Origin of the sequence: Trebonia kvetii, assembly GCF_007827045.1 — a bacterium.
Classification (GTDB): Bacteria; Actinomycetota; Actinomycetes; order Streptosporangiales; family Streptosporangiaceae; genus Trebonia; species Trebonia kvetii.
In genome coordinates this window covers 1758421-1816091 of sequence record NZ_RPFW01000001.1, presented here as the reverse complement: position 1 = coordinate 1816091, position 57671 = coordinate 1758421, and the positions used below count along the sequence as shown (strand labels likewise).

General features: G+C 69.2%; 50 protein-coding genes (2 of these 50 only partly in view). 22 read left to right on the top strand and 28 right to left on the bottom strand.

The features are described from left to right. A protein-coding gene (gene tsaD / locus EAS64_RS08245) for a tRNA (adenosine(37)-N6)-threonylcarbamoyltransferase complex transferase subunit TsaD (protein ID WP_145852048.1) crosses the window boundary here: on the top strand, positions 1-80 show its end. 964 nt of this gene lie to the left of the window's left edge; 80 of the gene's 1044 nt are visible here — the last part of the coding sequence; its start codon lies beyond the left edge, outside the window; it ends in the stop codon at positions 78-80. Here the strand turns inward: tsaD and EAS64_RS08240 are convergent. Beyond that, positions 45-623, bottom strand: coding sequence for a DinB family protein (locus EAS64_RS08240; protein WP_222849082.1), 579 nt, complete (start codon positions 621-623; stop codon positions 45-47). The two genes, tsaD and EAS64_RS08240, sit on opposite strands and share 36 nt — an antisense overlap. Positions 624-770: 147 nt before the next feature. Here EAS64_RS08240 and EAS64_RS08235 point away from each other — a divergent pair, with 147 nt between their 5' ends. Continuing rightward, positions 771-1448: an arsenate reductase/protein-tyrosine-phosphatase family protein gene (locus tag EAS64_RS08235; RefSeq protein ID WP_145852046.1), complete on the top strand. Its 678-nt coding sequence runs from the start codon at positions 771-773 to the stop codon at positions 1446-1448. Between the two features lie 6 nt (positions 1449-1454). Here EAS64_RS08235 and EAS64_RS08230 read toward each other — a convergent pair whose 3' ends face one another. Both EAS64_RS08230 and EAS64_RS08225 read right to left on the bottom strand, forming a co-directional pair. Then, complete coding sequence (locus EAS64_RS08230; protein ID WP_145852045.1) at positions 1455-2699, bottom strand: MFS transporter; 1245 nt, start codon at positions 2697-2699, stop codon at positions 1455-1457. Position 2700: 1 nt separating this feature from the next. Next, on the bottom strand, positions 2701-4023 hold the full coding sequence (locus tag EAS64_RS08225; protein ID WP_145852428.1) for an FAD-dependent oxidoreductase: 1323 nt from the start codon (positions 4021-4023) through the stop codon (positions 2701-2703). An 85-nt stretch (positions 4024-4108) separates the two neighbouring features. Between EAS64_RS08225 and EAS64_RS08220 the strand changes: the two genes are divergently transcribed. The 4 genes from EAS64_RS08220 (at position 4109) to pstS (ending at position 8078) form a co-directional block, all read left to right on the top strand. Next, positions 4109-4486, top strand: a complete 378-nt coding sequence (locus EAS64_RS08220; protein ID WP_145852043.1) for an ArsR/SmtB family transcription factor — start codon at positions 4109-4111, stop codon at positions 4484-4486. Between the two features lie 258 nt (positions 4487-4744). Beyond that, on the top strand, positions 4745-5506 hold the full coding sequence (locus EAS64_RS08215; protein WP_222849081.1) for an aquaporin: 762 nt from the start codon (positions 4745-4747) through the stop codon (positions 5504-5506). A 26-nt stretch (positions 5507-5532) separates the two neighbouring features. Next, positions 5533-6921 carry an FAD-dependent oxidoreductase gene (locus EAS64_RS08210; protein ID WP_145852039.1) on the top strand — a complete coding sequence of 463 codons (1389 nt, stop codon included), beginning with the start codon at positions 5533-5535 and terminating at the stop codon, positions 6919-6921. A 23-nt stretch (positions 6922-6944) separates the two neighbouring features. Then, on the top strand, positions 6945-8078 hold the full coding sequence (gene pstS, locus EAS64_RS08205) for a phosphate ABC transporter substrate-binding protein PstS (RefSeq protein ID WP_145852036.1): 1134 nt from the start codon (positions 6945-6947) through the stop codon (positions 8076-8078). Positions 8079-8146: 68 nt separating this feature from the next. Here the strand turns inward: pstS and EAS64_RS08200 are convergent, their stop codons facing one another. The 13 genes from EAS64_RS08200 to EAS64_RS08140 all read right to left on the bottom strand — a co-directional run bounded on the left by EAS64_RS08200 (position 8147) and on the right by EAS64_RS08140 (position 23707). Next, positions 8147-8560 (bottom strand): arsenate reductase ArsC, encoded by a 414-nt coding sequence (locus EAS64_RS08200; protein WP_145852034.1) that lies wholly within the window; start codon positions 8558-8560, stop codon positions 8147-8149. Between the two features lie 141 nt (positions 8561-8701). Next, the gene (locus EAS64_RS08195; protein WP_222849080.1) at positions 8702-9403 is read right to left on the bottom strand and encodes an SRPBCC family protein; all 702 of its coding nucleotides are present in this window, start codon (positions 9401-9403) and stop codon (positions 8702-8704) included. Between the two features lie 128 nt (positions 9404-9531). After that, positions 9532-10389, bottom strand: a complete 858-nt coding sequence (locus tag EAS64_RS08190) for an FAD binding domain-containing protein (RefSeq protein WP_145852032.1) — start codon at positions 10387-10389, stop codon at positions 9532-9534. Beyond that, positions 10386-12752, bottom strand: a complete 2367-nt coding sequence (locus EAS64_RS08185) for a xanthine dehydrogenase family protein molybdopterin-binding subunit (protein WP_145852030.1) — start codon at positions 12750-12752, stop codon at positions 10386-10388. The genes EAS64_RS08190 and EAS64_RS08185 overlap by 4 nt, the downstream gene beginning before the upstream one ends. Then, a complete protein-coding gene (locus EAS64_RS08180; RefSeq protein WP_187365762.1) occupies positions 12749-13231 on the bottom strand; it encodes a (2Fe-2S)-binding protein in 483 nt (160 codons plus the stop codon). Before EAS64_RS08180 ends, EAS64_RS08185 begins: the two co-directional genes overlap by 4 nt. 136 nt (positions 13232-13367) lie before the next feature. After that, a complete protein-coding gene (locus tag EAS64_RS08175; RefSeq protein WP_145852028.1) occupies positions 13368-14180 on the bottom strand; it encodes a phosphate ABC transporter ATP-binding protein in 813 nt (270 codons plus the stop codon). Positions 14181-14189: 9 nt separating this feature from the next. Then, positions 14190-15149 carry a sortase domain-containing protein gene (locus tag EAS64_RS08170; protein WP_145852026.1) on the bottom strand — a complete coding sequence of 320 codons (960 nt, stop codon included), beginning with the start codon at positions 15147-15149 and terminating at the stop codon, positions 14190-14192. Positions 15150-15153: 4 nt separating this feature from the next. Beyond that, positions 15154-16782 (bottom strand): substrate-binding domain-containing protein, encoded by a 1629-nt coding sequence (locus EAS64_RS08165; RefSeq protein ID WP_145852024.1) that lies wholly within the window; start codon positions 16780-16782, stop codon positions 15154-15156. Then, complete coding sequence (locus EAS64_RS08160; RefSeq protein WP_145852023.1) at positions 16779-19298, bottom strand: hypothetical protein; 2520 nt, start codon at positions 19296-19298, stop codon at positions 16779-16781. The genes EAS64_RS08165 and EAS64_RS08160 overlap by 4 nt, the downstream gene beginning before the upstream one ends. Beyond that, entirely contained in the window at positions 19295-20488 is a 1194-nt protein-coding gene (gene pstA / locus EAS64_RS08155) for a phosphate ABC transporter permease PstA (RefSeq protein WP_145852021.1), read from the bottom strand. Before pstA ends, EAS64_RS08160 begins: the two co-directional genes overlap by 4 nt. Before the next feature lie 3 nt (positions 20489-20491). Next, positions 20492-21505, bottom strand: coding sequence for a phosphate ABC transporter permease subunit PstC (gene pstC, locus EAS64_RS08150; RefSeq protein WP_145852019.1), 1014 nt, complete (start codon positions 21503-21505; stop codon positions 20492-20494). A 235-nt stretch (positions 21506-21740) separates the two neighbouring features. Then, positions 21741-22418: a substrate-binding domain-containing protein gene (locus tag EAS64_RS08145; protein ID WP_187365761.1), complete on the bottom strand. Its 678-nt coding sequence runs from the start codon at positions 22416-22418 to the stop codon at positions 21741-21743. Between the two features lie 146 nt (positions 22419-22564). After that, positions 22565-23707, bottom strand: coding sequence for a substrate-binding domain-containing protein (locus EAS64_RS08140; RefSeq protein ID WP_187365760.1), 1143 nt, complete (start codon positions 23705-23707; stop codon positions 22565-22567). 486 nt (positions 23708-24193) lie between these two features. Here EAS64_RS08140 and EAS64_RS08135 point away from each other — a divergent pair, with 486 nt between their 5' ends. Beyond that, positions 24194-25759 (top strand): APC family permease, encoded by a 1566-nt coding sequence (locus EAS64_RS08135; protein ID WP_145852014.1) that lies wholly within the window; start codon positions 24194-24196, stop codon positions 25757-25759. Positions 25760-25820: 61 nt separating this feature from the next. On the opposite strand, the gene EAS64_RS08130 is transcribed toward EAS64_RS08135, so the two are convergent. Together EAS64_RS08130 and EAS64_RS08125 are read right to left on the bottom strand one after the other, a co-directional pair. Continuing rightward, positions 25821-26726, bottom strand: coding sequence for a Sco1979 family transcriptional regulator (locus EAS64_RS08130; RefSeq protein ID WP_145852012.1), 906 nt, complete (start codon positions 26724-26726; stop codon positions 25821-25823). A 212-nt stretch (positions 26727-26938) separates the two neighbouring features. Beyond that, on the bottom strand, positions 26939-27172 hold the full coding sequence (locus EAS64_RS08125) for a DUF397 domain-containing protein (RefSeq protein ID WP_145852011.1): 234 nt from the start codon (positions 27170-27172) through the stop codon (positions 26939-26941). 466 nt (positions 27173-27638) lie between these two features. On the opposite strand from EAS64_RS08125, the gene EAS64_RS08120 reads away from it, so the two are divergent. Further along, positions 27639-28043, top strand: a complete 405-nt coding sequence (locus EAS64_RS08120) for an ATP-binding protein (RefSeq protein ID WP_187365759.1) — start codon at positions 27639-27641, stop codon at positions 28041-28043. Positions 28044-28109: 66 nt separating this feature from the next. On the opposite strand, the gene EAS64_RS08115 is transcribed toward EAS64_RS08120, so the two are convergent. From EAS64_RS08115 to EAS64_RS08100, 4 genes are read right to left on the bottom strand one after another with little or no spacing between them, the layout of a single operon-like run. Further along, positions 28110-28709, bottom strand: coding sequence for a GTP-binding protein (locus EAS64_RS08115; RefSeq protein ID WP_145852008.1), 600 nt, complete (start codon positions 28707-28709; stop codon positions 28110-28112). Beyond that, entirely contained in the window at positions 28690-29067 is a 378-nt protein-coding gene (locus EAS64_RS08110; RefSeq protein WP_145852007.1) for a DUF742 domain-containing protein, read from the bottom strand. The genes EAS64_RS08115 and EAS64_RS08110 overlap by 20 nt, the downstream gene beginning before the upstream one ends. Continuing rightward, entirely contained in the window at positions 29033-29497 is a 465-nt protein-coding gene (locus EAS64_RS08105; protein ID WP_145852005.1) for a roadblock/LC7 domain-containing protein, read from the bottom strand. The genes EAS64_RS08110 and EAS64_RS08105 overlap by 35 nt, the downstream gene beginning before the upstream one ends. After that, the gene (locus EAS64_RS08100; RefSeq protein WP_145852003.1) at positions 29490-32561 is read right to left on the bottom strand and encodes a sensor histidine kinase; all 3072 of its coding nucleotides are present in this window, start codon (positions 32559-32561) and stop codon (positions 29490-29492) included. The genes EAS64_RS08105 and EAS64_RS08100 overlap by 8 nt, the downstream gene beginning before the upstream one ends. 176 nt (positions 32562-32737) lie before the next feature. On the opposite strand from EAS64_RS08100, the gene pcrA reads away from it, so the two are divergent. Beyond that, entirely contained in the window at positions 32738-35041 is a 2304-nt protein-coding gene (pcrA, locus tag EAS64_RS08095) for a DNA helicase PcrA (RefSeq protein WP_222849079.1), read from the top strand. 233 nt (positions 35042-35274) lie between these two features. On the opposite strand, the gene EAS64_RS47360 is transcribed toward pcrA, so the two are convergent. Together EAS64_RS47360 and EAS64_RS08080 are read right to left on the bottom strand one after the other, a co-directional pair. Next, complete coding sequence (locus EAS64_RS47360) at positions 35275-36420, bottom strand: DUF6542 domain-containing protein (protein WP_369333557.1); 1146 nt, start codon at positions 36418-36420, stop codon at positions 35275-35277. 173 nt (positions 36421-36593) lie between these two features. Next, positions 36594-36836 carry a hypothetical protein gene (locus EAS64_RS08080; RefSeq protein ID WP_145851998.1) on the bottom strand — a complete coding sequence of 81 codons (243 nt, stop codon included), beginning with the start codon at positions 36834-36836 and terminating at the stop codon, positions 36594-36596. 299 nt (positions 36837-37135) lie between these two features. Between EAS64_RS08080 and EAS64_RS08075 the strand changes: the two genes are divergently transcribed. The 5 genes from EAS64_RS08075 (at position 37136) to icmB (ending at position 45435) form a co-directional block, all read left to right on the top strand. After that, complete coding sequence (locus tag EAS64_RS08075; RefSeq protein ID WP_145851996.1) at positions 37136-38449, top strand: LCP family protein; 1314 nt, start codon at positions 37136-37138, stop codon at positions 38447-38449. A 281-nt stretch (positions 38450-38730) separates the two neighbouring features. Next, complete coding sequence (locus EAS64_RS08070) at positions 38731-40326, top strand: LCP family protein (RefSeq protein WP_145851994.1); 1596 nt, start codon at positions 38731-38733, stop codon at positions 40324-40326. Positions 40327-40386: 60 nt separating this feature from the next. Beyond that, positions 40387-42069, top strand: coding sequence for an LCP family protein (locus EAS64_RS08065; RefSeq protein WP_145851992.1), 1683 nt, complete (start codon positions 40387-40389; stop codon positions 42067-42069). 147 nt (positions 42070-42216) lie between these two features. Next, positions 42217-44946 (top strand): cation-translocating P-type ATPase, encoded by a 2730-nt coding sequence (locus tag EAS64_RS08060; RefSeq protein ID WP_222849077.1) that lies wholly within the window; start codon positions 42217-42219, stop codon positions 44944-44946. 72 nt (positions 44947-45018) lie between these two features. Beyond that, complete coding sequence (gene icmB / locus EAS64_RS08055; RefSeq protein ID WP_145851991.1) at positions 45019-45435, top strand: coenzyme B12-dependent isobutyryl CoA mutase small subunit; 417 nt, start codon at positions 45019-45021, stop codon at positions 45433-45435. A 60-nt stretch (positions 45436-45495) separates the two neighbouring features. On the opposite strand, the gene sucD is transcribed toward icmB, so the two are convergent. After that, positions 45496-46389: a succinate--CoA ligase subunit alpha gene (gene sucD / locus EAS64_RS08050; RefSeq protein WP_145851990.1), complete on the bottom strand. Its 894-nt coding sequence runs from the start codon at positions 46387-46389 to the stop codon at positions 45496-45498. Between the two features lie 3 nt (positions 46390-46392). Then, positions 46393-47580, bottom strand: a complete 1188-nt coding sequence (gene sucC / locus EAS64_RS08045) for an ADP-forming succinate--CoA ligase subunit beta (RefSeq protein ID WP_145851989.1) — start codon at positions 47578-47580, stop codon at positions 46393-46395. Positions 47581-47851: 271 nt separating this feature from the next. Between sucC and EAS64_RS08040 the strand changes: the two genes are divergently transcribed. Continuing rightward, positions 47852-49216, top strand: coding sequence for a cell division protein PerM (locus tag EAS64_RS08040; RefSeq protein ID WP_145851988.1), 1365 nt, complete (start codon positions 47852-47854; stop codon positions 49214-49216). A gap of 26 nt (positions 49217-49242) precedes the next feature. Here the strand turns inward: EAS64_RS08040 and EAS64_RS08035 are convergent, their stop codons facing one another. Beyond that, positions 49243-49740, bottom strand: coding sequence for a hypothetical protein (locus tag EAS64_RS08035; protein WP_145851987.1), 498 nt, complete (start codon positions 49738-49740; stop codon positions 49243-49245). Between the two features lie 63 nt (positions 49741-49803). Between EAS64_RS08035 and purN the strand changes: the two genes are divergently transcribed. The 7 genes from purN to mnmA all read left to right on the top strand — a co-directional run bounded on the left by purN (position 49804) and on the right by mnmA (position 57452). Then, entirely contained in the window at positions 49804-50415 is a 612-nt protein-coding gene (purN, locus tag EAS64_RS08030; RefSeq protein ID WP_145851986.1) for a phosphoribosylglycinamide formyltransferase, read from the top strand. Next, positions 50412-52055, top strand: coding sequence for a bifunctional phosphoribosylaminoimidazolecarboxamide formyltransferase/IMP cyclohydrolase (gene purH / locus EAS64_RS08025; RefSeq protein WP_145851985.1), 1644 nt, complete (start codon positions 50412-50414; stop codon positions 52053-52055). Before purN ends, purH begins: the two co-directional genes overlap by 4 nt. Positions 52056-52149: 94 nt before the next feature. Then, positions 52150-53004 (top strand): bifunctional methylenetetrahydrofolate dehydrogenase/methenyltetrahydrofolate cyclohydrolase, encoded by an 855-nt coding sequence (locus EAS64_RS08020; protein ID WP_145851984.1) that lies wholly within the window; start codon positions 52150-52152, stop codon positions 53002-53004. 80 nt (positions 53005-53084) lie between these two features. Further along, on the top strand, positions 53085-53861 hold the full coding sequence (locus tag EAS64_RS08015) for an electron transfer flavoprotein subunit beta/FixA family protein (RefSeq protein ID WP_145851983.1): 777 nt from the start codon (positions 53085-53087) through the stop codon (positions 53859-53861). A 17-nt stretch (positions 53862-53878) separates the two neighbouring features. Next, positions 53879-54844, top strand: coding sequence for an electron transfer flavoprotein subunit alpha/FixB family protein (locus tag EAS64_RS08010; protein WP_145851982.1), 966 nt, complete (start codon positions 53879-53881; stop codon positions 54842-54844). Between the two features lie 110 nt (positions 54845-54954). Then, positions 54955-56139 (top strand): cysteine desulfurase family protein, encoded by a 1185-nt coding sequence (locus EAS64_RS08005; protein WP_145851981.1) that lies wholly within the window; start codon positions 54955-54957, stop codon positions 56137-56139. A gap of 233 nt (positions 56140-56372) precedes the next feature. Then, positions 56373-57452, top strand: a complete 1080-nt coding sequence (gene mnmA, locus EAS64_RS08000; RefSeq protein WP_145851980.1) for a tRNA 2-thiouridine(34) synthase MnmA — start codon at positions 56373-56375, stop codon at positions 57450-57452. A gap of 12 nt (positions 57453-57464) precedes the next feature. Here the strand turns inward: mnmA and EAS64_RS07995 are convergent, their stop codons facing one another. Continuing rightward, positions 57465-57671, bottom strand: the final stretch of a protein-coding gene (locus EAS64_RS07995) for a 2OG-Fe(II) oxygenase (protein ID WP_145851979.1). The gene runs 441 nt beyond the window's last position; the window shows 207 of its 648 coding nt (coding positions 442-648); the start codon falls outside the window, past its right edge; it ends in the stop codon at positions 57465-57467.

Genomic DNA, 57671 nt, shown 5'->3' with positions numbered 1-57671 from the left:
TGGCGGCGGGCCGTCCGCCGTCCAGCCTGGCCCTCCCGGCTGACTCATCGCTCCCGGTCACCGAGGTCCTGGTCCCCTGACCTAGCCCCTACCTGCCTGAGCGTGAGCTGCTGCTTGTGGAAATCGAAGTGCTGGGCCGGATAGTGATACAGGTCGGCCACGGTCATGAAGTCCTTGAAGAAGGGATCCCACCGGACGGGGTAGTGCATCCCAGAATGCAGCCTTGCGCCGGTCTCTGCGCGAAGCCGCCGCTCCAGCGCCATGGTGACCCGGTCCAGCGTCGCGGCCATCCGCCGAGGGGGGAAGACCCTCGCCCCGAGGCAGGAGCCCAGGTAGTTGACCCAGTGAAACGGCCCGGTCATTTCGTCCAGCGCCTTCGCAAAGACCCGGCTGGCACTGACAGGCATGCGGGTGAACATCCCGGCCAGCACCAGCAGCGGCCGCATGAGCAGGTATCCGAACAACATGTGGAACAGCAGCTGCTGGTTGGTCCACCGGGTCCCGCTGGACTCCCTGGCCAGGTCATCGGGACGGGCATCTTCTACCAGGCGGCGAAACGTCGCCCGGGCACCCCTCAGCTCCTCGTAGATTGCCTCACGGTCCACCATGTCCACTGAGATCACCAGCTAACCAAGCCCGTATCCTCGCGTTATCTCCAGCGAGCCTAACCAGTGCAACCTGAGACCGGCCTGAAGAGTCTGCTGCGCCAGGGCGTCACCGGATGTGCGCTTGCCTTGACAGGGCGATTTCACTCATTCAGGATTGAGTCAATGAGCAGTGAGGAGACAGCGGAGCTGGAGCGCCGCGCCGCGGTGCATGCGGCGCTGGCCGACCCGGCACGGCTGCAGGTCACCGATGCGCTGGCTGACGGGGATGCTTCGCCGTCGGAGCTGGCGGCCATGCTGGGGATGCAGTCCAACCTGCTCGCTCACCACCTGCACGTGCTCGAAGAGGCGGGCCTAGTCGTTCGGCGCCGTTCTGACGGCGACCGGCGGCGGACCTACCTGCGGCTGGTGCCTGGGGCGCTGGACTCTCCGGCCAGGCCCTCGCTGTGGGCCGCTTCGCGGGTGCTGTTCGTGTGCACCGCCAACTCCGCCCGCTCGCACCTGGCGGCGGCGCTGTGGAACCAGGCAAGCAAGATCCCGGCAGTGTCGGCCGGGACCCACCCGGCCCCGGTGATCGACCCAGGCACGATCGCGGCCGCGCGGCGGCACCGGCTGCCGCTGGTCCGGCAGCGGCCACGGCAGTTGGCTGAGGTCCGCCACGATGATGACATGATCGTGGCGGTCTGCGACCTCGCGCACGAGGAACTGGGCGGCCTGGCCGCTCTGCACTGGTCGGTCCCTGATCCTGTAGGGGCCGGCGGCCCGGAGAATTTCGACGCGGCGGTTACTGAGCTTCGCCGCCGTGTCGGGCTGCTCGTCCCCAGACTCGCGGACGCTTGCTGACCCTGCTCACGGTCTGGTCCTTGTGTCCTGACGCGGGGGCGACGGCGCGGCAGCCGCCAGTGCCGCGCCTGCGGCGGCGGTCGCGGCAAGGATGGCGAACAGTGCCGGGTAGCTGCCCGCGGCGGTGGCGATCGCCACGCCGATGCTGGGTGCGACCGCGCCGGCCGCGATCAGGGGTGCGTTGAACACGCCGTTGAGTACCGCGTAGCGGTGCGGCCCCCAGTAGTCCGATACGACGGTGGCCTCGGTGAGTGTGAACACGCCGCGGACTGCCCCGGCCAGCATCGACGCGGCGACGAGCAGCACCGCGGGGCCGGGCAGCAGCCCGAGGAGCAACGTGACGCCGGCGCCGGCGCCGATGATCGCGACCATCCTGGCGCGGGTGCCGAGGCGGGCGGCCAGGGCGCGGTAGCAGAGCCGGCCGGCGACCTGCCCGGCACCGCCCAGACCGAGCGCCCACGCGGCCAGCCCGGCGGACAGCCCCCGGCCTTCCAGCAGCGGTACCAGGTTCACCAGCGCCGCGTACTGGGCGAAGGCGCACAGCGTCGCCGCCGTGACCAGGAGCAGGAATGGCCGGCTTGTCAGTACGCTGGCGTCCGGCCCTGGCGCCCGGGCGGTGCTGTCCGCCGTGCAGGGATGTCCCGGGTTCCACGGTGGCCGGAGGGCGAGGGCGTGGGCGGGGATGGTGACCAGGCCCAGGACGGCGGCCAGGGTGAAGTAGACCGCGCGCCAGCTCATGCGGGTGTCCAGGGCCGAGGCGAGCGGTGCGAATATGGTGCTGGCGAACCCGGCGGCCAGCGTGAGGGTGGTCAGCGCCTGGACACGACGCGGCCCATACCAGGCGGTCAGTGCGGCGAAGGCGGGCGGGTAGTACAGTCCGGCGCTCGCGATCCCGGCGGCCAGCCACGCCACGAGGAACCAGCCGTAGGACGGCGCGGCGCCGATGGCGGCGACGGCCAGCATGCCCGTGACGCTGGCGGCGGTCATGACGAGCCGGGGCCCGTGCCGGTGCAGGAGACGGCCGGCCGGGATGCCGGCCAGCGCCCCGGCCAGGTTCCCCGCCGAGTACGCGGCGGTCACCCCGGTGGGGGACCAGCCGGTACCCGCGGTGATCTGCCCGGCCAGCACGGGGAACGCGTAGTAGATGACCCCGTAGGACACGATCTCGGTGACGCACAGGGCGGCCAGCGCCTGCCGCCGGGACCCGCCCTGCTGCGGCGTGTTCTCGGCGGCGGGCGCTGCGATCGCCATGTCAGGCGCTGGCGGAGGCGAGGCCGATCTGCAGCACCTGCGGCGCGGGCGCGCAGCAGCCGCCGCTGACGCCGTCGGGGTCGTCGGGGAGGCCGCCGCCGCTGCACACCCCGGTGTCGGGCAGCACGAGCTCGCGCCGGCCGGCGGCCTCGCGGTCGCCGGCCAGCTCGGCGGCGATGCTGCGGACCTGCTCGTACCCGGTCATGGCGAGGAACGTCGGCGCGCGCCCGTAGGATTTCATCCCGGTCAGGTACAGGCCCGGCTCGGGGTGGGCCAGGTCGGCAGCCAGGGTCGGGGTGGCGGTGCCGCAGGAGTGCACGTTCGGGTCGATGTCGGCCGCGATCCTCCGTGGCGCCTGGAGTACCGGGTCCATGTCGAGCCGTAGCTCGCTAAGGAACGACAGGTCCGGCCGGAAACCGGTCAGCACCACCACGGCATCCGCCGGGGGCAGCTCCGTGCCGTCCTCGGCTTCCAGCACCGCCCGCCCTGCCGCGTCCAGGCTGATGCGCGCGGTGCGGAACCCGGTCACCAGCCCGGCCAGGCCGTCCTGGACGGCCTGCTTGGCCCGGGTGCCGAGCGCGCCCCGCTCGGGCAGCTGGTCGGCGGTACCTCCGCCGAAGGTGCCGGCGGTGACGCCGTGGCGGATCGCCCAGGTGATCGCGGTGCCCGGGTGAGCGCGGGCGATGCGGGCCAGCTCGATGACTGCCGTGGCCGCCGAGTGCCCGGAACCGACCACGACCGTGTGCTTGCCGGCGAACGCCTGCGGGGCGGAGAAGTCCGGGATCTGGTAGCGGATCACCCCGGCGGCTGCCTGCTCGCCGAGGGCGGGCAGGCCGTCCGCCCCGGCCGGGTTCGGGAGCCGCCACGTCCCGGACGCGTCGATCACGGCCCGCGCCTCCAGCCGCTCCTCGCCGTCGTCCTGGCCGGAGACGTGGACGGTGAACGGCTGCCCGTCGCGTCCCGCGCCGGCCAGCCGGTCGCGTCCCTTGCGGGACACGCCGGTCACCCGGGTCCCGTACCGGACCCGGCCGCCCAGTCCCTCTGCCAGCGGAGCCAGGTAGCGGGCGATCCACTCGGCCCCGGTCGGGTAGCCCTGCGCCGGCGGCTTCCAGCCGGACGGTTCCAGCAGCCGGGCGGCTGCCTGGTCCACCAGCTCGGGCCACGGCGAGAACAGGCGCACGTGCCCCCATTCCGCCACGGCCGCCGCCGGGCCGTCCCCCGCCTCGAGTACCAGTGGCTCAAGGCCGCGCTCCAGCAGGTGCGCCGCCGCAGCCAGCCCCTGCGGGCCGGCGCCGATCACGATCACGGGCAGTTCGCTCATCACTCCGCCTTCTCCCATCCAAAAATCTCGATGCATTGAATATTCTCGATGCATCGAGTTTTGTCAATCAGTATGGGAGAATCGGTTCATGACGAGCGTGCCACTGCCCCTGCTGCCCGGTGACCTGGCCGCGTGCTGCGCGCCAATCGCGGGAGGCGTGCTGGACGAGGAGGCCGCCGAGCGGATCGCGCAGGTGTTCCGCGCGCTGGGCGACCGGCACCGGGTCCGGCTGCTGTCGCTGATCGCCGCCGCTGACAGCGGCGAGGCCTGCATCTGCGACCTCACCGGCCCGGTGGGCCTGTCCCAGCCGACGGTTTCCCACCATATGAAGCAGCTCGTCGAGGCCGGCCTCATCACCCGCGACCAGCGCGGCAAGTGGGCCTACTACCGCGTCGTCCCCGGCGCGCTGCTGACGCTGAGCGACACCCTGCGGGCCTCGGAAACCGCCGCCGCGCCCCATGGCTGAGCCTGGGCCGTAACCGCTGGATGTGAGCGCCGCCGCGAGCATCCCCGCCTGCGGCCTGGTGCCGTCCGGCCGTTCGCGCTCGCCCGGCGGGCCGCGCCTCTCCCAGGCTGCCACGCGCTGCCCCAGCGGGCCGCGATGCCCGGCGGCGCCAGGCCGTCCTGTTCCGGATCACTGCCGCAGACCGGGCATTCCTGTTTTTACTCACTATTATTTGACTCAACCTTGACTGACTTATCTCAAGTGCGCCAGCATGGTCGTGTGACCAGTGCATCTATCCAGCTGCCGCGCCGGCTCGCGGCTGAGTTCCTCGGCAGCGCCTTCCTCGCCGCGATCGTCATCGGCTCTGGAATCGCCGCGCAGCAGCTTTCACCGGGGAACACGGGACTGCAGCTTCTTGAGAACGCGGCGGCGACCGCGGTCGGTCTGTTCGCGATCATCTTGATGTTCGGGCCGGTGTCCGGCGCGCACTTCAACCCGGTGGTGTCGTTCGCCGACGCCGCGTTCGGCGGCCTGTCCTGGCGGGACGCCGCCGCCTACCTGCCCGCGCAGGTCGCCGGCTGCTTCACCGGGGCGGTCGCCGCGAACGTGATGTTCGCGCAGGCCGCGGTGTCGATCTCGACCAAGCACCGGGCGTCGGGGCCGCATGCGCTGTCGGAGGTGATCGCCACCGCCGGCCTGATCCTGGTGATCTTCGCCCTTGCCCGGGCCGGGCGGGCGGCCAGCGCGCCGGCCGCCGTCGGCGCCTACATCGGCGCCGCGTACTGGTTCACGTCCTCGACCAGCTTCGCCAACCCGGCGATCACGATCGGCCGCATGTTCTCCAACACGTTCGCCGGGATCGCCCCGTCCTCGGCGCCGGTGTTCATCGCCGCGCAGATCGGCGGCGGCATCGCCGGCGTCCTCATCGTCCGCGGGCTGTATCCCGCGCTCACCCCAGCCCAGGCCGGCACCGCCATCGTGCCGCACGGCAGCGACAGCCTGGACACGGCGGACGGCGACGCCCGCCGTGCGAAGCGCTAACCACCTAGCCACCACGGAGGTACGCAATGCACATCGTCGCCGTCGGCGGGAGCGACGCGGGGATCAGCGCCGCCCTGCGCGCCAGGGAAGTGGATCCCGGCACCGAGGTGACGGTTGTCGCCGCCGACGCCTACCCGAACTTCTCCATCTGCGGCATCCCCTACTACGTCTCCGGCGAGGTCACCCACTGGCGCAACCTCGCGCACCGCACCAGCGCCGACCTGGAAGCGACCGGGATGCGCCTGCGGCTGGACACCACCGCCCGCCACATCGACGTATCCGGCCACAAGCTGCTGGTCACCGGCCCCGACGGCACCGAGGAGCTGATCGGCTACGACCAGCTCGTCATCGGCACCGGCGCGGTCCCGGTCCGGCCGCCGATCGCCGGCCTCAGCGAACTCGGCCCCGCCGACGGCGTGCACCTGCTGCACTCGATGGACGACACCTTCGCCATCATGCGCACCCTGGAAGAAGACAACCCCGCCAGCGCCGTGATCGTCGGAGCCGGCTACATCGGGCTGGAAATGGCCGACGCGCTCAGCGTCCGCGGCCTGGCCGTCACCCAGATCGAGCAGCTGCCAGAAGTCCTGCCCACCGTCAGCACCTCACTCGGCGCCCTGGTGCACGCCGAACTGGAAGACCGCGGCGTGAACGTGCTCACCGGCACCGCCGTCAAAGCCATCAGCCGCGCAGGAAACGGCGAGCCCGCACGGCTGCGCGTCGACGCCGTCACCGCGGACGGGCAGGAAGTAACCCGGCACGCCAGCATGGTCCTGGTCGTCACCGGGGTCCGCCCCGAGACGGCCCTGGCGGCCGGGGCCGGCGCCAGCCTCGGCGCCGGCCGCGCGATCACCGTCGACCGCGCCATGCGCACCGGGATACCCGACGTGTACGCCGCCGGGGACTGCGTCATCACCCACCACCGGCTGCTCGGCGAAACCTACCTGCCGCTCGGCACCACCGCGCACAAGCAGGGCCGGGTCGCCGGGGAAAACGCCGCAGGCGGGCGGCGCGAGTTCGCCGGCAGCCTCGGCACCCAGGTCGTCAAGATCTTCGACCACGCCGCCGCCCGCACCGGGCTGCGCCACCACGAAGCCGTCCAGGCCGGCTACACCCCGCTCACCGTCGCCTCCGAGGCCGATGACCACAAGGCCTACTACCCCGGCAGCCACCGCATCGCGATGCGGTGGATCGGCGACCGCGACACCGGCCTCCTGCTCGGCGTCCAGCTGTTCGGCCACAAGCACGCCGAGATCGCCAAGCGGATCGACATCGCCGCCACCGCCATCTACAACGGCATGACCATCGACGCCATCAGCGACCTCGACCTGTCCTACACCCCGCCACTAGGCAGCCCCTGGGACGCCATCCAGGCGGGCGCCCAGGCCTGGATGCGCCAGGTCCCCATCTCATAACCGCCAACGGACAGGAGGCAACGATGCCATACCTGCTCTCCCGCCAGCGTCCCCATGTGAGCCCGCGCCGGGCACCGGCAGGGCCCGCAGCTATCCTGCTTGCCCTGCTGCTATCCGGCGCGGTCACCGCGTGCACCAGCACCGCGACCACCGCTAACCCGCAGCCAACCACCGCCGACGTGGCGGACCTGTCCGGCGCCGGGTCCACCTTCGACGCGCCGTTCTTCGACCTGGCATTCCCCGCCTACGAGCAAGCCCACCTCTACACAGGGATCAACTACTCCGCAGTAGGAAGCAGCGCCGGCATCACCCGCTTCACCGCCGGGCAAGTCGACTTCGGCGCCACCGACGTCCCCGCCAGCACCGCCGACCTCGCAGGCGCCCGCGGCGGCCCCGCCCTGCAGATCCCCGTCGACCTCGGCGCCGTCACCGTCGCCTACAACGTCCTGACCCTCAGCAACGCCCCGCTGCGCCTGACCGGCCCGGTCCTGGCCCGCATCTTCCTCGGCCAGATCACCAAATGGAACGACCCGGCCCTGACCGCCCTCAACCCCGGCGCGCAGCTGCCCGACGCCTACATCACCGTCGTGCACCGCTCCGACGGCAGCGGCACCACCTACATCTTCAGCAACTACCTGTCCCAGGTCAGCCCGGCATGGGCCAGCTCCGTCGGCACCGGGCGCAGCCTCCGCTGGCCGGCCGGCACCGGCGCCGACGGCAACGCCGGCGTCGCAGCCGACGTCTCCCGCATCCAGTACTCCATCGGGTACACCGAACGCTCCTACACCACCGGAACCAGCCTCGGCAACGCCGCCATCGCCAACCGCGACGGCCGCTACACCATGCCGACCACCCCGGCGATCGCCGCCGACGCGGCGGCGAAACCCGACATCAGCCCCGATGACTTCTCCATCGTCAACGAGCCCGGCCCGGCCGCCTACCCGATCACCGGCTACAGCTGGGTACTGATCTACCTCCGCCAGCCCAGCCAGCCCGTCGGCCAGGCCCTGGTATCACTCCTCACCTGGCTCACTCACGCCGGCCAGGCTTACGCCGGAACTCTCGGCTACGTGCCACTGCCGACTGTCGTCCAGCAACTCGCCGCAAGCACGCTCGCCCTTGTCACCGGCCCTGACGGAACTCCCCTTGCCAGCTAACCGAAGGGGCGCCCGCATACTTGTCCAAGCCGGGTCTCATTGCGATGACACCCTCGCGCGCGTCCCGCCTACCGGTCTGCCTCCGTGGCGATCTCGGCGATCAGGTCTTCGACCAGTTTCCTGATCTCATCCCGGATGGGGCGGACGGCCGCAGTGCCCTGGCCAGCCGGGTCATCCAGCTTCCAGTCTAGGTACCGCTTGCCGGGGAAGACCGGACAGGCGTCACCGCAGCCCATAGTTATGCACACGTCCGAGGCCTGGACCGCCTCGATGGTGAGCACCTTGGGGGTCTCGGCTGAGATGTCGATGCCGACCTCGCGCATCGCTTGGACCACCGCCGGGTTGACCGTGTCGGCGGGGGCAGAACCGGCAGAGCGGACCTCCACCCGGTCGCCCGCCAGGTGGGTCAGCCAGGCGGCTGCCATCTGCGAGCGCCCGGCGTTGTGGACGCAGACGAACAGTACGGATGGCTTGTCAGGCATTATCGGGTCTTTCTGTCTCGGGTGGGACGTTAACTGTCATCAGCAGACCGCTGTCACCGGACACCGATCGCAGACGGCAGCGGCCCGGGTCGCCTCGTCTGATGAGGTGATCCGGGCCGCTTGCCGCGCTGCGCAGTCCGGTCAGGACTTCTTGGCCTTGCCCCTGCCGGTGAGCTTGCGGATGATGATCGCGATCGCGGCGCCGATCGCCGCCACCGGAATGACCCGCTTGAGCACCGGCACCACGACGAACTTGAACGCGTTCAGCGACTCTTCCTGCTTCGGCGCAGGGGTGGCGGGCTTGACAGCGACCGGAGCGGCCGTGCCCGCCTCGGCCTCAGAGGAGGCATCGCCGCCCTCGGCCGCCGGGGCCTCAGCGGGCGCGCTGTCGGACTCGATCAGGGCCTGCAGGTTCGACGCGAACTGCGCGATGAGCTTGCCGCTCACCTCGGGCAGCAGCGAGCGGCCGAACTGTGCTGGGCGGCCGGTCACGTTCAGCGAAGTGTGGATGGACACGAGCGTGCCCGCCGCATCCGGCTTGAGCGAGGCCTGCACGTGGGCCGACGCGGTGCCCGCGCCGCGGGTCTCCTTGCCGGTCGCCTCGATCGCGATCGCGTGGTTCCCCTGGTCCTTGTCGGTGAACTTCGCGGTGCCCTTGTAGGTCAGCGAGAGCGGACCGAGCTTCACCTTGACCTGGCCCTCGATCTCGTTGCCGTCGTCCGAGATCGACAGGACGCTGGCGCCCGGCATGCAAGGAGCGATGCGCTCAACGTCAAGCAGGACGTCCCACGCCTGCTCGGGCGGCACGGGAACGATGAATGAGTTGTCAAGCTCAATGGCCATGCGACACTACTTTCTCGCCGGTTAATGTCTAAACGGCAATCCTATGCGCATCGGGTTTCCCCGTCCCGGGCAGGCCAAGACCCAGGACAATCGCGGGGCCGGACGCCAACGCCAGGCCCCGCGATTTGTCACGACAACCCTGCGGCGACGGCGAGGGCTCGGCCGGTTAGCACGCGGGCGAGGTGCCGCCGGTAGTCGGCCGCGCCGCGCAGGTCGCTCGGCGGGTTCGTGCCCTCGTCCGCGCTCCGCGCGGCGGCCGCGAGCGCCGCCCCTGATGCCTCGGCGCCGGACGCCGCCGCCTCCACCGCGTGCGCGCGGACCGGCACGGAGCCCATGTTGGTCAGCCCGACCCTGGCCTCCGCGACGTGCCCGTCGGACCGCCGCGCGACCGCGGCGACGCCGACGATGGCCCATGCCTGGGCGGTGACGTGGAACTTCTCGTACCGGTAGCCCCAGCCGTCCAGCTTCGGCACCCGGATGGCGGTGAGAATCTCACCGGGGGCGAGCGAGGTGGTGAGGTAGTCGGTGAAGAAGTCCGCCGGCGCGATGGTCCGCGAGCCGGACGGCCCGGTGACCACCAGGGTCGCGTCGAGGGCGGTGACGACGGCGGGCAGGTCGCCTGCCGGGTCGGCGTGCGACAGCGCGCCGCCGATCGTGCCGCGGTGCCGCACCGCCGGATCCGCGATGGTCCCCGCGGCCTGCGCGAGCAGGCCGCAGTGCGCCGCGATCAGCGGATCGCGCGTCAGCTCGTAGTGCGTCGTCATCGCCCCGATCTCCAGTGCGGAGCCGAGGTCGCGCACGCCGCGCAGCTCATCGAGCCCGCCCACGTCGACGAGCACGGACGGGTAGGAGAAGCGCAGTCGCAGCAGCGGCAGCAGCGACTGCCCGCCCGCGATCACCTTCGCGTCCTCGCCGCCCGAGGTCAGCGCGGACACCGCCTCGTCCACCGAGGACGGACGGACGTAGTCGAACTTCGCCGGGATCACTGCGCGGCTCCTTCCGAACGCGCTTCCTGGATCGCCCGCCACACCCGTTCCGGCGTGCAGGGCATGGGGACGTCGTGCACGCCGAACGGCCGCAGCGCGTCCACGATGGCGTTAACCACCGCCGGCGTGGAGGCGATCGTGCCCGCCTCGCCGACGCCCTTGACGCCGAGCGGGTTGAGCGTCGACGGCGTGGTCGTCCGCGCGGTGGTGAACGACGGCAGGTCGGCCGCCGACGGGATCAGGTAGTCGGCGAGCGAGGCGGTCACCAGGTTGCCGGAGGAGTCGTAGGCCGCCTCCTCGTACAGCGCCTGCGCGATGCCCTGGGCGATCCCGCCGTGCACCTGGCCCTCGACGATCGTCGGGTTCACCACCACGCCCACGTCGTCGACCGCGACGTAGGAGCGGATGCGGACCTGGCCGGTCTCGGTGTCCACCTCGGCCGCGCACAGGTGGGTGCCGTGCGGGAACGAGAAGTTGTCCGGGTCGTAGGTGGCGTCCGAGTCGAGCGACGGCTCCACCCCGTCGGGCAGGTTGTGCGCGGCGAACGCGGCGAACGCGATCTCGCCGATGCTCTTGCCCTGGTCGGGGTCGCCGCGGACCGCCCAGCGGCCATCGGACCATTCCAGGTCGTCCGCGGATACCTCGAGCATCGCCGCCGCGATGACCTTGGCCTTCTGCCGTACCTTGTCGCAGGCGTTGACCAGGGCGGTGCCGCCGACCACCAGCGACCGCGAGCCGTAGGTGTCCATCCCCTTGTGCGAGATGGCGGTGTCGCCGTGCAGCACCCGCACGTCCTCGAACGCGACGCCGAGCTGGTCGGCGACGATCTGCGACCAGGCGGTCTCGTGGCCCTGCCCGTGCGCCGAAGACCCGGTCACCACCTCGACCTTGCCGGTGGGCAGCATCCTGATCGACGCGTGCTCCCAGCCGCCCGCCGCGTAGGCGAGTGAACCGAGGACGCGTGACGGCGCTAGCCCGCACATCTCGGTGAACGTCGAGATGCCGATGCCCAGGCGAACTGTAGTGCCAGCCGAGACCCGTTCGTACTGCTCCGAGCGAAGCTCGTCGTAGTGGAACAGCCTCTTGGCCTCGGCGGTGGCCGCCTCATAGTTGCCAGAGTCGTAGGTCAGCCCCGCGATGGTGGTGTACGGGAACTCCTCGTGCTTGATCCAGTTCCGCTCGCGCAGCTCAAGCGGGTCCATCTCGAGCTCGGCGGCCAGGTCGTCGAGCAGGTGCTCAATAGCATAGGTGGCCTCAGGCCGGCCGGCCCCGCGGTAGGCGTCGGTCGGGGTCTTGGTGGTGAACACGCCGGTGCAGCTGAATCGGTAGGCGTCCATCTTGTAGATCGCATTGAACATGAACGCGCCGAGCAGCGGCACGCCCGGCGTGACGAGCATCAGGTAGGCGCCCATGTCGGCGAGCAGGTCCACGTCGAGGCCGCGGATGCGGCCGTCGTCGTCCGCGGCCAGGCGCAGCCGCTGGATCTGGTCGCGGCCGTGATGCACCGCGACGTTCCCCTCGGACCTGGACTCGGTCCACTTGACCGGCCGCCCGAGTTTGCGGGCGAGCAGCAGCGCGAGCACCTCTTCCGCGGTGACCTGCAGCTTGGAGCCGAACCCGCCGCCGACGTCCGGCGCGATCACTCGGAGCTTGTGCTCGGGTATGCCGGTGACGAGTGCCAGCATGACCCGCAGCACGTGCGGAATCTGCGTGGAGGTCCACATCGTGAACTCGTCGCCGGTCTGGGCGCAGACCACGGCGCGCGGCTCCATCGCGGACGGGATGAGCCGCTGCTGCCGGTAGGTGCGCTCGATGACCACCGGGGCGTCGCGGAACGCCGCGTCGAGGTCACCCTGGCCGAAGGGCCAGGTGAATGATTTGTTGCCAGCCTCGTGCACCTTCGGCGACCCAGCGGCGAGGGCCGCCTCCATGTCGAGCACCGGCTCGAGCGGCTCGTAGGTCACGTCGATGAGTTCGAGCGCGTCGGCCGCTGCGTACCGGTCACGGGCCACGACGGCGGCCACGATCTCGCCGCCGTACCGGACGGTGTCCACCGCCATCGACGGGTGCTCGGGGATGACGATGTCCGGTGTGACCGGCCAGGCGCAGGGCAGCGAGCCCTGCTCGGCCGCGAAGTCGGCGCCCGAGTACGCGGCGATGACGCCAGACGCCTCCTTGGCGGCGGACAGGTCGACGGAGGCGATCCGCGCGTGCGCGTGCGGACTGCGGAGGAACGCGACGTGCAGCAGCCCGGGCAGGGTGATGTTGTCCGTCCAGTTGGTCTGCCCGGTGATCAGCCTGGCGTCTTCCTTGCGCTGCCGTGCCTTGCCGACCTCGAGCGCGGGAATCTCGGTGGCGGTCATGCGCTCGCCTCCGCGGTTGAACTGCCGCTGGCGGCCGCCAGGACGGCGCGGACGATGTTCTGGTAGCCGGTGCAGCGGCACAGGTTGCCCTCAAGCCCGTCCCTGACCTCTTCCTCGGTGGGGTGCGGGTTGTCGCTGAGCAGGTCGACGGCGGCCATGATCATGCCGGGCGTGCAGTAGCCGCATTGGAGTGCGTGCGCCTCATGGAACGCCCGCTGGAGCGGGTGCAGCTCGCGGGAGCCGTTCGAGAGTCCCTGGATCGTGGTGATCTCCGCACCGTCGGCCTGTACCGCCAGGACGGAGCAGCTCTTCACCGACCTTCCGTTGAGCAACACAGTGCACGCACCGCAGTTAGAGGTATCGCAGCCGATGGGAGTCCCGGTGCGCCCGGCCTGCTCCCTCAGGTAATGAACTAGAAGCAATCTGGGTTCGACGTCGTCCTCATAACGCGCGCCGTCGATCTTCACGCTGATTCTCACAACGCGGCCTCCTTGCCGTGCCAGTTGCGCCTGTGCACACGGTAAGACCAGCGTTGCGGCCTGCACCAGACCCGCTATCCCAATGTCAAGACTAATTGCGTGACGCAATTATTATTTGCATGGGGCATTTCGCGCATTAACCAAAGCGGCCGTGGACGTAATCCGCCGTACGAGGATCGTGCGGGTCCCCGAAGAGCTGCTCGGTCGTGCCAGACTCGACAATGCCGCCCGGCTCGCCCGCGCCGGCGAGGAAGAACGCGCAGTAGTGCGAGACCCGCTGGGCCTGCTGCATGTTGTGCGTGACGATGACGATCGTGACCTGGCTGGAGATCTCGGCGATGGTCTCCTCCACGCGGCGAGTGGAAGTCGGGTCCAGGGCCGAGCAGGGCTCGTCCATCAGCAGCACGTCGGGCGACACGGCAAGCGACCGCGCGATGCACAGCCGCTGCTGCTGGCCGCCGGACAGCGCGCCGCCCGGGGTGGACAGGCGGCTGCGGACCTCGTCCCACAGCCCGGCCCGGCGCAGGCAGGACTCCACGAGCGAGTCCTTGTCCCGCACCTTGATGCCGGCCAGCCTGAGGCCGCTGAGCACGTTGTCGTAGATCGACATGGTGGGGAACGGGTTGGGCTTCTGGAACACCATCCCGATCCGGCTGCGGACATGCTGCGGACGCTGGCTCGCGTGGTAGATGTCCTGCCCGGCGAGCAGCACCTCACCGGACAGCTGCGCGCCGGGGATCATCTCGTGCATCCGGTTGAGTATCCGCAGGAACGTGGACTTGCCGCAGCCCGACGGGCCGATCAGCGCGGTCACGCTGCCGGGCGGCATGTCGAGGGTGACCCGCTCGAGCACCTTGTGCTTGCCGAACCAGGCCGACACCCGGCGCGCCTCGAGCCCGTAAAGCGGAGACTCAAGCGGCTGAGTCTTCGGATAGGCGGTTTCAGTCATCGGATTCCCCTACTGCAGATTTGGGAGGAGGGCTGACAGGCTCTGGTACAGGTTCCAGACGATGGCGAGGAGCACCGGTACGGCGACCACCCAGGCGGGCCAGCGGGCCCACCTGGCGGCGAGGAAACTGCCGGCGAGCGCGGCGGCGGCCAGAGCGATCGCCCAGGCCATGGCGGAGATCAGCGCAAAGGAGTCGCGGCCGAGCGCGGTCTCAGCGGCGCTGACCGATGGCAGGTAACCGGATGACTGGAACGGCGTGGTGCTCTTCGCGTCTGCCACCACCACGTTCACCAGCTTCGCCTCGACCTCGATGTAGTGCGCGGGCGCGAACCGCGAGTCCGCGGTCACCAGCAGCAGCTGGTTCGGCAACTGGCTGAACGGGACCGGCTTGCTGCTGTCGGACACCGCGATCACCTGGTAGTTGGCCACGCCTTGGCTGCTGGTCGTGGCGATCGTGTCGCCCTTCGCCAGCTGCGGAAGACGCTCGAACGGCGCGCCGAACGTCGCTCGCCGTCCGAACACCACCGAGACGCCGCCCTGGCCGGGAAGCGGGGTGTCGCGCAGATGGCCCGGACCGGCGGTGAGGTTCTCCGGGCTTGTTCCCTCGACTACCACCATGTTGCTGATCCCGATCGCGGGCACGGAAAGCAGTGCCACCGGATCGCCGGGCGCGGCGGCGAGGGATGCCGGGCTCGCTGGGTGGCCGGGAATGACCGGGCCGGTCGGCGCCAGCGCGAGGCCGAGCTCGCCGCGCATGGTGGCGAACAGGGTCGTCTGCGCCCGGGCCTCCTGCAGGCCCGACAGGAAGTACAGGTAGCCGACGAACCCGAGGATCAGCACCGCGAGCAGGGTCAGCGTCAGGCCGGCCGAGCGGACGATCGTGTCCGACTGGCGCGGCCGCGCTCCGGCGCGGCTGACCGCCGGGCCGGGCAGGCCCGGCCCCGGCGGGCTGGTGGTCGGCGCGGTCACCGGATTACCGTCCTCGTCTGCGGCGCAGGTACGCCGCCACCGACGGCGGCGCGGCCACCGCCGCCGCGACGCCGAGAGCCGTGATCACCGCGAGCAGGATGCGGTCGGCGCCGCTGCCCGGCACGTTGATGACCGAGCCGGTGATGTCGGTATTCAGCGCGTTGCCCGTGGTTCCGCCGCTGCCTCCGCCTCCCGAGCCGGACCCGCTTCCGCTACCAGTTCCACTGCCCGTCCCGTTGCCGCTCCCGGCGCTGCTCGTGGCCGCGGCGGACGCCTGGCCGGTTGCGCCGGGCGAGGGCGAGCTTGTTCCCGACGGTGTGGTGCTCGCAGTCGTGCAGGATAGCGGCGAGCCGGCCTTCTGGCACTTATTCGGGTACGGTGCCTGCTTGAGCAGGATGTCCTGGCCGTTGACGAACGTGGGGTTGTTGCAGGTGCCGTAGCTGTGGATGTCGGGTGCGCCGACAGTACCCGGGATCTTGTTGACCTGCAGGAACGCGCCGGTAACGAGGTTGATGGGCAGCGGCGAGTAGCCGAGCGCGGCGGCCTGCTGCTGCCCCTGGCACAGGTAGAAGTTGATGTACGTGGACAGTGACTTGCCGACCTCGCTGTTGAAGATCGGCGGCTGTTTACCTGCCGTGGTCGGCACGATGAGGTAGCTGTAGCTGGACAGCGGATAGCTGCGCGGGTCCTTGTAGTTGTAAACGTTGTCCAAGTTCTGCTGCAGGAAGTCCTTGCTGGTCTGGTCCTCGTTGATCTGGGCCTGGGTGAGCGCGACGGCCACGTTGGAGGCCGTGGGCAGCACGTAGTACCCGGCGGCGTTCTCCACTGCGACCACCGGCCAGTGCGCGTTCAGCGCATAGGCGTACTCGTCGTACCCGATGGCGCCCTCGCCGTAGCTCGAGGTGATGTAGACAGAGACCGCGTTGGAACCGCTCTCCAGCTTGACGTTGCCGAACTGGGGATAGAACTCCGTCTGCGGGCACGGCAGCTTGATACCCGGGTGAACCTTCTGGCAGAACGCGTCCCACTGCTGCGGGAACTCGTGTGCCATCCAGCGGGTGAAGAAGAACGTCGCGCCCGAGCCGTCGGACCTGACGACAGGGATGATCGGCTCGTTCGGCAGCTGCGCGCCGTAGTCCTTGGTAATCGCCGGGTCGTCCCAGTTGGTGATCTGGCCGGTGAAGATCTTGATGATCGTATCGCCGGACAGGCGCAGGTTGGTGATCTGGTGACCGCCCACCGTCACGTGGTACATGAACGCCGTGCCGCCGCCCACGTCGGGGATGTAGGAGTAGCCGTAGGACGGAATCTCCGCGCCGGTGTTCGCGAGTTCGTCGGCGCCGTTACGGAAGGGCGGGTCGGACGCGGCGAAGTCAACCTGGCTGCCCTGCATGTAGTCGCCGCGCCCGGCCGCGGAGCCGTCCTCGTTGAAGTTGACGGTCAGCCCGTTCGACTGGAGGTCTTGCGCCCACTGATCGAGCGCGACGGCGGCCCAGGAGGATCCCGAGCCGGACAGCGTGGCGTACGTGCCAGCGGACGCGGGCGACGCGGTGGTCGTCAGCGCGAGCAGCGCCATCGCCGCGGCGGCGCCGACCGCGAGCGGCCCCTGCCACCGGGCCGGAAACCTGATCATGGATTCCTCTTTCTGATGGTGACGCGAACGCGCCTGGGGCGCATGCGTCCGATCCTGCGGCCTCCGGCGCCAAGCGCGGCACGCGCCTCAGGACTGCCGAGCACCAGCGCGGCCGGCCCGGTGACGAGGAGCACCGCGCCCCCGACGAGCAGGGCGAGCACCACCCAGGACATCCCGGTGGCGGCCGGGTGGCTGAACGAGACGACGATCGAGCTTGCCGCCGGGCTTGCCGACGCCGACGGTGAGGCGGACGGAGACGCTGCCGACGGCGAGGCGGACGGGGACGCGGAAGCGGACGGCTTGGGCTTCGGCTTGGGACTGCCCGTCTGGTTGAGCACCGCGTCGGCCGCCTTCAGCGTCTGCTCGCGCAGCGCCTGCGTCAGCGGCAGGTAGCCAGCGGCGAGCTGACCGGGTGCGGTGCCCCCGGTCTGGCCCGTGGTGGCGATGTCGTCGAGGAACGTGGCGATGGCCTTGGCCTTGGCCTTTGAGATCCCGCTGGTGGGAACGATTGCGTAGATGATCATCGTCAGCGGGTAGGCGATCGGGTCCTTGGCCGTGTAGTTCATCGACCGGGTGATGCCGTCAGGGTTGACCGTCATGTCCTTGACCGCGGCGGCCATCGAGGCGGCGGTCGGCGTGACGTATTTGCCTGCGGCATTCTTGATTGCGGCCGCCGGGATGAGGAACCGGGCCGCGTCGGCGTTGTCGATGACCGACCACAGGTCACGGTTCCCGTTGATCTGGGGCGGCAGCGAGTCGAAGTTCCCCGTGGTGGGGTCCTTGACGTCCTGCGTTCCCGGCTGCTGGTTGAGCGCCATGTCGTTGGCGAGCAGCGTCAGCGGGTACACCGGGGCGTCCTGGCTGGACACGGGCATGTACGGGTCCATCGGCAGGAAGCCGGTGATGGGGTACTTGAGCCCTAGGTAGTAGGTGTTGACGTGCATGCCCCAGGGGTCGAACTGCCCGGCGAGGAAGCCGGAGGCGTCCGAGTCGGAGGCGATCCAGCTCGTCGTCTCCCAGGTCATGTCGCTGTTGCCGGAAAGCACGATCGGAATCTCGTAGCCGGACGGCTGTGAAGCGTTCTGCCAGATGGACGAGCCGTTCAGCTTTTTGAACTCCGGGTCCGCGTACAGGTTCTGCGGGTTGTTGTCCACCGCGTTGTCGCAGCCGAAGGCGGAGCTGCCGCCGTTGGGGCACGAGTCGTTCGTGTACGAGTAGGAGGTGGTCAGCATCTTGACAAGCAGCCGGGCGTCCAGCCTGATGTTGGTGAACGGCTGGCCGGTGGTGGTGTTGTCCACCCAGTAGCCGGCGTCCGTCGCGGTTATCGCGACCGGGGCGTACGCGTACTTGGTCTTGGCCGCCCCGGTCAGCGGCTGGGTGGTGAAGGCGATGTCGTCGACGCCCGACTGGAAGTAGCTCCGCGCCTCGCTCTCGTTCAGCGAGCCGTTGTACTGCACCTCGACCGGGTTGCTGCCGAAGCAGAAGCCCGCCTGCCACTGCTGCATCGCGGTAGCGAGCATGGGCGAGCCGCCCGCCGTGATGTCGGCGGCCCGTAGCGGGCAGCCGCTAGGGGTGCGCGCGAAGGTCAGCGGGATCACGATCCGCTTGGACCACGAGCAGAAGCCGTTGGGGGTGAATGCCGCGCTCTTGGCCTCGGAGAACGCGTACTGGCCCAGGTCGGTGCCTCCGACATCCAGGCTGTGGTTGCCGCATTTCGGCTTGGCGAAGTCGAGGCTGTCGCCGCCCTGGCTCGGCACGACCACCAGCGAGCAGGGAGTGGTCGCGTTACAGCCGAGGAACTGGTTCTGCACGTTGGTGAACAGCAGGATGTCCGCCTTGCCGGTGCCCTGGGCCGTCGTGGTGGAGTATGACGTGTTGCCAGGACCGTACTTGCCGAACGCGGCAGGCTCGCCGCCGTTCGTTGCGTCGTAGCAGTCGTCGGGTGACTTCGGGTTGGTGCCCTTGCACTCGGCGAGCATCACCGGGTAGTCCGTCTGCGTGTTCTCGTAGGTGAGCTCGCTCGACGGGGTGAACCCGGTCCAGCTCACCTGCACCATCTGGTTGACAAGGCCCTTCACCTGGCTGACCGTCACCGTGCTCGCCGTCTTGTAGTGCGAGTCGTCGGTGTTCGGCACATACATGTACGGCCCGGTCACCGTGGTGCTGCCCGCCGGGTGCTTGACCTTTTTGGGCTTCTTGGCCGGCTTCTTCTTCGTCTTGGTCGGCGTCGGTGTCGGTGTTGGCTTGGGCTTCTTGGTCTTCGTCGCGGACGGCGTCGGCGTGCTGGTTGGCGTCGCCGTGGTGGTTGATGTCGCGGTCGCCGTCGCGGAGCCCGATGGCGAGGTGCTCGGGGTAGCCGTGCCGGTGGCGGTGCCGCCGGCCGTCGGGGACGCGCTCGACCACGCGGGGGTGGCGGCCGCCGCGGTCTTGGCGCCGCTGGCGAGCGCCGCACTCGGCGCCGCGGCGATCATCGCCATCCCTGCCGCGGTCGCCGCGATGGCGAGCAGCCTCCTCATCGGCCCGTCCTTCCCGTCGGCGGCGCGAGGCGCAAGGCGGCCACCCGCTGCGCGGCCTGCCGCTCGAGCTTGCGGCGCTGGCGGCGTGTCAGCTCGCCAGGCGCGCCGCCGCCGAGGCGGCGCGCGATCGTGAACAGCACGAGCACCAGCGCGATGAGCGCGAAGCCGCCGCCGAAGGCCCTGGCGTGATCGGCGAGCTCAGGCTTCTGGATCTCGTTGTAGATGTAGAGGGGGAGGCTAGTCTGCCACCCGTTGAACGGGTTCCAGTTGTATGCGTTGGAGTAGCCGGAGACGAGCAGCACCGGCGCGGTCTCGCCGATACCCCGGGCCATGCCGAGGACTACGGCGGTAGCAAGGCCGGACCTGGCCGTCGGCAGCACCACCATGAGCACGGTGCGCCACTGGCTGCCGCCGAGCGCGTAGGACGCCTCGCGCAGCGTCCCTGGCACGATCCGGAGCACGGTTTCCGATGCCCGGGTCACGATCGGCAGCATCGTCACGGCGAGCGCGATCGCAGCGGCGAAGCCGCTCTTCGGCAGCCCCACGGTGAGCACGAAGAACGCGAGCACGAACAGGCCCGCGATGATGTCGGGCAGCGCGGTCATGGCGTCCACCAGGGTGCGTACCGGGCGGGCGCCGGGGCCGCCCACCTCGGCCAGGTAGAGCGCGGCGGCGATGCCAAGCGGGACCGACAGCAGCGTGGCCAGCGTGAGCTGCTCAAGAGTTCCGACGAGCGCGTGCCCGATGCCACCGCTCGAGATCGGGCTGAGCGCCGCGGTATTGACCATGGACTCGGTGAAAAAGGAGGTGCGGTTGACCACCGTGAGTCCGCGTACCAGGGTGTAGCCCACCTGGTCGATGACCAGGGCGGTGGCGAGCAGGCCCGCGGTGGTGAGCCCGACAGAGACCACCCGGTCCCTGACGGCGAGCCGGTTCCACTGGAGTGAGGCCACGCCCGCGTAGCAGAGCAGGAAGAGCCCGTACCAGCAGAGCCAGAAGCCGAGCACGCCGGTGAAGGGCAGCACGCGCTCGTAGAGCACCCAGCAGAGGGCAAGCGCGGCCGCCGCAGCCCCCAGGATGGTCAGCGTGCCCTCGGCGGTGATCTCCCTGATCCGGATCGGCGCGTCGGGCGCCGGCTCGCCGGGAGGCGCGGCGGCAGTGCCGAGCGCGCTATCGATGTCGGTGGCCACCTGTCAGCCCGTGGCCAGCCCGGACCGGGATCTGCCGATCACGATCGCTCCCAGGGTGTTGACGATGAGGGTCATGCCGAAAAGCACGAGGCCGGCGGCCATGAGCGCGGACAGCCCCATGGAGCCCGCGTTGGGGAAGGAGGCGTACTCGTTGGCGATCGTCGAGGCGATCGAGTTGCCGCCGGTCTCGAGCACGTGGAAGTTGAAGCGGAAGGTGGCGGAGAGAATCAGGGTGACGGCAATCGTCTCGCCGAGCGCCCGGCCGAGACCGAGCATGCACGCGCCGATCACGCCGCCGCGGCCGAACGGCAGGACGACCGTGCGGATCATCCCCCAGCGGGTGGCGCCGAGCGCATAGGCGCCCTCGCGCTCGCCCTGCGGAGCCTGCGAGAACACCTGCCTCGACAGCGACGTGACGATCGGGATGACCATCAGTGAGACGACGACGCCGGCGATGAACGTCGAGGTCGCGTAGTTTGACGCCGTCGACGTGCTGAGCCGGAAGCTGAACACAGGGATCCAGCCGAGGTGCCTGCCCAGCCAGCTGTCGAAGCCGAGGATGCGCGGTTCGAGGAAGAGCAGCCCCCACACGCCGAAGATGATCGACGGGATCGCGGCCATCAGGTCGATCACCGCGATCAGCGGCTTGCGCAGGGCGTGCGGTGAGTACTCGGAGATGTACAGCGCGACCGCGATGCCCGTCGGCACCGCGATGATCATCGCGATCACCGCGATGAGGATGCCGAGCGGCAGGATCGCGGCGATGCCGAAATGCTGCGGGTCATAGATGATCCAGTTCTGGGTGGTCAGGAACCCGAACCTCCTGAAGCTGAAGGCCTTGCTCGCCCGAAGGATCAGGAGGAGCAGGATCATCCCGGTGATGACGAAGACGGACCAGCCGGAGGCGCGCAAAATGGCGCGGAAGATCTTGTCACCGGTGGATGGGCGGGCGACGATGGTGCGCGGCGTATCCTGATCGGTCGCGTGCGGCGCGTTGACAGGGCGCTCAGCGGGCATGGCGATATCCCCCCGCTCCTTCCTTATGGCGCACCACCTGCGGGCAGCGCCCGTCAATAGTTCCTGATAGGCGGGACCAGCGTGGTTCTCCGCAATGTACGGATTTCGAGCAGAAGATGAACAACAGGGAAACAATCCCTATTTAAGCCATCTTGATAGGTCTAGTAACAAATTGTGCGACTGCGCCCCCCAGAAACGGGGGCCGCAGTCGCACGTGCCGGGCCTGTCTGGGGCCTTAGGAAACGCTGCCGCAGGTGAGCGCCGGGAGGAAGCCGTAGCTCTCGATGGCCTTGGTCGCGGTGGTGTTGTGGCAGAAGTAGCCGGCGCGGCCGAGGATCCGGTCGAGGTTTGCCGGGACGTGGTCGCCCTTGGCCTGGTAGCGAACGATGTCGTACAGGGTCCTGGTGAAGCCGGTCACCCGGAAGCCCTTGTTGATGGCGGGCACCTTTGCCACGGTGAGCGCGGACACGCCGTTGATCTTGCCGAGGCCGAGGTAGCCGACCTGGTCGGTTCCGAAGGCGTTCTGCCCGGCGGCGGGTTTGCGGCCGGGGAGCGGCGAGTTGTACTTCTGCGCGATCCAGTCGCCGACCGAGTAGATGAAGATCGCGTTGGGGCTGTTGAACTGCTTGGACAGGCCCTGGTTCTCCTCCAGGCTCTCGTTCACGCAACTGCCCGCCGTGGTGATGCCGAGCGCCTTGAGCCAGAACGAGAGAGTGCCGGAACCGGTCTGCGGCAGGTAGGGCTTGATCGGCCGGCCCTTGGTGCCGCCGACCTGGCCCCAGGTGGTGGCGGTGCACAGGAAGATGGCCTTGAGCTGCGCCAGAGTGAGGCTCTTCGGCGCGTAGGTGACAGTCTGGCCCTTGGCTGCGACGTCCCTGACCGCCCAGGTGACGGCGTCCTCGGCGAGCGCCACGTAACCGACGATGGTGAATTTACCTATTAAATCGGTCTGGAAACTGGTAGTAGTGGTACGAAGAAGGCCCCTCGCCATCGGCGAGGGGCCTTCTCGTCGTCCCGCTGCCGGGTCGGGGACCAGGCAGCAGGTTCGCGCTAGCTAACTCAGGAGGTGATGCCGCAGAACGCGTAGGGGACGAAGCCGTAGTTCTTGATGATGGCCTTCGCCGTGCCGCTCTTGCAGAGGAAGCCATTCTTGCCGAGCATGCCCTCGAGCTTCTTGCTGATGTGGTCCGAGGTCCCGACGGTGTAAGGAACCACGTTGTAGACCGTGCGCCAGAAGTTGCTCGGGAACTTCGGGTTGATCGTGGGAACCTTGGCCGTGGTGAGCGGCGAGATGCCGGTGATCGGGTTGAGCTGAAGCACGCCGGTCACGTTGCAGCCGAACTTGTTCTGCGTCCCGGTCGGGGTGGAGTGGCAGCCGGCCGAGTGGTACTTCTGCGCGACGTAAGCGCCAATCGAGTAGGCGAAGATCGCATTCGGGCTGTTGAAGCCCTTGTACCCGCCCTCGTTCTCCTCGGGTGCCTGGCTCACGCAGCTGCCGAGCGTGGTGATGTTCATGAACTTCTCCCACGACGAGAGCGTTCCAGAACCGGGCTGAGGCAGGTAGACCTTGATGGCGCCGTTCTTGCCGCCAACCTGCTTCCAGTTGGTGATCTTGCAGCTGAAGATGCCCTGGAGCTGCTTGAGGTTGAGCGACTTGGGCGCGTCAGAGCCGCCCTTGGCCGCGGACCGCGTCGCCCATGTCATCGCATCACGGGCGAACGCGACGAAGGCGATGCCGCCGGGGCCGAACTTCGGGTCGGTCGGCTTGCGGCCGCCGGACGAGCGGGCGAAGTCGACGCAGGGATAGGAAACCCCGCCCGACTTGATGACCTGGGTAGTGTCCAGGGCCTTGACGCCGGCGCCCGAGCCGTTCGGCCGGACGATGGTGGCGCAGCCGGCCTTCGGCTTTATGTGCGTGACCACGCTCGCGGACGTGCCGAGCGGCACGGCGTCCCAGCTGTAGACGTACGGGTGCGCCGCGCTGTGCCTGGTCCCGATGCCCGCGTCGTACTTCTGGGCGAGCGCGTCGAGCACGTACTGGGTGGTGTTGGACCCGACGGCCACAATGTCAAAGGCCTTGGGGGCAACGCCCTTCGGGGGGTCATTCGGCGCGGCCGACGCGGTGCCCACCGTGCCCGCCACAAGGGCGGCCGCGGTGGCCATCGTCACGGCGCCCGCGACCAGCCTGCTGAGTTTTCGCATTCCTGCCTCCATTTTGCTGCCCGTCCTGGAGGTCCCGCGCGGTCCCGGTGCGCAGGTCAGGCGGACATGCCGATCAAGACTCTGCCTGGCATGACGCTGGGGGACAAGGGAACGCATAATGGCGGAAAAGTGATCTCTCGGCGACTGAGAAATGACCAGAGAGCTAATAGAAGGCGAAGGATCACGGGGGGCTGAATTGCGCAAGTTGGCTAAGATGTACGCTCGATTAACGAGTCACCGGTATCCGGTTGAATCGAACGATAACTCTCATAGCCGGTCGTAAAAATAGGAAATCCAGGCGACTACGGCCTGGTCGGCCAGTCGCTACGCAGGGTGGTCGGCGTACTATGGCGATTCCGAGCTGTCGAGCCCGCGGGTGTGGTGCTGGTTCCGAAGGTTCGCGCCCGATCGGGTGACGGAAAGACCCGTGTTGGGTACCTATGTGCTAGGAAATCGTTGCTTAGCGTAGATGCTGGAGCGTGACCCATGGCCACCGCCGAAAATGCGCACCCAGGCGCTGTGGAGCAGCAGGTAGACAAGGGCCTGAAGTCAGGCGCCTTGGGGCTGGTGTCGACCACCGTGATGGGAGTGGCCTCTACCGCCCCCGCCTACAGCCTGGCGGCGACGCTCGGCTTCATGGTGGCCGTCGTCGGGCTCGGCTCGCCCATCGTCGCGATGATCGCCTTCATCCCGATCTTCCTTACCTCGATCGGCTACAGCGAGTTGAACAAGGCGGACCCGGACTGCGGCACCACCTTCACCTGGGGCACGCGGGCCTTCGGTCCGAGGACAGGATGGGCCGGCGGTTGGGCGATCGTCGCCGCGGACATTCTCGTCATGGCCAGCCTGGCGCAGGTCGCCGGGCAGTACGTGTTCCTGCTTTTCGGCGCGGACGGCATCGGCAGCAACCCGACAAGCGGCTGGGTGCTCCTGGTCGGCCTGGCGTGGATCGCCTCGATGACGTACATCTGCTACCGGGGCATCGAGGTCTCCGCCGCGTTCCAGCGGGTGCTGCTGAGCATCGAGCTCGTCATGCTAGCCGTCTTCTCGGTGACGGCGCTGGTCCGGGTGGGGACCGGGAATCACCCCGCCGAGTCCATCACCCCGGCCTGGTCCTGGTTCAACCCGATGCAGGGCGGCTTCTCCGGCTTCGTCAGCGGCATCATCCTGATGCTCTTCATCTACTGGGGCTGGGACACCGCGGTGGCGGTCAACGAGGAGACCAAGGACCCGACCAAGACGCCGGGACGTGCCGCCATCCTTTCCACGGTCATCCTCCTGGTCACCTACGTGTTGGTAATCTTCGCGGCACAGTCGTTCGCCGGCATCGGGACCACGGGCATCGGGCTCGGCAACAGCGCCAACACCGGCGACGTGATCTCCGTGCTCGGCAATGCGGTCTTCGGCGCCCACGGGATCGGATTGTTCCTGGCCCGGCTGCTGATCCTCATGGTGCTTACCTCGGCGGCGGCCTCGACCCAGACGACCATTCTGCCCACCGCCCGCACCACGCTGTCGATGGCTACGTACAAGGCGCTACCGAAGGCCTTCGCGAAGATGCACCCGCGCTACCTCACGCCCACCGTCTCCACGATCACGATGGGCGTGATCTCCGCACTGCTCTACCTCGCGCTCAACTACGTGTCGCACGGCTTTGTCATCTCCGACGCGGTGACCGCGATCGGCCTGTACATCGCGTTCTACTACGGGCTCACCGGTTTCGCCTGTGCCTGGTACTACCGCAAGACGCTGCGGGAGAGCCAGCGGAATCTCTGGATGCGCGGCATCCTCCCGGCCCTCGGCGGCCTGATCATGTACGCGGCGGGCGGCTGGGCGCTGTGGGCTGACTGGGACTACGCGACAGGAAACAGCTACACGTCCTGGCTGATGCCGTTCTGGCCGCACTGGTACATCGGCGGCGCGTTCACGATCGCCTTCGTCGCGGCGATTGCCGGGCTCATCGCGGGCATCTGGGTCAGGTTCGCGATGCCGGCCTTCTTCCGCAAGGAGACCCTGACGCGGAGCACCGCGACTCTCGCCCCCGAGGCATAGCCCGCAAGAGCACAGCGCGCGGCCCCGCACGGTTTACCGTGCGGGGCCGCAGGTTTGCTGACTACAGGGCCTCGAGAACGGCCTTGAGGATGCCGGGTGTCTTGGCGGACGGCTCCGCCTGGAGGCAGACCTCCTCCATCACCTGGAGGTAGGCGTCGACCTCGGTCTGCTTGTCCAGGTACAAGGCGCTGGTCAGCTGCTCGATGTAGACGACGTCCCTGAGGTCGCGCTGGGCAAACCGCAGGATCGTGAAGGGGCCGCCCAGCGCCCGGTGCGCGCCCGCGGAGAACGGCAGGATCTGGAGCGTGACCGCCGGGTGGTCGCACATCTCGATCAGGTACCGCAGTTGCGCCCTCATCACCTCACGGCCGCCGATGACCCGGCGCAGCGCGCCCTCGTCGAGCACCGCCCAGATCTTCGGCGGGTTGTCCCTGTGCAGAATGTCCTGGCGGGACATCCTGGCCTCGGCGCGGCGGCCGACCTCATCCTCGGACGGCGCGTTGCCGAGCCGGATGACCGCCTGAGCGTATTCGGGGATCTGGAGCAGCCCGGGAACGAACTGAAGCTCGTACTCGCGGATGGACGATGCCGCGGCCTCGAGCCCGAAGTACGGTTCCACCCAGTGCGGCAAGATGTCCGTGTAGCCCTGCCACCAGCCGGGGGTGCTCGCCTCCCTGGCGAGCCCGAGCAGTGCCTCGCGCTCGTCGCCAGCTTCGACTCCGTACAGGGTCAGCAGGTCGGCGATGTCCCGCTCCTTGAACCCGACCCGGCCGTGCTCCATGCGGCTGATCTTCGAGTGAGAGCCGCGGATGCACAGCGCGGCGCGCTCGGTTGTCATTCCGCACTCTTCGCGCAGGCGCCGCAGGTGCCCGCCGAGTACGAGGCGCTGCACCGTCGGACCCTTCGCGCGCGGGCCGAACAGCGACTTCGGAGCCTCCCAGGCGGAGTCCTCCTCGGGCGACAGCATCGCGACTCCTCGTCCGCCCGCGTGAGGCGATGGCCACAAGTATGGGTCAGTAGTCTCCCATGTAATCATGGCATTACGGAAGTGGATGCGCGGACAATTGCACAGACCGCATGTGCGTCTCATGCTCACTCGGACAAACGGCCTGTTCGTTAACCCGCGACGCGACGCGGATGCTCCCTGGCCGATGCTGAGGGGGTCGCCCTTCGGCTAATTCAGGCTAGGTGGTCGAACTCGCCGTCCTTGGCCCCCGCCAGGAACGCGGCAATCTCCGCCGGCGTATAGACGAGCGCGGGGCCGGAAGGGAACCGGGAATTGCGTACGGCGATCTCGCCGCCCGGTAGGTGAGCCACCTCGACGCAGGCTCCGTTGGGGTTGCTGTGCCTGCTCTTCTGCCAGGTGACGTCTGTGAGCTCGCCGGCCGGCATGCCGTTATATGCGTTGCTCATGTTTCCTTCCAGTGACTGATCCGGGGTTGTTACTGGACTGGAGAACTCGCGCCGTGCATGGACTGGCCTTACGCGCGTGAGCGCAATTCCGAGTATGCCACTTGCACCCGATTGAATGCACGTGCATTTACGATTGCATGAGATGCGCTGTCATGATCGCCGCTAGCTTGCAACCGGATGCACGCTACGTTTGCACGTTCATCCGGCGCTTGCGTGTTTGAACGTGCATCCGGTCTTGCATCTGCACGCCATGTCAGGCACCATATAAGCGAGGCATAGCTCACATACTGCGATAGACACGGTTCTAACCCCCAAGACGATGCAGAAAGCGGTTGCCTTGGCTCACCTGAGGGTTGCTACGTGGGAGCCGGATGATGACGACGACGTAGTCGTCCCCATCCCGGCCCTTCCCGCGTCCCCTCCGCAGTTTCTCCCGGTCCCCTCGGCCTGGTGGGAAACGCCCGCGGTGACCAGCCGGGCGCTCAGTCCCGTCCCTGAAGAGGCAAGGACCGCCCGTCAGTTCGTCAGGGAGCTGCTCACCTGCTGGGGCCTTAGCTATCTCTCGGACGACGCCGAGCTCATCATCGCCGAACTGGTCGGCAATGCGGTCAGGCACGGGCTGCGCACGATGGCGCCGGTCATCTCGTTTGGCGCGGACTCGCCTGTGCTCCGGCTGTGCCTGCTGCGGCGAATCGGCGAGGTGATGCTCGCCGTCACCGATCCAAGCGACGAGGCACCCACGCCCAAGCCGCCGAGCGCTACCGGCGAGAGCGGCCGAGGGCTGCAGATCGTCGGCGCGCTCAGCTACGTCTGGGGCTGGTCACCAATCGAGGGTCACGGCAAGGCCGTCTGGGCGGTGCTGCGCTCATAGCGCCGCCGCCCGCCGCGGTGCGACGGGCGGCGGGGCAGCGAACGAACCCGTTCCGTTGAAGCTGACTTATCGCGGGACTGGCTGGTCTGCCACGGAAAGCACGTGCTCGATCAGGGTAATGAGGACTTCCTTCGCCGATTCCCTCGACCTCGCGTCGCACATGATGATCGGCAGGCTCGGATCCAGGTCAAGCGCCACCCGGACATCTTCGGTCGAGTAACGGCGTGAGCCTTCGAAGACATTGAGGGCGATGATGAACGGGATGTCCCTGCGCTCGAAGTAATCGATCGCGGGAAAGCAGTCGGCGAGCCTGCGGGTATCGGCGAGGACGACGGCGCCGAGTGCGCCGAGCGCGAGTTCGTCCCACATGAACCAGAACCGTTCCTGTCCGGGCGTGCCGAACAGGTAGAGCACCAGGTCGTCGCGGAGCGTGATGCGCCCGAAGTCCATCGCGACCGTGGTCGTGGTCTTGCGCTCGACTCCGGCGATGCTGTCGACGTGCTTGCCGCTCTCGGTCAGCGGTTCTTCGGTGCGCAGCGGCCTGATCTCGCTGACCGCGCCGACGAGCGTGGTCTTGCCCACGCCGAACCCGCCAGCGAGCAGGATCTTGATAGCGCGGTGGCGGCGGGCCGGCCCGCTGGTTGCCTCATAGCCCGCGTAGGCCATGTAGCACCTCCCTGAGCGTATTCCTGTCTACCTGGCGCGCCTTCATCGAGATCGGCGCCTGAATGAGCACAAGACCGAGTTCACGCAGGTCCCCGAGGAGGATGCGGACCACGCCTAGCGGCAGGTCGACGTCGGAAGCGATGTCCACCACCGTCACCGGCACCTGCACGAGCTGCAGCACAGAAAAGTGCTCGGGGCCAAGGCTGCCCGGGTCCGCGACCCTTGCCTGGGTCGCGGTCACCGTGGCGACCAGGTCGAAAGCCTCACCGGAGTGCCGCGTACGGCCTCCTGTCAGAGCATAAGGCCGGACAACCGGGCCTGCCTCAGCGTCGAGCCACCATTCGTCGTTCGATGGCATGACTGCCTGTCCCTAGGGTGCCAGATAACGCGGAACGAGTCCGCATATTGACCTGAAGGTGGTCGCCGGTGCGCTGGACGAGGATCGCCATCTCGTACGCCACCTGGCCGATGTCAGCCTCTGTCGTGGTGAGGACGGCCAGGCACGTGCCCTGGCCGGCCGCGCACACGATGAAGAAGCCAGACGTCATCTCGATGATGGACTGGCGTGCCTGGCCGCCGAACTGGTGACTCGCGCTGCGCGCGAGCGACTGGAACGCGGCGGCCAGCGCGGCCAGGTGCTCCACGTCGGCCTGGTCCATGCCCCGCGACGCGCCAAGGTGAAGGCCGTCCTGCGACAGGAACACCGACCGCGTGATGTGCGGAACCCGCGTCACCAGGTCATCGAGCAGCCAGTCCAGCTGGCTCGCTCCGTATCGCTGATTATTCATCGGTTCCGGCCTCCGTGTCCCGTTGCGTCTGTGACCGGCCCTGCTGCCAGCCGCGCTGCATGGCGGACAGCGTGTTGCGCATGTCCGTCAGCGACGCCGCGCTCGCCGGGGGAACTGCGGTCGGTGCCTGTGAGCCCGCTGCACCCGTTGAGGCACGAAGTTGCGGTGCGAGGTTCGCCTGCCGGACGCGACGCGGCAGCCCCGTCGAGTCAGGTGAGCCGCTGCCGGCAGGTTCTCCCCGCTGGAAACTCTCGTCGGTGGCCACATTGTTCCCAAAAGGCTCAGAATTCCCGAACGCACCAGTGTTCCCGTACGACTCGGTGGTGCCGTAGGACTCGGTGGTGCCGTAGGACTCGGTGGTGCCGTAGGAGCTGTCGGCGCCGTAGTCCTGGTAGGCGTTCTCGTACGCGCCACCGGACGGCGCACCGTCCTGTCCGGGCCGGCGGATCGGGGTGAAGACGTCGAACGGAGACCCCTGAGGCGCCTGGGACGCCGCCTGCCTGGTGACAGGCACGCCGGTGACAACCGGCACCTCACCCGCGCTGAAGCTGCTGAAGCTGCCGGTGCCCGCCTCGTTCCCCGGGTGCCTGAGCGCTCCGGAGATCCGGATCGGCGGGTCGGCCGGCTCGCTGTATGCCGGCTCGGAGTATCCCGGGTCTGCGTACCCCGTGTCTTGCGGTGCGGCCGGACCCGTTGACGGGTAGCTCCCCCAGGCCTGGCCGGAGCCGCTGCCGTAGGCCCCGGGTGCGGCCGGGGCCTCGGGGGTGTGCGGCGCGCCGCTTGACCCGCGGCCGGTGGCCCAGCCGTCGTTGCCGGCGACCGGCCATCTGTTGCCTGCGGCGGGGGTCTTGGGTATGCGCACCTCGCCGGTGTCCCTGAGCCGCGGGCCGCCGGGCCTGGATCCGCTGGCGGCGGGGCCGCCAGGCCTGGATCCGCCGGCGGTGGCGTAGGAGCCGGTGCCCGCGCCGTACGAGCCTGCGGCGTAGGGCCCGCTGCCGTTGGTCCCGGCACCCTGCGGCTCGGCGCCGTAGGAACCGCTGCCGTAGGGGCCGCTGCCGTACGAGCCGTTCGCTGACGAGCCATTGCCGTACGAGCCGTTGCCGTACGAGCCGGACGCCTGCGCGGGGCCGCCCGTCGTGATTGCCGCCGGGCCCTCCGTCACGATCAGCGTCGGCGGGATCAGCGCGACCGCGGTGGTGCCGCCGTACGGCGACGGGCGCAGAGTGACGTGGATCCCGTGCCGCCTTGCGAGCTGGCCGACGACGAACAGGCCCAGCTGCTCGGTGTTGGCCGGGTTGATGTCCGGCGGGTTGGCCAGTCGCTCGTTGAGCTCGTAGACGCGCTGCGGCGTCATGCCGAGCCCGCGGTCCTCGATCTCGATGGCGAACCCGTTGGCGACAACCTCGCCGCTCACCCGGACCTGCGTGAACGGCGGCGACAGGGTCGTCGCGTTCTCGATCAGCTCGGCGAGCAGGTGGATCACGTCGGTGACGGCAGACCCGGCGAGCGCCGCGCGGGACTGGGTGGACACGGCGACCCGTGCGTAGTCCTCGACCTCGGCGACCGCGCCGCGCATCACGTCGATCAGCTTGACCGGCGCAGACCAGGAACGGCCGGGCGGCGAACCGGAGAGGATGATGAGGCCCTCCGCGTGCCGCCTCATCCGGGTGGTGAGGTGGTCCATCTTGAAGAGGTTTTCCAGCACGTCGGGGTCGGTCGCCCCGCGCTCCATCTCGTCGAGGACAGTGAGCTGGCGCTGGAGCAGCGACTGGTTACGCCTTGCCAGGTTTCGGAACATGTCGTTGACGCCCTGCCGGACCCTGGCCTCGTCGATGGCGGACCTGATGGCGGTCTGCCGCACGGCGTCGATCGCCTGGCCCACCTGGCCGATCTCGTCGCTGCCGACCCGCAGCGGCGGCGCCTCGGCCGCGACGTCCACGGACTCGCCGCGGCGCAGCCGGGCGACCACCGATGGGAGCTGCTCCTCCGCCAGGGTCATCGCGGACCGGCGCAGCGTGCTGAGCCGGCGGTTGATGGACCGGCTGAGCAGCAGCGAGACGAGCAGGGTGAGGATGAGGCCCGCGGCGCCCGCGATGGACAGGATCCACACGCGGCGCTTGGCGTCGATAGCCGGCTGCGCGTTGGCCTCGAGCACCGCGGTCGCGGTGGTGGTGCCCGCCTTGCTTGCCGCCTTCAGCCACGTGTGGGTCATGCCCTGCCAGATGACGGAGTTCAGGCCCTGCGCCTTCATGTCGCTCAGCGAGATCCCGGCCGGCACGGCCTCCTGGATGGTCACCAGGTTCTTCTGTACCGCCGACGGCGCTCGCTTGTTCAGCATGGCGTTGTAGGTCGCGAGCTCGGAGGGAGTGAACAGCTCCTGGTACGTCATCGTGTCGTCCTCCAGACGACCGACGGCGTTGCTGAAGGCCACCCGGTCGGGGCCGCTGAGCGACCCGCTCGCCAGCGCGCTCGCCATGATCGCGTCCTGCTCGGACACGTCTTCCTGGGTGTTGACCGCGGAGATCAGGCCAAGGCCCTGGAGCACGGGCGCCGCGCTGGTGATGCTGCTCGCCTCGGCCTGCAGCACGGCTCCCTGCCCGGCGATGATGTTCGTGTAGGCCGCGAGCGCGTCGAGCGGCGCGAGCTGCTTGCCCTCCACCCCGGCGCGGAGCTTGGTCATGCTGTTGATCTGCCCGGTCATCTTGACGATGGCCGCGGTCTCCTCCGGGGTAGAGCTGTTCTTGGTCCCGGGGGAGTCGAGCGCGACCTGGAGCTGCTCCGCACCCTGCTTGGTGACGCCCACGGCCTTCTGGAAGCTGTTCAGGCTGGCCGCGTTCGGCTGCGACAGGTAGACGACCGCGGCGCGGCGCTCGCCCTGCAGCAGGTTGACGAAGTTCGTCAGCGGCTCGGAGGTCGCCTGGATCAGGCTTGGCGCCCGGTCCAGGTTCAGCCAGTTGGTGACGGACGTGTAAGTCACGTACCCGAACAGGCCGAGCATCGTGAGCAGCGGAATGGCGACCAGGAAGTAGATCCTGAGCCGGATGGATCGGCCGCGCGATCCCATGGGCTAACCCCCTGGGTAAACGGGTAAGGGCAAGCCACGATATCGCGTTACAGCACGTGATCGTGGCCAAATCGGTACATTTCACGATCGAAACCAATGGGTTACGGTGATATTCGGCACTTCGATACGCTGCGGCGACACGTCGTTTGACGGTGGCACCGCCTACCCTGGAGACCGTGACCACGACCGCGACGCACTCCCTCATTGACGGCCTGAACCCGCAGCAGCGTGCGGCCGTGACGCACGCCGGCGGGCCGCTGCTGATCGTCGCGGGCGCGGGCTCTGGCAAGACCCGGGTGCTCACTCACCGGATCGCGTACCTGCTCGCGGAGCGCGACGTGGCACCGGGCGAGATCCTCGCGATCACGTTCACCAACAAGGCCGCCGGCGAGATGGCGGCCCGCGTCGCGACCCTGGTCGGCGACCGTCGCGCCCGGTCGATGTGGGTGATGACGTTCCACTCCGCGTGCGTGCGCATCCTGCGCCGCGAGGCCACCAGGTTCGGCTACCCGTCGAGCTTCTCCATCTACGACTCGGCCGACTCGCAGCGGCTGATGGCCCTGGTCTGCCGCGAGCTCGAGCTTGATGCCAGGCAATACCCGCCGAAGGCCATGGCGGCGCAGGTCTCCACGCTCAAGAACGAGCTCATCGACTACGAGTCGTTCGCCTACCGCGCCCGTGGCGCCAAGGAGAAGGCGCTCGCCGAGGCCTACGCGGAGTACCAGCGCCGCCTGGTGGCGGCGGGCGCGATGGACTTCGACGACCTGATCATGGTGACGGTCAACATGTTCCAGGCGTTCCCCGAGGTGGCGGAGGCCTACCGGCGCCGCTTCAGGCACGTGCTTGTCGACGAGTACCAGGACACGAACCACGCGCAGTACATCCTCGTCCGCGAACTCGTTTCCGGCAGCGGGTCCCTGTTCGGCAAGTCAAGAGCAGGATCAGGAAGAACGGGTGCGGCTGACTCCGGCAGCGCCACGGATTCCGCCGAGGCGGCGGGCCCGTCCGAGCTCTGCGTCGTGGGCGACGCCGACCAGTCCATTTACGCGTTCCGCGGCGCCACGATCAGGAACATCGTCGAGTTCGAGGAGGACTACCCGGACGCGACGGTGATCCTGCTCGAGCAGAACTACCGCTCGACGCAGAACATCCTCGCCGCGGCGAACGCGGTGGTGTCGCGCAACCCGGGTCGCAAGCCGAAGAACCTGTGGTCGGACGCGGGCGACGGCCCGCCGATCACCGGCTACGTCGCTGATAACGAGCACGACGAGGCCGCATTCGTCGCCGAAGAGGTCGACAGGCTCAACGACGAGGGCCTCGCGGCGCCCGGCCAGGTGGCGGTGTTCTACCGGACCAACGCGCAGTCCCGTGTCTTCGAGGAAGTCTTCATCAGGGTCGGGCTGCCCTACCGCGTGGTCGGCGGCGTCCGGTTCTACGAGCGGCGCGAGGTCCGCGATTTGCTTGCCTACCTGCGGCTGATCGCCAACCCAGCGGACGAGGTGTCGCTGCGCCGCGTCCTCAACGTGCCCAAGCGCGGCATCGGGGAACGGGCCGAGGAGTACGTCGCCGCCTACGCGCAGCGGGAGCGGATCTCGTTCGCCCAGTCGCTGGCCACGCCGGGCGACGTGCCCGCACTCGCGGCGCGGTCCGCGGCGGCGATCGCGGCCTTCAACGCCCTGGTGGACGAGCTGCGCGAGCAGGCCGCCAGCGGCGGCCCGGTCGCCGAACTTGTCGAGGCGGTGCTCGACTCAAGCGGGCTGCAGACCTACTTCGAGAGCTCAGAGGACCTGCAGGACGCCACCCGCGTGGAGAACCTGCAGGAAATGGTCTCGGTGGCCCGGGAGTTCGACGGCTCCACCCCGGACGGCACGCTCGGCGACTTCCTTGAGCGGGTCGCGCTCGTCGCGGACGCGGACCAGATTCCCGACGGCGAGAACCACGGCGGCATGGTGACGCTGATGACGCTGCACACCGCGAAGGGCCTCGAGTTCCCAGTGGTCTTCCTCACCGGCATGGAGGAGGAGGTGTTCCCGCACGCCAGGGCGCTGACCAACCAGCGTGAGCTGGAGGAGGAGCGGCGACTCGCGTACGTCGGCATCACCCGCGCGGAGCAGCGGCTGTACCTGACCAGGACCGTGTCACGTAACTGGTACGGCCGCCCGTCGTTCCACACGCCGTCCCGTTTCCTGTCCGAGATCCCCGCGTCGCTTATCGAATGGAAGCGCAGCGCGAAGGACGTCGCCGCCGCGTCAACGCCCGCGTCCGCGCGGATGGCCTCCCGGCCGGGCGCGAACGTCACGGGCAACCGCTCCGTGCCCGCGCTGTCGCCGGGCGACCGGGTCAACCACGACAAGTTCGGGCTCGGCACCGTGGTGTCCACGGATGGGTACGGGGACAACGCGGAGGCGAAGATCGACTTCGGAGGTTCGTACGGCGTGAAGCACCTCGTGCTCAGGTACGCGCCGCTCGAAAAGCTGTGAGTTTGTGGCGCAGGGCTTGGGGGTGTCTCCTCGCGCAGTCGTGACCCAAGTACGGGGTCCCGAACGCGCTCGGCAGACACCCCCGGCGCCGCGCGACCGTGGTCATCGGGGTTGAGCAGGGAGTCGGCTCACGGGGGTGCATCGGTCGCCGGTTTGCGGCTGGCCTGACCCGGGCGGTCTGTCCGGGGGCTCAGGTGCTTCCGGACGCGTGGGTAGCGGGAGTCGCGGGGGAGTTAGCGCTCGTCGCGGGGGTCGCGCGGGGGGCGGGGCGGGGGGGCCGGGGGGGGGGGGGGGGCCCCGGGGGGGCCGGGGGGGGGGGCGGGGGGGGGGGGGGCGCCGGGGCGGGGGGGGGGGGGCGGGGGGGGGGGGGGGGGGGGGGGGGGGGGGGGGGGGGGGCCCGGGGGGGCCCCGGGGGGACGGCGGGTGGGGGTGGTCCGGTTGGTCCGCTGTGCACGCCTGGGCGGCGGGGGGGGCTCGCCGGGGGGCGGGGGGGGGGGGGGGGGTGGGGGGGTGGGGGGGGGGGGGGGGGTGGTGGGGGGGGGGGGGGGGGGGGGCGGGGGGGGGGGGGGGGGGGGGGGGGGGGGGGGGGGGGGGGGCCGGGGGGGGGGGGGGGGGGGGGGGGGTGGGGGGGGGGGGGGGGGGGGGGGGGCGGGGGGGGTGCGCGGGTCGGACGGCGGCGGGGATGGCAGCCGCGGATCGCCCCAGGGGTCACGGCTGGTGCGTTGGTCACGTTGGTCACGTTGGTCACGCTGGTCGCGAGGGGCGTTCTGCCAGGGGGCGGGGCGCGGGCTTGTGCCGCTCTGGCCGGGGCCGCTCTGCGCGGGGCGGGGGCTTGTGCCGTTCTGGCCGGGACCGTTCTGCGCGGGGCGCGGGCCTGTGCCGTTCGGCTCGGGGCGGCCGGAGCGCGGGGCGTCCTCGGCCCAGGGGTCGCTTGACGACGGGCGGCGCGGGCCGGGAGCCGGGCGAGTGCTGGCCGGGCCGGACGGGGGCCGGGTGGTGAAGTTGCCGGAGACCAGCTGGCGGCCGAGCGCCCAGCGGGCGCCGCCGATGACAAGGGTCACCACGGTGGCGATGCACATCGGGAGGAAGGCTGCGGCGACCCACTGCAGGAAGCCGACGCGGACACCCGCCGTACCTGCGGACTCGAGCGCCCGGTCGTGGACCGCGCCGACCATGATCGAGGCGATGAACAGGGTCAGCGCGGGTAGCGGGAAGAAGAGGTAGATGGCGCCGCGCCGGACGCCGAGTGTCGCCACGATCGCGCCGATGACGACGAAGAAGCCGAGGATGAAGCCCGGATCGTGGCCCGTGATGAGGGTGAGCACCACGCCGACCAGCGCCGCCGCGACGAGCACGAGTACCGCCGTCCGCGTCGTCATCGCGCCCATCCAGCGCGTCATCGGCCCGCCGCGCAGGCTGTCAAGGCCGTCGAGGCCGCCGGCTCGCCCGCCGACCTTCCGTGCTCCGCCTGCTCCGGGCAGAGAGTTGCCTCGCATGTCGCGGCCGTCCTGCATCGGCGGCCGTCCGCCGCCGCCGCGCGGCGCGCGACCGTCTACCGGCCTGGCGTCCGCCTGGCCCGCCGGGCGGCCGGGAGTGAACCGCGGTTCCCTGCCCTGGCTGTCGGGTCTGCCAGTGTCGCGTGCCCTGGGGTCACGTTCGTCCACGGCCCGTGGGTCGCGTGGCGCACGATCGCCATCGGATCGCGGATCCCGGCCGCGGCGCCCGGCCGGCGCGTCTCCGCGCGGGGGCTGTCGCCGGGGATCGGCGTCGTCTGGCGGCCAGCCGCCAGCGTCACGGGGCGCCCGCCGCGCAGGTTCGCCTCGTGTGGAGCCGGGCCGAGGCTCCCACCCAGGTGGAGTGGTCATTGCTGGAGAGGGTAATGCATGATTCTTTGAGATAACCCTAAGTGGTGGCGTTGCATGCTCGTGGCCCGCCATGCCTGGTGTGCACAGTGGGGCTAATGGTGAGTAAAGCGACGCTGCTCTTGCTCCTGCGGCAACTCACTGTAGCGGATTGGGCATGAGAAGGTTCTTCCAGGTTGAACGGGTATATTCGCAGCGCTGAATGTGATGGACCGAACGCGAGGTGAAACGTATGCCCTGGTCTCGCGGCGCCGCGGCGCTTGCCGGGAAGGCGGGCTACACCATCGGCTGCCTCGTCGCTGTCCTCGCCATGGTGGTGAGCGGGTTCGGCTATTACGTGAAGACCTCGGTCGCGAGCATCGGTGGCTCAAATGCGGTCAGCGGCAGCGCCTCGACCGGCGCGATGAACATCCTCCTGATGGGCCTGGAAAGCCGGACATACTGGAGCGGCCAGCCGCTGCCGCACTCGCTGACCAACGCGATGCACATCGGGTCTATCGGCGGGCAGGCCACCAACACGCTGATCGTGCTGCACATCTTCGCCGGCGGCCGCAAGGCGGTTGGCTTCTCGATACCGCGCGACGACTGGGTCACGTTCCCGAAGGCCTACGACGGTCAGACACAGGGCAAGATCGACCAGGCGTACGGCTTCGCGCTTGCGGAGAAGGAGCAGTCGCTGGCCGGCCAGGGCCTCACGCAGGGGCAGGTCGGCTACCTGGGCAACGAGGCGGGCCGTAGGGCCGAGATCGCCACCGTTCAGAAGCTGACTGGCATCAAGATCGACCACTTCGCCGAGCTGAACCTGCTCGGCTTCTATGAGCTCGCCAAGGTCCTCGGCGGCGTCACCGTGTGCCTGAACGAGGAGAACGGCGGCCAGAATCTGCGGGACGCGAACTCCGGCTTCAACGCGGTGGCCGATGGCTACAACCTCGGCAAGGGCGGCAGCCAGTACTTGCACCTGGACGCGGCTCAGTCGCTGGCGTTCGTCAGGGAGCGGGACAACCTGACCAACGGCGATCTCGACCGGACGCACCGGCAGCAGGCCGTAGTCGACTACGTACTGTGGAAGCTCAGGCATCAGGGCACGTTCAAGGATCTGAGTCAGCTCGGCAGCCTGCTGTCGGTGGCGAAGACGTACCTGGTGACCGACAGCGGCTGGAACCTGCTTGACTTCCTGCCCGAGATGAATGCCCTGTCCGGCGACAACATGACGTTCAAGACCCTCCCGATCGTTGGATTCCAGACCATCGACGGGCAGTCCGCCAACGTGGTGAACACCGAGGCGATCAAGCACGTGGTCCACCAGGCGTTCTATCCCGCGCCGAAGCCGGCGAGCCATCCAGGCAAGCACACGGCATCGGCAAGCCCGTCGACCCGGGCTTCCGGCGGGGCGGCCGCCCAGTCGGTGTCGGCCTCGCTCGACGGCGCGGCGGCCACGCCGACGTCTTCGGCACCCAGCGCGACGCCCACCGAGAGCAACGGTCCGGCGGGCGGCGCCGTCACCGTCAATCCGAACGCGCCGTACGGCATCCCCTGCGTCAACTGAGGGACGGTTGCCGGGCGCGGCATACGCGGTTATCGATGGTCAGACCGCTAACGTGGTGAACACCATATCGATAGCGCACCTGGTCAGCGTCGCGTTGTGGTCAGCGCCCAGACACAAGGCGCCCGGGGCCGGCCGGGGCGGTCACGATGGCAAGCGGCCCCCCGGGAGCGTGGTGACCGTCATAATCCAAACGCGTCATACGCCATTCCCTGCGTGGACTGAGCAGGTAGCCTCGCCACGAGCGGGACAAGATCGGCCGGAGGAGAACAGGATTGCTCGGCATGGGCGGCGGTTCGCTGGTCGCGGGCAAGGTCGGCTACGCGGTGAGCTGCGTGCTCGCCGCGGCGCTGCTCGCGGTGTCCGGTGTGGCGTACCACTTCGTCAACTTGTCGCAGCAGATCGGCGGCGGCATCGACCTCGGCTCCGGCCCCATGATCGGTGCGCAGAATGTCCTCGTCATGGGCCTGGAAAGCCGGACTGACTACCAGGGGCACACGCTGTCTGCCGGCCTGCTCGCCGCGATGCACGCGGGCAGCGTCTACGGCGTCAACAACCTCGGTGTCGGCGGCCAGGCCACCAACACGCTGATCCTCGTCCACATCTTCGACGGCGGGCAGAAGGCAGTCGGCTTCTCCATCCCCCGCGACGACTGGGTCACCTACCCCCAGCCGTACGACGGCCAGTCGGCGGGCAAGATCGACCAGGCGTACGGTCTCGCCTACGCCGAATCGCTCGGCAAGACCGTGAACACCTCGATGAGCAGCGGCCAGCGTTACCTCGAGGCCAACCAGGCAGGCCAGGCGGCCACCGTCGCCACCGTCGAGCAGGTCACCGGGCAGAAGATCAATCACTTCGCCGAGGTGAACCTGGCAGGCTTCTATTACCTGGCCCAGTCGTTCGGCGGCATCACGGTCTGCCTGAAGTCCGTGAACGGCGGCCTGAACCTGCACGACGCCAACTCCGGCTTCAACGCTGTGCTCGACGGCTACAGCATGAAGAAGGGCGGGTCGCAGTACCTGCACCTGAAGGCGCCCCAGGCCCTCGCGTTCGTCAGGGAGCGGGACAACCTGCCCAACGGCGACCTGGACCGGACGCACCGCCAGCAGGCGGTCATCGACTACGTGATCTGGAAGCTGAAGAGCGACGGCATCCTGGGTGACCTGAGGACGGCGAACAACCTGCTTGGCACCGCGAAGCAGTACATCATCACCGACGCGAAGTGGAACCTGCTCGACTTCTCCACCAACATGCGCGCCCTGTCGGGCAAGAACCTGAGCTTCTATACGGCGCCGATCGTGGGTTACGCGACCATCGGCGGCCAGGCGGCCAACCAGATCGATATCCCGACGATCCAGGCGGTCATCAAGGAGAAGTTCACCGCGCCGGCGAAGGCCACGAAGAAGTCCGCCGCCAAGTCGAAGTCCGCCAAGAAGGCCGCGCCAATCCCGCCGGCGTCAAGCGTCACCGTCGACGTCTACAACGGCGCAGGAGTCAGCGGCCTGGCAGGCAACGTCTCGCAGGCGCTGGTCGCGAAGGGCTATAAGGCCGGCCAGGTCACCAACGCCAGCGCGCAGTCCCAGACCGTGACCGCGGGCACCCAGGTGTTCTACGGCAAGGGCGCGTCGGCCAACGCGGAGAAGATCGCGAAGTACTTCGGCGCGACCGCCAAGGCGCTGACCTCGCTGACCGCGGGTCATGTCGATGTGCTCCTTGGCACCGGCTCCACCGTGGTGCCCGGCTCGCTGAGCCAGAGCGCGAGCGCCTCGGCCTCGGCGTCTGCCACGGCCGCCCCGACCACCGCGGGGGACAACGGCGCGGCAGGCAGCGCGGTCTCCGTCGCGGCGAAGGCCAGGTACGGGGTTCCCTGCGTTTACTAAGTACCGGAGCGGGCGGCTCCCCACTGAATAGCAGAGTGCGAAGGGCAGGATGAGGAGTTCGTGTTCAGCTCGCACCTCGCACGGGTGATCGCCGGCAAGGCCGGCTATGCGGCCGCCTGCCTGTGCGCGTCGGTGCTGCTCGTGGTGTCGGGATACGCCTACAAGGAGGTCTCCGCCGTCGTCCAGGTCGGCAAGGGCGTCCAGATCAGCAACAGTCCCTCCGTCGGTGCGATGAACATCCTGGTGATGGGCCTGGAGAGCCGGACGGACTACCAGGGTGACGAACTTGATCACCACCTGCGGGTGGTGCTGCATTCCGGCACGAACGGCGGCGCGCAGGACACCAACACGCTCATCCTGATCCACATCTTCGCTGGCGGTCAGAGGGCGGTGGGCTTCTCCATCCCGCGCGACTCGGTCGTCACCTTCCCGCAGACTTACCTCGGAGAGTCCGGGGGAAAGATCGATGCCGCGTACGACTGGGCCTACATCCAGTACCTGAACGAGCACGCGGCAGAGGGCAAAGTCGACCGGTACTTGCACGCCAACCGGGCGGGCCAGCTAGCGACGGTCAACACCGTCCAGTCCCTCACCGGCGTGCACATCGACCACTTCATCGAGGTGAACCTGGCCGGCTTCTACTACCTGGCCCAGGCGTTCGGCGGCATCGAGGCCTGCGTGAAGCCCGCTCCCGCCGCTCTGGAGCCGGACGGCTTTCCCGCGGGGACGAACCTCACCGACCAGGACCCGCTCACCGGCTCCGACAATTCCAACTTTGACGCCTACAAAGACGGCTACAGCAAGAAGAAGGCCGGCGCGCAGTACCTGCACCTGTCGCCGGCGCAATCGCTCGCGTTCGTCAGGTCACGCGACACCCTGCCGGGCATCGACGTAGGGCGCACCTACCGGCAGCAGGCGGCCATCGACTACGTGGTGTGGAAGCTGAAGCACGACGGCATCCTCAGTGATCTCACGCAGGCCAACAGCCTGCTGGCCACGGCGGGCAAGTACCTCATCATCGACCAGGGCTTCCAACTGCTGGAGTTCGCCACCGAGATGCGCGCGCTCAGCGGTGATCACCTGAGCCTCAGCACACTGCCCGGCACGCCGGAGAACAACGTCACCCTCCCTGGCTATCCGACGGCGCAGGACATCATCCGTGTCGACGTGCCGCAGATCCAGCATCTGGTGCAGAGCGCGTTCGCGGGCAAGCCGGTGAAGAAGGCCAAGGGCAAGAAGGGCGCCAAGGCCACCGCCTCCGTCCCGGCGCCGTCGACGGTCACCGTGGACGTCTATAACGGCAACCCGGGCGCGCAGGGCCTTGCCACGCGGATCTCGCAGGCGCTCGTGGCACTCGGCTACAAGGCGGGCGCGATCGCGAACTCCTCCGCACAGACCAAGGAGGTCCAGCCGGGCACTCAGGTGTTCTACGGGAAGGGCGCCGCCGCCAACGCCGCGAAGATCGCGGCGGAGTTCGGCACAAGCCCGGTCGCGCTGCCGTCCCTGCCGGCCGGGCACGTCGAGGTCCTGATCGGCTCCACCGTGACCACAGTGCCGGTCGGCCTCCAGCCGTCGAGCACGCCGAGCGCGGGCACCCAGGCGATCGCCGCGCGGCTCATCGGCACCGCGGCCAATGCCGGAACGGCGGCCTCGCCGACGCCGACCACCGGCACGAGCGCCCCCGCCGGCGACGGCACGACCGTAGCGCCCAACGCCAAGTACGGCATCCCCTGCGTCTATTAACCGGACTTAAGCCGGACAGCTATACGTCCGCTTCTCGGCCGAATTGGTGGAGATCCAATCCTTTTAGCCGGATGCTTCCGTGCGCACCGGTCGGGGCACTGAATGAAGGAGCGCCTCACGCGCATCACAAGCATCAGGGGGTAGTGCTTGCCGACCAGGCTGACGGACGAGCCAGGACTCGGGCGCCGGGAGCGGGCGAGGGGCACGGAGTGGCACACGCTCAGCGCCGGGCAGGCGCTTCAGGACCAGGTGGTGACCGCCGAGCATGGCCTGAGCTCTGCCGAAGTGGCGTCGCGGTCCGCCCAGTTCGGCCCCAACGCGGTGGGCGCGGGCAAGGCGGAGCCCCGCTGGCGCGCGTTCCTCCGCCAGTACTCCGATCCCATGCAGCTCGTCTTGCTCGCGGCGGGCGTGCTCAGCTTTCCGCTTAAGCAGGCGGGGACCGGGCTGCTGCTGATCCTGCTCACGCTGGCCAACGCGGTTCTCGGGCTGCAACAGGAGGGCCAGGCGGAGACGGCGGTCTCCGCGCTGGAGAAAAAGATGATCATCTTGGCCCGGGTGCGGCGCGACGGGCGGATCGAGGAGATCCCCGCGGAACAGCTGGTGCCCGGTGACATCGTCTCGATCGAGGCGGGCGACATTGTGCCCGCCGACGGCAGGCTGCTGCACGCGGCCATGCTTGAGGTCGCCGAATCCGAGCTGACCGGGGAGAGCACGCCGGTTTCCAAGTGCACCGCTGCCGTCGGGGAACCCTCCGTGCCGCTCGGCGACCGGACCTGCATGGTCTACATGAACACTCCCGTGACCCGCGGCGCCGGCGAGTTCGTGGTGACCGCGACGGGCATGGAGACGGAGATCGGCCATGTCTCGGGAATGCTCCAGGCGCAGCCGGTGGTCAAGACCCCGCTCACCCGTCAGCTTGACCACCTGTCGAAGCAGTTGCTGCTCGTCTCCGGCACCGCGCTTATCGCGTCGATGGCGGTGAACCTGGCTCGCGGCTACACCTTCCACGCGGTGTTCAACGCCGCGGTCGCGTTCGCCATCGCGGCGGTGCCGGTGCAGCTGCCCACGGTGGTGACGACGATCCTCGCCTGGGGCACCCGTGCCCTGGCCAGCGGCGGGGCGATCATGAAGAAGCTCACCTCGACCGAGACCCTGGGCGCGGTCTCCGCGATCAACACGGACAAGACGGGGACGCTCACGCTGAACCAGATGACCGCGGTCCGGATGACCGTCGGCAGGCACCGCTACGCGGTCGAGGGGAGGGGCTACTCGACCGACGGGCGCATCAACCGCGTCGCCGGACAGGCGGAGGTCCCGCTCGATCAGGTCCTGACGCCGATGGTCCTCGCCTCGGACGCCGTGCTCAGCGACGGCGAGCTGATCGGCGACCCGACCGAGGGCGCCCTGGTCGCGCTGGCCGCGAAGGGCGGCATCGACGCCGTCTCGACCAGGCGGGAGTACCCGAGAGTCGCCGAGCTCCCCTTCGACGCCACCTACAAGCTGATGGCCACCTTCCATGAGATGACCGATGAGTCGGGTAGGCAGGTAGTCCGGTGCTTCGTCAAGGGGGCGCCCGACCGTCTGCTCGCTCGGGCCGGGGCGGTGCTCGACCCGGACGCCGGCCCCGTTCGGCTCGACGATGCCCGCCGTGAGCTGTACCAGGCCGACAACCGCCACTTCGCAGAGGAGGGACTGCGGGTGATGGCCGTCGCACGCAGGGACCTCGACCCAGCGGGCTTCGATCCGGGATCGGACCTGCTCGCCCTGGTGACCGAACTGGAACTGCTCGCGCTTGTCGGGATCATGGACCCGCCGCGCCCGGGCGCCGCGGCATCCGTCGCGCAGGCGAAGTCCGCCGGAGTCGAGGTCCGCATGATCACCGGGGACCACGCGGTCACGGCGGCGGCGATCGCCGGTCAGCTCGGCATCGACGGCGCCGTCATCACCGGTGCGGAGCTCGAGGCGATGAGCGACGACGCGGCGATGACGGCGATCGCCGGGGCCGGCGTTGTCGCCCGCGTCACGCCCGAGCACAAGGTCCGCCTGGTTGACATGCTGAAGCGCAGGGGCCAGATCGTCGCCATGACCGGCGACGGCGTGAACGACGCACCCGCGCTGAAGCAGGCCGACATCGGCATCGCGATGGGCACCGGGACCGAGGTGGCGAAGCGGGCGGCCGTGATGGTGCTGACCGACGACAACTTCGCCACCATCATCAAGGCGGTAGAACTCGGCCGGGGACTGTACGACAACCTGGTCAGGTACATCCGGTTCGAGATGGGCTGCATGTTCGGCTTCATCCTGACCTTCCTCGGCGCGAGCATCTTCAACATCGCCCGCGGCGAGCCGCTCCTTCCGCTGCAGGTCTTGTGGGTTGCCTTCACCACCGTGACGATCCAGTCCATCGGGCTCGGGTACAGCAGTCCGGCCGAGGGTCTGATGGAGCGCTCGCCACGCGCTCCCGGGGTACCGATCCTGAGCCGCTGGGTGCTCGGCTGGCTTGTCGTCATCGGGACGGTCATGGCCGTGGGCACGCTTGGCGTGATCCACTGGGCAGAGCACGCGCACGGGCTCCTCGTCGCGCGGACCATGGGCATGGTCGTGTTCTCGCTGTTCAACCTGTTCTTCTCGATCGAGAGCAGAGACTCGAGGGAGTCGGCGTTCTCGCTGCGTACGTTCTCGGACCGGACGTTCATGGCGACGACCGGGCTGTCCTTCCTGCTGATCGTCCTCGCGACGTTCATACAGCCGTGCCAGGCGATCCTGCGGACCAGGGCGCTCGACGAGCGGCAGTGGCTGCTCTGCCTGGTGGTGGCGCTGTCGATCGTCGCCGTCTGCGAGATCAGGAAGGCGCTGCCGTGGCGGAACGCCGACTGACGCCGCCACGCCGCGCGACCGCCCCGGCACCGTCACGGGTAGCGGGCAGGCCCGCGGGTCATACTGGTTGATGTGGCAGAGACACTAGGCAAGATCCGCGTCATCGTCGCCAAGGCCGGCCTCGACGGGCACGACCGGGGCGCGAAGGTGGTGGCGCGGGCACTGCGCGACGCTGGGGTTGAGGTCATCTACACCGGCCTGCACCAGACGCCGGAGCAGATCGTGGCGGCCGCGATCCAGGAGGACGTCGACGCGGTCGGTCTTTCGGTGCTTTCCGGCGCGCACATGACGCTGTTCCCGAGGGTCATCGAGCTGCTGCGGGAGCAGGACGCAGGGGACATCGTGGTGTTCGGCGGCGGGATCATCCCCGACGCGGACATCGCCGAGCTGACCAGTGCGGGCGTCGCGAAGATCTTCACACCGGGCGCGTCCACCACCGACATCGTGACCTGGGTCAACGAGACCCTGGCGCCGCGGCACGCCGCCTGACGAAACGACGGTGGCGGACAATCGCCGTGCGACCGTCCGCCACCGTCGGGAACTGCGGCCTTAGAGGCCCTGAGACTGGATGATCTCGCGGACCAGTGCGGCCGTCTCGCTCGGCGTCTTGCCGACCCGGACGCCCGCCTTCTCCAGGGCTTCCTTCTTCGCCTGGGCGGTGCCTGACGAGCCGGAGATGATTGCGCCTGCGTGGCCCATCGTCTTGCCCTCTGGCGCCATGAAGCCGGCCACGTAGCCGACGACCGGCTTGGTCACGTGCTGCTCGATGAAGGCCGCGGCGCGCTCCTCGGCGTCGCCGCCGATCTCGCCGATCATCACGATCGCCTTGGTCTCCGGGTCGGCCTCGAACGCGGCGAGCGCGTCGATGTGCGTGGTGCCGATGATCGGGTCGCCGCCGATGCCGACGCAGGTGGAGAACCCGATGTCGCGCAGCTCGTACATCATCTGGTAGGTCAGCGTGCCGGACTTCGACACCAGGCCGATCTTGCCCTCCGGCGTGATGTCGGCGGGGATGATGCCGGCGTTGGACTTGCCAGGCGAGGCGACGCCCGGGCAGTTCGGCCCGACGATCCGGGTCTTGTTGCCCTTCTCGATGGCGTAGGCCCAGAACTCCGCGGTGTCGTGCACAGGGACGCCCTCGGTGATGACGATCGCCAGCGGGATCTCCGCGTCGATCGCCTCGATCACCGCCGCCTTCGTCCCGGCCGCGGGTACGAAGATCACCGACACGTCCGCGCCGGTCGCCGCCATGGTCTCCTTGACCCCCGCGTACACGGGGATCTGCTCGCCGTTCAGCTCGACCGTGGTGCCGGCCTTCTTCGGGTTGGTGCCGCCGACGACCTTCGCGCCCGCCGCGAGCATGCGCGCGCCGTGCTTGCGGCCCTCGCCACCGGTGATGCCCTGGATCAGGATCTTGCTGTCAGCCGTGAGGAAGATGGCCATCTGTCATGCTCCCTTCGCGGCGAGCTCGGCGGCGCGCTTCGCGGCGCCGTCCATGGTGTCCGCCTGCTCGACGGCCGGGATGGCGGCGTCGACCAGGATCTGGCGGCCCTCGGCCGCCTTGTTGCCGTCGAGCCGGACGACGATCGGCTTTGCGACCGACTCGCCCCGCTCGCCGAGCAGCTTGACCGCCGACACGATGCCGTTGGCGACCGCGTCGCACGAGGTGATTCCGCCGAAGACGTTTACGAGCACCGACTTGACCGACGGGTCGGACAGCACGATCTCCAGGCTGTCCGCCATCACCGCGGCGGAGGCGCCGCCGCCGATGTCGAGGAAGTTGGCCGCCTTGACGCCGCCGAACGACTCGCCTGCGTAGGCCACCACGTCGAGCGTGGACATCACCAGACCCGCGCCGTTGCCTATGATGCCGACCTCGCCGTCGAGCTTGACGTAGTTGAGGTGCTTCTCCTTGGCCTTCGCCTCGAGCGGGTCGGTGGACTCCACGTCGGCGAAGCGCCCATGTTCCTGACGGAATGAGGCGTTGTCGTCGAGGGTGACCTTGCCGTCGAGCGCGAGCACCCGGCCGTCCGGCGTGAGCACGAGCGGGTTCACCTCGGCCAGGGTCGCGTCCTCGTCGGTGAACATGGCCCACAGCCGCTCGGCCACGAGGGCAGCGCCCTCCTCGGCCTCCGCGGGAATGCGGCCGGCCCGGACGATCTCCAGCGCCGTGGCGTGGTCCACACCGGTCAGCGGGTTGATCGGAACGCGAGCGATTGCGTCGGGATTGGAGTGCGCCAATTCCTCGATTTCCATGCCGCCATCGACCGAGCAGATGGAAAGGAATGTGCGGTTGGCGCGGTCAAGGAGGAACGACAGGTAGTACTCGGACTTGATGTCCGTCGCCTCGGCGATCAGCACCCGGTGCACGGTGTGGCCCTTGATGTCCATACCGATGATGCGCTCGGCCTTCTCATAGGCATCGACCGGCCCGTCGGCGAGCTTGACGCCGCCAGCCTTGCCGCGGCCGCCTGTCTTCACCTGCGCCTTGACGACTACTTGCGGTATGCCTTCCGCCGCGAACGCGGTGGTGATCTCCCGCGCTTCCTCGGCGGTGCTGGCGACCTTGTCTTTCGGCACCGGAACGCCGTACTCGGCGAACAGTTCCTTAGCCTGATACTCGAACAGGTCCACTGGGGGTCCGATCTCGGTCCGTTGGCTTGAGTCTGGTAGCCGCCATGTTGAGGTGCGGCGTTCACAAGCAGCGTAGCCCGTGCCACCATCCGTGCGCCCCCCAGGACGGCCGATGAGACCCCCATCGCGATAGGACTTTCGTCACCCCTGGGCCGCGTTTCCGGCCACCGCGCAGCTCTTGTCCGCGGCAGCGGACATCGGGGGGTACGGGGGGTCGTCCACCCGGCGTGGCGGCGTGCCATTTGCCCGGTTCGTTGCCAGCATGGGCGGTGTGACCGTCCAGGCCCAGCCGTCCGCGAGCCTGCTGCCCAGCCGTCCCATGCTCATGGCGGGCGGCCTGGCCGCCCTGGCGGCGGCCGGCGGCGGCCTCGCGGTGCTGGCCACGCTGACCCTGATCGGCTGGATCACGGCGCCGCACGTCGGGCTTGGCGGCGGACTCGCGGGTGCGCTCCGCTCGGCGGGACTGCTCTGGCTGGTCGCGCACCACGTCGAGGTGACCGTCCGCGGCGTGGGACGGATCGGCCTGCTTCCGCTTGGCCTCGTGCTGCTGCCCGCCGCGCTGATCGAACGGGCCGGCCGGTGGATGACCCACGAGGGCCACGTGACCAGGCTCGCCCAGGTCGGTCCTGTCGCGGTGTCCATCGCGTTCCCCTACGCGCTGTTCACCGGCGCGGTGGCGGTGGCGAGCAGCACCGCGGTGGCGGCACCTTCGCTGTGGCAGGCGGTCACGGTGGGATTCCTCGTCGCGCTGCTCGCCAGCGGTTTCGGCGCGGCGCGCGGGCTCGCGCCGTGGCGCAAGCTCGCGATGCGGGTGCCACCGCGGCCCCGTTCGCTGATCTTGGGCACGCTGGCGGCGCTCGCGCTGCTCACCGTCTCGGGCGCACTGCTCGCCGCCGCGTCGCTCGAGGTCCACCTGAACGCGTACAAGGCTGCCGTCGCCGCGCTCAACCCGGGTTTCGGCGGCTCGGCGCTGCTGCTGCTCGCCAGCCTGTGCTATCTGCCGAACTCAGTCATCTGGGCGATCGCCTACATGCTCGGCCCCGGCTTCTCGTTCGGGATCGGCACCGCGGTATCGCCCTCAGGCTCGGCGCTTGGCGCGGTCCCCGCCTTCCCGATGCTCGCGGCGCTGCCGGTGGGCACGAAGGCCGCGTTCCCCGCCTGGATCGGCTTCTTCATCCTTGTCATGCCCTATCTGGCAGGCGCGCTCGCGGGCCTGATGACCGTGCGTATCGCCCCGACGCCCTCGCTTGAGGCGGCCCCGCTGTGGGGCCTGGTCACCGGGTCGATCGCGGCGGTGGTCATTGGCTTGTGCGCCAAGTTCTCCGGCGGCCCGCTCGGCTCGGGGCGGCTCGCTTCGGTCGGCCCGGCCGGCGGCGAGTCGGGCCTCGTCGCCGTCCTCGAGGTGGGTGTGACGGCCGCCTTGGTCGCGGGCGCCGCCAACTGGCTGATCATCAGGCACCATGTGCGCAAGCTTTCCGCCGCCGCGGCGGCGGCTGACCCGGACGGCGCCCGCCCCGCGGGGGCCGCCCCGCTCGCGCGGGTCAGCGGCCCGGCGCCCGCGGTCATTGTCGACGAGACCGACGACGCGGGCGGGCACCGCATCCACGTCAACCCGTGGGCGGAGGAGTCACAGTAGCCGAGGGCCGCCAGGCCGCTAGCTGCTCACCGGCCGCCGCCGAGCAGGGTGATCTCGGTGCTGACCGAGTTGTCGAACTGCTGCTGGCACGCGTTCTGGGTGGCGACCGTGCTCGCGCCGTTCATGCAGTGCGCGTACTGCATGAGCTGTGACCAGAACATCAGGAACCCGACGAGTGCGAAGGCGCTGAACAGTGCGCCTATCGCGCCGAGCACCACGCCGGCCACCGCGCCGCGCGGGCGTCGTGTCCTGTCCCGCTTCGCCGCGGACAGCGACGAGATCGTGAGGATGAGCGCGACCGCCGCGACCGCGAGGGCGACCCCGACCACGTACACGGCGCGCTCGAGGTTGCCGATCAGCATCATCGTGATCAGGCTGAGCAGGGCGAGGACCAGGCCGGCCCCGGCACGCTGCTGAAGCGCCGGTGCGGCAGGCGGAAGCTGCGGCCGTGGCGCTGGCGGTAGGAACGGTGACCGCGGCGGCGGCGGCGTTCCCTGTTTGGGGCGATCGGTGAGTCTGGCCATCTCGCGACCTATTCTGCCGTACCTGCGGGACTTCGTGGGTGGAGCGCCGGTTAGGGTTCTGCCATGAACGCCAGGCTGGTCGTGCTCGTCTCGGGGGCAGGGACGAACCTGCAGGCCATCATCGACGCGTGCGCGGATCCCCAGTACGGGGCGAGCGTCGTCGCCGTCGGCGCCGACCGGGACGGCATCATCGCGCTCGGCCGCGCCAGGGCCGCGCAGATCCCGACCTTCACCGTCAAGGTCAAGGACTTCGCCACCCGCGGCGCGTGGGACGACGCGCTCGCCGCCGCCTGCGAGCATTACCGTCCGGACCTGATCGTGTCCGCGGGCTTCATGAAGCTGGTCGGCAAGACGTTCCTTGAGCGGTTCGACGGCCGCATCGTGAACACGCACCCCGCCTTGCTGCCGTCCTTCCCCGGCATGCACGGCGTCCGCGACGCCCTTGACTACGGGGTGAAGGTGACCGGCTGCACCGTGTTCCTTGTTGACGAGGGCGTGGACGCCGGCCCGGTCATCGCGCAGCAGGCGATCCAGGTCCTCGATGACGACGACGAGGCGACATTGCACGAGCGAATCAAGGTCGCCGAGCGCGCGCTGCTCGTCGACACAGTCGGACGCATGGCCCGCGAGGGCTGGTCCGTCAATGACGACAGAAAGGTGAGGATCGGCAAATGACCAGGACCCCGATCAGGCGCGCCCTGCTCAGCGTCTGGGACAAGACGGGCCTGCCCGAGCTCGCGAGGGCGCTGCACGAGGCCGGCGCGGAGCTGGTCTCCACCGGCAACACCGCCACCGCGATCGAAGCGGCGGGGCTTCCCGTCACGCGGGTCGAGGACCTCACCGGCTTCCCCGAGTGCCTCGACGGCCGGGTCAAAACCCTGCACCCGCGCGTCCACGCGGGCCTGCTCGCGGACACGCTGAACTCGGACCACAACAGGCAGCTCACCGAGCTGGGCATCGAGCCGTTCCAGCTCCTGGTGTCTACGCTGTACCCGTTCGAGCAGACGGTGGCTTCCGGCGCCGACCACGACGCGATCATCGAGAAGATCGACATCGGCGGCCCCGCGATGGTCCGCGCCGCCGCCAAGAACCACGGCAGCATCGCGGTCATCACCGACATCGCCCAGTACGTCCAGGTGCTGAGGGCCATCGTCGACGGTGGCTTCACGGTGGAGCAGCGCCGCCGCCTCGCCGCCCAGGCCTACGCCCACACGGCCGCGTACGACGCGGCGGTGTCCTCCTGGTTCGCCGCCAGCTACGCACCTGACGAGGTCGCGAAGGAGACCGGCTGGCCGGACCTGATCGCCCAGGTATGGGAGCGGTCCGACGCGCTCCGCTACGGCGAGAACCCGCACCAGCAGGCGGCGCTGTACGTATCGAAGTCAACAGCAGGACAAGCGTCATCCGGAACGGGTTCGGGTGACCCTGGCATCGCCCGCGCCGAGGTCCTGCATGGCAAGGCCATGTCCTATAACAACTACGTGGACGCGGACTCGGCCCGCCGGGCTGCCTTCGACTTCGCCGAGCCGTGCGTCGCGATCATCAAGCACTCCAACCCGTGCGGCATCGCGATCGGGACCAACATCGCCGCCGCCTACGCCAAGGCCCTTGAGTGCGACCCGCTGTCCGCCTACGGCGGCGTTATCGCGGCCAACAGCGCGGTGACCGACGCCATGGCCGAGCACATCCTCACCAGCTTCGCCGAGGTGGTGATCGCGCCCGACTTCGACCCGGCGGCGATCGAGATCCTCACCGGGAAGTGGAAAAACATCCGGCTCCTGCGCTGCTCGCCACCCGCGTGGGCAGCGGGTCGGCAAAGTGGCGAAGCATCGAACCGTTCGGGATCGGCTGACTTTGAATTCCGGCCCATCTCCGGGGGGATGCTCGCGCAGACCTGGGACCGGATCGACGCGCTGGGGGACGACCCGGCGAACTGGGAACTGAAGACGGGGGAGGCGGCGGACGCCGCGACCCGTGCCGACCTGGTGTTCGCGTGGCGGGCCTGCCGAGCGGTGAAGTCGAACGCGATCCTGCTGGCGAAGGACGGCGCGTCGGTCGGCGTGGGCATGGGGCAGGTGAACCGGGTCGACTCTTCCCGGCTGGCTGTGGCCAGAGCCGGAAATCGGGCCGCCGGATCTGTGGCCGCGTCAGACGCGTATTTCCCGTTCCCCGACGGCTTCGAGATACTGGCCGAGGCAGGGGTCCGCGCGGTCGCCGAACCGGGCGGCTCCATCCGGGACGAACTCGTGATCGAGGCCGCACGCGCGGCCGGCGTCACGCTGTACTTCACGGGCGTCAGGCACTTCTACCACTGAGGGGTTCTCGGACTGAGCGAGCCCGGCGAGCGAGCCTTGGTCTTTGGGCGAGCGGGCTGGCACAGGTCCTTTAGGCGAGCGGGAGAGCACAGGTATGGTTGCGCAGATTCTGGATGGCAAGGCGACCGCCGCGGCGGTCAAGGCAGACCTGAAGAAGCGGGTGGCCGCGCTCGCCGCGCGGGGCATCGTCCCCGGACTCGGCACCGTGCTGGTCGGCGACGACCCGGGATCGCGCTCCTACGTCGCGGGCAAGCACCGCGACTGCGCGCAGGTGGGCATCGCGTCGATCCGCCGCGACCTGCCGGCCTCGGCGTCGCAGGCGCAGGTGGAGGAGGCGGTCGCGGAGTTGAACGAGGACCCGGCCTGCACCGGGTACATCGTGCAGCTTCCGCTGCCGCGCGGGCTCGACGAGCTGCGCGTGCTGAACATGATCGACCCGGCGAAGGACGCGGACGGGCTGCACCCGGTGAACCTGGGCAAGCTGGTGCTGAACGAGCAGGCGCCGCTTCCGTGCACGCCGCACGGCATCGTGGTGCTGCTGCGCCGCTTCGGCGTGCAGATCGCCGGGGCGGAGGTGACCGTGATCGGGCGTGGCATCACGGTGGGGCGCGCGCTCGGGCTGCTGCTGACAAGGAAGTCGGAGAACGCGACGGTGACCTCGTGCCACACAGGAACGAAAGACATCGCGTTGCATACGCGCTCGGCGGACATCGTCGTGGTGGCGGCGGGCCGGGCCGGGCTGCTGACGGCGGACATGGTCAAGCCGGGCGCGGCGGTGCTCGATGTGGGCATCACCAGGACTGACGCGGGCCTGGTCGGCGACGTGGCGCCGGATGTTGCCACGGTGGCCGGCTGGGTAGCGCCCAACCCGGGCGGGGTGGGGCCCATGACGCGGGCGATGCTGCTCGCTAATGTGGTGGAGACAGCCGAGCGCGCTGTAACCGGGTAGCCGCGTGTAGACGTTGCTACTCGCGAGTAACATAGACTCCTGACTAGGAGCCGAACACTCTAGAAGGGCAGCGTCGTCCTATGAATATCGTCGTCTGCGTGAAGCAGGTGCCTGACACGGCGGTTGAGCGCAGGCTCACGCCGGAGGGCACGCTGGACCGTGCCTCGCTGGACGGGCTGATCAATGAGCTTGACGAGTACGCGATCGAGGAGGGGCTGAAGATCGCGGAGGCGCACGGCGGTGAGGTGACGATCTTGTCGATGGGGCCGGACAAGGCGGCGGAGTCGGTCCGGAAGGCTTTGTCGATGGGCGCGGACAAGGCCGTCCACGTGCTGGACGCCGGCCTGGCCGGGTCGGATGCGCTCGCGACGTCGCTTGCGCTCGCCGCGGCGCTCAAGGCGACCGGGTTCGACCTGGTGATCTTCGGGTCGGAGTCGACGGACGCGCGGACCGGGATGGTGCCCGCGATGGTGGCCGAGCGGCTGGGGGTGCCGCAGCTGACGCTGGCGTCGAAGGTGGACGTTGACGGGACCTCGGTGTCCATTCGCAGGGTGAGCGATGACGGGTACGCGGTGGTGAGCGGGCAGCTGCCGGCCGTCGTCTCGGTGGTGGAGAAGATCAACGAGCCCCGGTACCCGACGTTCAAGGGGATCATGGCGGCGAAGAAGAAGCCGGTGCAGGTCCTGTCCCTGGCCGAGCTGTCCGTCGACGCCGGTTCGGTGGGGCTGGCGGGTGCGGCGACGTGGGTGGATGATTTCGCCGCCCGCCCGCCGCGCACTGCAGGCGTGATCGTGAAGGACGAGGGTGACGGCGGCAGCAAGGCGGCCGGGTTCCTCGCCGGGCGGAAGTTCATCTGAGAAGGGGACTGGAGCAAATGGCTGAGGTACTGGTCCTCGCGGAGCACTCCGCGGACGGCGAGGTCAAGAAGGTCACCCTGGAACTGCTGACCGCCGCCAGGCGGCTCGGCACCCCGGCGGTGGTGTGGACGGGCCCCGGCGCGCAGGCCGCCGCGGCCCGGCTCGGGGAGTACGGCGCGGAGAAGGTCTACGCCGCCGACTCGGCCGACTTCACGTCGTACGTGGTAGCGCCGGCGGCGGAGCTGCTGGCGCAGCTGGTCGCTTCGGTGTCGCCGGCGGCGGTGCTGGTCGCCGGGACGACCGAGGGCAAGGAGATCGCCGGGCGGCTGGCGGTCAAGACAGGCTCGGGGGTGCTCAGCGACGCGGTCAACGTCACCGCCGGCGACGGCGGGCCGGTGGCGGAGCAGCCGAACTTCGGCGGGTCGATCACCGTGCACTCCACCGTGAAGGCGGGCACCCCGATCATCGCGGTCCGCCCGAACGCGATCAGCCCCGAGGCATCGGCCGGCGCGGCCGCGGTGGAGGCGGTCTCCTTCGCGGCCTCGGACGCGGCCAAGACCGCGGTCATCAGCGAGCGGGTCGTGGCGGAGAAGGGCGAGCGGCCGGAACTGACCGAGGCGCAGGTCGTGGTCTCCGGCGGGCGCGGCACCGGGTCGGCCGACGGGTTCGCCATCATCGAGAAGCTCGCCGACAGCCTCGGCGCCGCCGTGGGTGCCTCTCGCGCGGTGACCGACGCGGGCTGGTACCCGCACCAGTTCCAGGTCGGGCAGACCGGCAAGACCGTCTCCCCGCAGCTGTACGTCGCGGTCGGCATCTCCGGCGCGATCCAGCACCGGGCCGGCATGCAGACGTCCAAGACGATCATGGCGATCAACAAGGACCCCGAAGCGCCGATCTTCGAGATCGCCGACTACGGCATCGTCGGCGACCTGTTCACCGTCGTCCCCCAGCTCATCGACGAAATCCAAAAGCACAAGGGCTAGGCGGCCAGTCACTGCGACGCGGCGGTCCGGGTCTCCGGGCCGCCGCGTCGCCGTTCGCCGCGGCACTTCTTAAATGACTGGTTAAATGCTCGGTTAGGCTTAGCAGCGCGATGACTACACGCCCGGTTGTTTATCTCGACCATGCCGCCACCACGCCCATGCTTCCCGAGGCCATCACCGCGATGACCGAGGAGCTGGCGCAGTTCGGCAACCCTTCGTCGCTGCACAACGCGGGGAGGCGGGCCCGCCGTGTCGTCGAGGAATCCCGGGAGCAGCTCGCCGAGGTCTTCGGTGCCCGGCCGAGCGAAGTGGTCTTCACGAGCGGCGGCACCGAGGCCGACAACCTCGCGGTCAAGGGCCTGTACTGGGCTCGGCGGTCAGCAGACGACCGGCGTCGCCGGATGCTGACGACGGCGGTCGAACATCACGCCATCCTCGACTCGGTGCACTGGCTTACCGAGGCCGACGGCGCGCGCGCCGACTGGCTCGCGGTCGATACGCAGGGCATGGTCTCCGCAGATGTGCTGCGTGCCGCTCTGGCGCAGGACCCGGACACAGCCGCGGCCGTCAGCGTGATGTGGGCCAACAACGAGGTCGGCGCGGTGCAGCCGATCGCGGCCCTGGCCGCCGTGGCGCACGAGTTCGGCGTGCCGTTCCACAGCGACGCGGTGCAGGCGGCGGCTCAGCTCCCGGTGGACTTCGCCGCCTCGGGCGCCGACGCGATCACCGTCACCGCGCACAAGCTCGGCGGCCCCGTCGGGGTCGGCGCACTGATCCTCGGCAAGGGCCTCGCCCCGGTTCCGGTACTGCACGGCGGCGGCCAGGAGCGCGACATCAGGTCGGGCACCCTCGACGCGCCCGCGATCAGGGCATTCGCGGTGGCGGCGGTCGCCTGCGCCGAGCGGCGCGCCCTCGAGGCCAAGCGGATCGCGGCGCTGCGCGACGACCTGATCCGCCAGGTGCTGCAATCGGTGCCCGACGCGATACTCAACGGCCCGCCGCCCGGCCCCGACCGGCTGCCGGGCAACGCGCACTTCTCCTTCCCCGGCTGTGAGGGCGACGCGCTGCTGCTGCTCCTCGACGCCAGGAACATCGCCTGCTCCACCGGCTCCGCCTGCACCGCGGGCGTGGCCGAGCCCAGCCACGTGCTGCTCGCCATGGGCGCGGACGAGGACCGGGCCAGGGGATCGCTGCGCTTCTCCCTCGGCCACACAAGCACCCAGGCCGAGGTGGACGCGCTCGGCGCCGCCATCGGCGAGTCGGTCACCCGCGCCCGCCGCGCCGCCGGCCACTAACTTCAGCTCACCCCGCACACCCGGCGACCCCTGTTTGCATAGCCCACGCCCACAATTCCGGCTTTGCTTAACCGGCGACCATGATCACGCCCGATTTGTGATAAATGTCGCACGCCCGGTTAAGCAAACACGCTCGGTTAAGCAAAGACGTCCCCAGTGGTCACGGCTATGCAAAGGCGCGGTCTGCCTGACCGCAACCAGCGCTCATCCGCGGCGGATACCCTGAAAGGGTTATGGGGCTCCGGGTTCTTGCCGCCATGTCCGGCGGTGTCGACTCCGCGACCGCGGCGGCACGCGCGGTCGACGCCGGTCACGAGGTGACCGGCGTCCATCTCGCGCTGTCGTCAAACCCGCAGTCCTACCGGACCGGGGCTCGCGGCTGCTGCACGATCGAGGACGCCCGCGACGCCCGCCGGGCCGCCGACGTGATCGGCATCCCGTTCTACGTCTGGGACATGGCGGAGCGCTTCGCCCGCGACGTGGTGGATGACTTCGTCACGGAGTACGCGGCGGGCCGGACGCCCAACCCGTGCCTGCGCTGCAACGAGAAGATCAAGTTCGAGGCGGTGCTCGACCGGGCACTCGCACTCGGCTTCGACGCGGTCTGCACCGGCCATTACGCGCGCATCGCTGACGACGGTGCCCTGCGGCGTGCCGTCGATCCAGGCAAGGACCAGTCCTACGTGCTCGCGGTGCTGAACAAGGACCAGATCGCGCACGCGATGTTCCCCCTGGGTGACACGCCCAAGACGCTAGTCCGCGAGGAGGCGCACTCCCGCGGCCTGCTCGTCGCCGACAAGCCGGACAGTCACGACGTGTGCTTCATCGCCGACGGCGACACCCGCGGCTTCCTCGCCCGCAAGCTCGGCAGCGAGCCCGGCGCGATCGTCGACGCCGACGGCACCGTGCTCGGCAGCCACGAGGGCGCCTACGGCTACACCATCGGCCAGCGCAAGGGTCTGCACCTGGACCGCCCGGCACCGGACGGCAGGCCGCGCTACGTGCTGTCCATCGAGCCGGTGTCCAACACCGTAACTGTCGGCCCCGCCGACGCCCTCGGCGTCCGCGAGATCACCGCGATCCGCTCGGTCTGGACCGGCTGCGAGCCACCGACGGCACCGATCGAGTGCGCCGTGCAGCTGCGCGCGCACGGCGAGGTCCACGACTGCGTGGCCGCCATGGAAGGCGACAGCCTCCGCATCGACCTGCGCTCACCGGCGCGCGGCGTGGCCCCCGGCCAGGCTGCCGTCCTCTACGCCGGGGACACGGTCCTGGGCAGCGCCACCATCTCCGCCGCCCGCGCAGCCGTCTAGTCGCTTGACGGCCTAGGCGTCATCCCCGTACAGGTGCCGGTTCAGTTCCCTCGGCCGGCTCGTCTCCGGACATGACTCGGTATAGAAGTTCATCACGGCGACGATCCGCATCTCCGATTCCGCGGTGAGAATTCGGGCGTAGTGCGGGTGCTGCTGTGCGCTGAAGAAGATCAGCTGACCAGCGTGGGGCGGGATGACCGAGCAGTCGCTGTCGATCTC

Excerpts from the sequence above, each read along its gene's own strand:
- EAS64_RS08185 (WP_145852030.1), bottom strand. The coding sequence starts at position 12,752 with ATGACCGCCACCGAGATTCCCGCGCTCGAGGTCGGCAAGGCACGGCAG.
- EAS64_RS08235 (WP_145852046.1), top strand. The coding sequence starts at position 771 with ATGAGCAGTGAGGAGACAGCGGAGCTGGAGCGCCGCGCCGCGGTGCAT.
- EAS64_RS08140 (WP_187365760.1), bottom strand. The coding sequence starts at position 23,707 with ATGCGAAAACTCAGCAGGCTGGTCGCGGGCGCCGTGACGATGGCCACC.
- EAS64_RS08005 (WP_145851981.1), top strand. The coding sequence starts at position 54,955 with ATGACTACACGCCCGGTTGTTTATCTCGACCATGCCGCCACCACGCCC.
- pstS (WP_145852036.1), top strand. The coding sequence starts at position 6,945 with ATGCCATACCTGCTCTCCCGCCAGCGTCCCCATGTGAGCCCGCGCCGG.
- EAS64_RS08010 (WP_145851982.1), top strand. The coding sequence starts at position 53,879 with ATGGCTGAGGTACTGGTCCTCGCGGAGCACTCCGCGGACGGCGAGGTC.
- EAS64_RS08200 (WP_145852034.1), bottom strand. The coding sequence starts at position 8,560 with ATGCCTGACAAGCCATCCGTACTGTTCGTCTGCGTCCACAACGCCGGG.
- sucD (WP_145851990.1), bottom strand. The coding sequence starts at position 46,389 with ATGGCCATCTTCCTCACGGCTGACAGCAAGATCCTGATCCAGGGCATC.
- EAS64_RS08175 (WP_145852028.1), bottom strand. The coding sequence starts at position 14,180 with ATGACTGAAACCGCCTATCCGAAGACTCAGCCGCTTGAGTCTCCGCTT.
- EAS64_RS08110 (WP_145852007.1), bottom strand. The coding sequence starts at position 29,067 with ATGCCATCGAACGACGAATGGTGGCTCGACGCTGAGGCAGGCCCGGTT.
- EAS64_RS08015 (WP_145851983.1), top strand. The coding sequence starts at position 53,085 with ATGAATATCGTCGTCTGCGTGAAGCAGGTGCCTGACACGGCGGTTGAG.
- EAS64_RS08230 (WP_145852045.1), bottom strand. The coding sequence starts at position 2,699 with ATGGCGATCGCAGCGCCCGCCGCCGAGAACACGCCGCAGCAGGGCGGG.
- EAS64_RS08195 (WP_222849080.1), bottom strand. The coding sequence starts at position 9,403 with ATGGCCATTGAGCTTGACAACTCATTCATCGTTCCCGTGCCGCCCGAG.
- EAS64_RS08160 (WP_145852023.1), bottom strand. The coding sequence starts at position 19,298 with ATGAGGAGGCTGCTCGCCATCGCGGCGACCGCGGCAGGGATGGCGATG.
- EAS64_RS08125 (WP_145852011.1), bottom strand. The coding sequence starts at position 27,172 with ATGAGCAACGCATATAACGGCATGCCGGCCGGCGAGCTCACAGACGTC.
- mnmA (WP_145851980.1), top strand. The coding sequence starts at position 56,373 with ATGGGGCTCCGGGTTCTTGCCGCCATGTCCGGCGGTGTCGACTCCGCG.
- EAS64_RS08130 (WP_145852012.1), bottom strand. The coding sequence starts at position 26,726 with ATGCTGTCGCCCGAGGAGGACTCCGCCTGGGAGGCTCCGAAGTCGCTG.
- EAS64_RS08070 (WP_145851994.1), top strand. The coding sequence starts at position 38,731 with ATGGGCGGCGGTTCGCTGGTCGCGGGCAAGGTCGGCTACGCGGTGAGC.
- EAS64_RS08165 (WP_145852024.1), bottom strand. The coding sequence starts at position 16,782 with ATGATCAGGTTTCCGGCCCGGTGGCAGGGGCCGCTCGCGGTCGGCGCC.
- purH (WP_145851985.1), top strand. The coding sequence starts at position 50,412 with ATGACCAGGACCCCGATCAGGCGCGCCCTGCTCAGCGTCTGGGACAAG.
- EAS64_RS08220 (WP_145852043.1), top strand. The coding sequence starts at position 4,109 with ATGACGAGCGTGCCACTGCCCCTGCTGCCCGGTGACCTGGCCGCGTGC.
- EAS64_RS08210 (WP_145852039.1), top strand. The coding sequence starts at position 5,533 with ATGCACATCGTCGCCGTCGGCGGGAGCGACGCGGGGATCAGCGCCGCC.
- purN (WP_145851986.1), top strand. The coding sequence starts at position 49,804 with ATGAACGCCAGGCTGGTCGTGCTCGTCTCGGGGGCAGGGACGAACCTG.
- EAS64_RS08100 (WP_145852003.1), bottom strand. The coding sequence starts at position 32,561 with ATGGGATCGCGCGGCCGATCCATCCGGCTCAGGATCTACTTCCTGGTC.
- EAS64_RS08135 (WP_145852014.1), top strand. The coding sequence starts at position 24,194 with ATGGCCACCGCCGAAAATGCGCACCCAGGCGCTGTGGAGCAGCAGGTA.
- EAS64_RS08075 (WP_145851996.1), top strand. The coding sequence starts at position 37,136 with ATGCCCTGGTCTCGCGGCGCCGCGGCGCTTGCCGGGAAGGCGGGCTAC.
- EAS64_RS08035 (WP_145851987.1), bottom strand. The coding sequence starts at position 49,740 with ATGGCCAGACTCACCGATCGCCCCAAACAGGGAACGCCGCCGCCGCCG.
- EAS64_RS08020 (WP_145851984.1), top strand. The coding sequence starts at position 52,150 with ATGGTTGCGCAGATTCTGGATGGCAAGGCGACCGCCGCGGCGGTCAAG.
- pstC (WP_145852019.1), bottom strand. The coding sequence starts at position 21,505 with ATGCCCGCTGAGCGCCCTGTCAACGCGCCGCACGCGACCGATCAGGAT.
- EAS64_RS08115 (WP_145852008.1), bottom strand. The coding sequence starts at position 28,709 with ATGGCCTACGCGGGCTATGAGGCAACCAGCGGGCCGGCCCGCCGCCAC.
- EAS64_RS08105 (WP_145852005.1), bottom strand. The coding sequence starts at position 29,497 with ATGAATAATCAGCGATACGGAGCGAGCCAGCTGGACTGGCTGCTCGAT.
- EAS64_RS47360 (WP_369333557.1), bottom strand. The coding sequence starts at position 36,420 with ATGACGACGCGGACGGCGGTACTCGTGCTCGTCGCGGCGGCGCTGGTC.